This window comes from Streptococcus sp. HMSC072G04 (assembly GCF_001813295.1).
GTDB lineage: Bacteria > Bacillota > Bacilli > Lactobacillales > Streptococcaceae > Streptococcus.
This window is the reverse complement of the sequence record NZ_KV812019.1, coordinates 1-43,347: the sequence shown is the minus strand read 5'-3', so window position 1 is coordinate 43,347 and position 43,347 is coordinate 1. Positions and strand designations below refer to the sequence as shown.

Annotated in this window: 45 protein-coding genes and 1 pseudogene; 10 read left to right on the top strand and 36 right to left on the bottom strand. The window is 41.6% G+C overall.

Annotated features, from left to right (window positions below):
* Nucleotides 1-74: 74 nt before the first annotated feature.
* Nucleotides 75-326 (bottom strand): hypothetical protein, encoded by a 252-nt coding sequence (locus HMPREF2904_RS11920; protein WP_001845478.1) that lies wholly within the window; start codon nt 324-326, stop codon nt 75-77.
* Between HMPREF2904_RS11920 and HMPREF2904_RS05235 the strand changes: the two genes are divergently transcribed.
* Both HMPREF2904_RS05235 and HMPREF2904_RS05230 read left to right on the top strand, forming a co-directional pair.
* The gene (locus HMPREF2904_RS05235) at nt 310-513 is read left to right on the top strand and encodes an excisionase (RefSeq protein ID WP_000814511.1); all 204 of its coding nucleotides are present in this window, start codon (nt 310-312) and stop codon (nt 511-513) included. The genes HMPREF2904_RS11920 and HMPREF2904_RS05235 overlap by 17 nt on opposite strands.
* Nucleotides 514-594: 81 nt before the next feature.
* Nucleotides 595-1,812: a tyrosine-type recombinase/integrase gene (locus HMPREF2904_RS05230; RefSeq protein ID WP_001291561.1), complete on the top strand. Its 1,218-nt coding sequence runs from the start codon at nt 595-597 to the stop codon at nt 1,810-1,812.
* Nucleotides 1,813-2,004: 192 nt separating this feature from the next.
* Here the strand turns inward: HMPREF2904_RS05230 and HMPREF2904_RS05225 are convergent, their stop codons facing one another.
* Complete coding sequence (locus tag HMPREF2904_RS05225) at nt 2,005-2,424, bottom strand: hypothetical protein (protein ID WP_070660679.1); 420 nt, start codon at nt 2,422-2,424, stop codon at nt 2,005-2,007.
* A gap of 315 nt (nt 2,425-2,739) precedes the next feature.
* Nucleotides 2,740-2,886, bottom strand: coding sequence for a hypothetical protein (locus tag HMPREF2904_RS11735; protein ID WP_176744608.1), 147 nt, complete (start codon nt 2,884-2,886; stop codon nt 2,740-2,742).
* A 1,342-nt stretch (nt 2,887-4,228) separates the two neighbouring features.
* Here HMPREF2904_RS11735 and HMPREF2904_RS05220 point away from each other — a divergent pair.
* From HMPREF2904_RS05220 to HMPREF2904_RS05205, 4 genes are all read left to right on the top strand, one after another.
* Entirely contained in the window at nt 4,229-5,239 is a 1,011-nt protein-coding gene (locus tag HMPREF2904_RS05220; protein WP_070660676.1) for a site-specific integrase, read from the top strand.
* A 276-nt stretch (nt 5,240-5,515) separates the two neighbouring features.
* Nucleotides 5,516-6,871: a hypothetical protein gene (locus tag HMPREF2904_RS05215; protein ID WP_070660673.1), complete on the top strand. Its 1,356-nt coding sequence runs from the start codon at nt 5,516-5,518 to the stop codon at nt 6,869-6,871.
* Nucleotides 6,872-7,006: 135 nt separating this feature from the next.
* A complete protein-coding gene (locus HMPREF2904_RS05210; RefSeq protein WP_061411532.1) occupies nt 7,007-7,270 on the top strand; it encodes a helix-turn-helix domain-containing protein in 264 nt (87 codons plus the stop codon).
* Nucleotides 7,271-7,337: 67 nt separating this feature from the next.
* Entirely contained in the window at nt 7,338-8,555 is a 1,218-nt protein-coding gene (locus HMPREF2904_RS05205) for a site-specific integrase (RefSeq protein ID WP_070660670.1), read from the top strand.
* Nucleotides 8,556-8,855: 300 nt separating this feature from the next.
* Here the strand turns inward: HMPREF2904_RS05205 and HMPREF2904_RS05200 are convergent, their stop codons facing one another.
* The 3 genes from HMPREF2904_RS05200 to HMPREF2904_RS05185 all read right to left on the bottom strand — a co-directional run bounded on the left by HMPREF2904_RS05200 (nt 8,856) and on the right by HMPREF2904_RS05185 (nt 10,338).
* Nucleotides 8,856-9,227 (bottom strand): DUF2513 domain-containing protein, encoded by a 372-nt coding sequence (locus HMPREF2904_RS05200; protein ID WP_070660667.1) that lies wholly within the window; start codon nt 9,225-9,227, stop codon nt 8,856-8,858.
* Between the two features lie 207 nt (nt 9,228-9,434).
* Complete coding sequence (locus HMPREF2904_RS05190; RefSeq protein WP_070660661.1) at nt 9,435-10,070, bottom strand: SdpI family protein; 636 nt, start codon at nt 10,068-10,070, stop codon at nt 9,435-9,437.
* Complete coding sequence (locus HMPREF2904_RS05185; RefSeq protein ID WP_003009465.1) at nt 10,057-10,338, bottom strand: autorepressor SdpR family transcription factor; 282 nt, start codon at nt 10,336-10,338, stop codon at nt 10,057-10,059. Before HMPREF2904_RS05185 ends, HMPREF2904_RS05190 begins: the two co-directional genes overlap by 14 nt.
* 878 nt (nt 10,339-11,216) lie before the next feature.
* Here HMPREF2904_RS05185 and HMPREF2904_RS05180 point away from each other — a divergent pair.
* On the top strand, nt 11,217-12,386 hold the full coding sequence (locus HMPREF2904_RS05180) for a CynX/NimT family MFS transporter (RefSeq protein WP_070660658.1): 1,170 nt from the start codon (nt 11,217-11,219) through the stop codon (nt 12,384-12,386).
* 86 nt (nt 12,387-12,472) lie between these two features.
* On the opposite strand, the gene HMPREF2904_RS05175 is transcribed toward HMPREF2904_RS05180, so the two are convergent.
* The 11 genes from HMPREF2904_RS05175 to HMPREF2904_RS05125 all read right to left on the bottom strand — a co-directional run bounded on the left by HMPREF2904_RS05175 (nt 12,473) and on the right by HMPREF2904_RS05125 (nt 23,299).
* Nucleotides 12,473-13,597 (bottom strand): LysM peptidoglycan-binding domain-containing protein, encoded by a 1,125-nt coding sequence (locus HMPREF2904_RS05175; RefSeq protein ID WP_070660654.1) that lies wholly within the window; start codon nt 13,595-13,597, stop codon nt 12,473-12,475.
* A 402-nt stretch (nt 13,598-13,999) separates the two neighbouring features.
* Entirely contained in the window at nt 14,000-14,623 is a 624-nt protein-coding gene (locus tag HMPREF2904_RS05170) for a V-type ATP synthase subunit D (protein WP_003002380.1), read from the bottom strand.
* A gap of 3 nt (nt 14,624-14,626) precedes the next feature.
* Nucleotides 14,627-16,012 carry a V-type ATP synthase subunit B gene (locus tag HMPREF2904_RS05165; protein ID WP_003002370.1) on the bottom strand — a complete coding sequence of 462 codons (1,386 nt, stop codon included), beginning with the start codon at nt 16,010-16,012 and terminating at the stop codon, nt 14,627-14,629.
* On the bottom strand, nt 15,999-17,789 hold the full coding sequence (locus HMPREF2904_RS05160) for a V-type ATP synthase subunit A (protein ID WP_041826169.1): 1,791 nt from the start codon (nt 17,787-17,789) through the stop codon (nt 15,999-16,001). Before HMPREF2904_RS05160 ends, HMPREF2904_RS05165 begins: the two co-directional genes overlap by 14 nt.
* Before the next feature lie 33 nt (nt 17,790-17,822).
* Nucleotides 17,823-18,527 carry a GNAT family N-acetyltransferase gene (locus tag HMPREF2904_RS05155; protein WP_070660651.1) on the bottom strand — a complete coding sequence of 235 codons (705 nt, stop codon included), beginning with the start codon at nt 18,525-18,527 and terminating at the stop codon, nt 17,823-17,825.
* The gene (locus tag HMPREF2904_RS05150) at nt 18,524-18,844 is read right to left on the bottom strand and encodes a V-type ATP synthase subunit F (RefSeq protein ID WP_003009443.1); all 321 of its coding nucleotides are present in this window, start codon (nt 18,842-18,844) and stop codon (nt 18,524-18,526) included. Before HMPREF2904_RS05150 ends, HMPREF2904_RS05155 begins: the two co-directional genes overlap by 4 nt.
* Entirely contained in the window at nt 18,825-19,844 is a 1,020-nt protein-coding gene (locus HMPREF2904_RS05145; RefSeq protein ID WP_070660648.1) for a V-type ATPase subunit, read from the bottom strand. Before HMPREF2904_RS05145 ends, HMPREF2904_RS05150 begins: the two co-directional genes overlap by 20 nt.
* 9 nt (nt 19,845-19,853) lie before the next feature.
* On the bottom strand, nt 19,854-20,444 hold the full coding sequence (locus HMPREF2904_RS05140) for a V-type ATP synthase subunit E family protein (RefSeq protein ID WP_070660645.1): 591 nt from the start codon (nt 20,442-20,444) through the stop codon (nt 19,854-19,856).
* A 70-nt stretch (nt 20,445-20,514) separates the two neighbouring features.
* Nucleotides 20,515-20,994, bottom strand: a complete 480-nt coding sequence (locus HMPREF2904_RS05135) for a V-type ATP synthase subunit K (protein WP_003009435.1) — start codon at nt 20,992-20,994, stop codon at nt 20,515-20,517.
* Between the two features lie 30 nt (nt 20,995-21,024).
* Nucleotides 21,025-22,986 (bottom strand): V-type ATP synthase subunit I, encoded by a 1,962-nt coding sequence (locus HMPREF2904_RS05130; RefSeq protein ID WP_070660642.1) that lies wholly within the window; start codon nt 22,984-22,986, stop codon nt 21,025-21,027.
* Nucleotides 22,976-23,299: a hypothetical protein gene (locus HMPREF2904_RS05125; protein ID WP_003015405.1), complete on the bottom strand. Its 324-nt coding sequence runs from the start codon at nt 23,297-23,299 to the stop codon at nt 22,976-22,978. Before HMPREF2904_RS05125 ends, HMPREF2904_RS05130 begins: the two co-directional genes overlap by 11 nt.
* Before the next feature lie 293 nt (nt 23,300-23,592).
* Here HMPREF2904_RS05125 and HMPREF2904_RS05120 point away from each other — a divergent pair, with 293 nt between their 5' ends.
* A complete protein-coding gene (locus HMPREF2904_RS05120; protein WP_070660641.1) occupies nt 23,593-24,432 on the top strand; it encodes a MurR/RpiR family transcriptional regulator in 840 nt (279 codons plus the stop codon).
* 97 nt (nt 24,433-24,529) lie between these two features.
* On the opposite strand, the gene HMPREF2904_RS05115 is transcribed toward HMPREF2904_RS05120, so the two are convergent.
* The 19 genes and pseudogenes from HMPREF2904_RS05115 to ruvB form a co-directional block, all read right to left on the bottom strand.
* The gene (locus HMPREF2904_RS05115) at nt 24,530-25,417 is read right to left on the bottom strand and encodes an ROK family protein (RefSeq protein ID WP_070660639.1); all 888 of its coding nucleotides are present in this window, start codon (nt 25,415-25,417) and stop codon (nt 24,530-24,532) included.
* A 15-nt stretch (nt 25,418-25,432) separates the two neighbouring features.
* Complete coding sequence (locus HMPREF2904_RS05110; protein WP_070660637.1) at nt 25,433-26,350, bottom strand: dihydrodipicolinate synthase family protein; 918 nt, start codon at nt 26,348-26,350, stop codon at nt 25,433-25,435.
* 31 nt (nt 26,351-26,381) lie between these two features.
* The gene (locus HMPREF2904_RS05105; RefSeq protein ID WP_070660633.1) at nt 26,382-27,029 is read right to left on the bottom strand and encodes a DUF624 domain-containing protein; all 648 of its coding nucleotides are present in this window, start codon (nt 27,027-27,029) and stop codon (nt 26,382-26,384) included.
* Between the two features lie 21 nt (nt 27,030-27,050).
* Nucleotides 27,051-27,503, bottom strand: a complete 453-nt coding sequence (locus HMPREF2904_RS05100; RefSeq protein WP_070660631.1) for a NanQ anomerase/TabA/YiaL family protein — start codon at nt 27,501-27,503, stop codon at nt 27,051-27,053.
* Nucleotides 27,504-27,577: 74 nt separating this feature from the next.
* A complete protein-coding gene (locus HMPREF2904_RS05095) occupies nt 27,578-28,417 on the bottom strand; it encodes a carbohydrate ABC transporter permease (protein WP_070660628.1) in 840 nt (279 codons plus the stop codon).
* 15 nt (nt 28,418-28,432) lie between these two features.
* Nucleotides 28,433-29,320 (bottom strand): carbohydrate ABC transporter permease, encoded by an 888-nt coding sequence (locus HMPREF2904_RS05090; protein ID WP_003009412.1) that lies wholly within the window; start codon nt 29,318-29,320, stop codon nt 28,433-28,435.
* Nucleotides 29,321-29,502: 182 nt separating this feature from the next.
* The gene (locus HMPREF2904_RS05085; protein ID WP_070660625.1) at nt 29,503-30,819 is read right to left on the bottom strand and encodes an extracellular solute-binding protein; all 1,317 of its coding nucleotides are present in this window, start codon (nt 30,817-30,819) and stop codon (nt 29,503-29,505) included.
* A gap of 137 nt (nt 30,820-30,956) precedes the next feature.
* Nucleotides 30,957-31,655: an N-acetylmannosamine-6-phosphate 2-epimerase gene (locus HMPREF2904_RS05080; RefSeq protein ID WP_003009406.1), complete on the bottom strand. Its 699-nt coding sequence runs from the start codon at nt 31,653-31,655 to the stop codon at nt 30,957-30,959.
* Between the two features lie 170 nt (nt 31,656-31,825).
* A complete protein-coding gene (locus HMPREF2904_RS05075) occupies nt 31,826-32,212 on the bottom strand; it encodes an ABC transporter permease (protein ID WP_070660621.1) in 387 nt (128 codons plus the stop codon).
* Nucleotides 32,213-32,370: 158 nt separating this feature from the next.
* Nucleotides 32,371-32,487, bottom strand: a pseudogene (locus tag HMPREF2904_RS05070) (alcohol dehydrogenase); the annotation flags it as partial.
* 209 nt (nt 32,488-32,696) lie between these two features.
* Nucleotides 32,697-33,020, bottom strand: a complete 324-nt coding sequence (locus HMPREF2904_RS05065) for a hypothetical protein (RefSeq protein ID WP_070660619.1) — start codon at nt 33,018-33,020, stop codon at nt 32,697-32,699.
* Nucleotides 33,020-33,325 carry a hypothetical protein gene (locus HMPREF2904_RS05060; protein WP_003002376.1) on the bottom strand — a complete coding sequence of 102 codons (306 nt, stop codon included), beginning with the start codon at nt 33,323-33,325 and terminating at the stop codon, nt 33,020-33,022. The genes HMPREF2904_RS05065 and HMPREF2904_RS05060 overlap by 1 nt, the downstream gene beginning before the upstream one ends.
* Before the next feature lie 13 nt (nt 33,326-33,338).
* Entirely contained in the window at nt 33,339-33,896 is a 558-nt protein-coding gene (locus HMPREF2904_RS05055; protein ID WP_070660616.1) for a hypothetical protein, read from the bottom strand.
* Nucleotides 33,897-34,148: 252 nt separating this feature from the next.
* Entirely contained in the window at nt 34,149-36,800 is a 2,652-nt protein-coding gene (adhE, locus tag HMPREF2904_RS05050; protein WP_070464599.1) for a bifunctional acetaldehyde-CoA/alcohol dehydrogenase, read from the bottom strand.
* A 401-nt stretch (nt 36,801-37,201) separates the two neighbouring features.
* Nucleotides 37,202-39,004, bottom strand: a complete 1,803-nt coding sequence (locus tag HMPREF2904_RS05045; protein WP_070660613.1) for an acyltransferase family protein — start codon at nt 39,002-39,004, stop codon at nt 37,202-37,204.
* A complete protein-coding gene (locus HMPREF2904_RS05040) occupies nt 38,994-39,398 on the bottom strand; it encodes an MORN repeat-containing protein (RefSeq protein ID WP_070660610.1) in 405 nt (134 codons plus the stop codon). The genes HMPREF2904_RS05045 and HMPREF2904_RS05040 overlap by 11 nt, the downstream gene beginning before the upstream one ends.
* A 28-nt stretch (nt 39,399-39,426) precedes the next feature.
* Nucleotides 39,427-39,852, bottom strand: coding sequence for a low molecular weight protein-tyrosine-phosphatase (locus HMPREF2904_RS05035; RefSeq protein WP_070660608.1), 426 nt, complete (start codon nt 39,850-39,852; stop codon nt 39,427-39,429).
* A gap of 173 nt (nt 39,853-40,025) precedes the next feature.
* Nucleotides 40,026-40,592, bottom strand: a complete 567-nt coding sequence (locus HMPREF2904_RS05030; RefSeq protein WP_070660606.1) for a nucleotidyltransferase family protein — start codon at nt 40,590-40,592, stop codon at nt 40,026-40,028.
* A 6-nt stretch (nt 40,593-40,598) separates the two neighbouring features.
* A complete protein-coding gene (gene ruvB, locus HMPREF2904_RS05025; RefSeq protein ID WP_021154208.1) occupies nt 40,599-41,597 on the bottom strand; it encodes a Holliday junction branch migration DNA helicase RuvB in 999 nt (332 codons plus the stop codon).
* 233 nt (nt 41,598-41,830) lie between these two features.
* Here ruvB and HMPREF2904_RS05020 point away from each other — a divergent pair, with 233 nt between their 5' ends.
* Together HMPREF2904_RS05020 and HMPREF2904_RS05015 are read left to right on the top strand one after the other, a co-directional pair.
* Nucleotides 41,831-42,550: a hypothetical protein gene (locus HMPREF2904_RS05020; RefSeq protein ID WP_070660604.1), complete on the top strand. Its 720-nt coding sequence runs from the start codon at nt 41,831-41,833 to the stop codon at nt 42,548-42,550.
* Nucleotides 42,551-42,565: 15 nt separating this feature from the next.
* Nucleotides 42,566-43,291 (top strand): hypothetical protein, encoded by a 726-nt coding sequence (locus HMPREF2904_RS05015; RefSeq protein ID WP_070660602.1) that lies wholly within the window; start codon nt 42,566-42,568, stop codon nt 43,289-43,291.
* Nucleotides 43,292-43,347: the final 56 nt, after the last annotated feature.

The window sequence follows — 43,347 nt, the reverse complement described above, 5'->3', positions numbered from 1 at the left end:
ATTATTTGTCTAACTTTTTGGGGTCAGTACATAACCGCCATGACCTATCTTATAAAGATAGCGAGCGATTCATGTTAGTGATCCGAGAAGCAATCTTTAGCAGGATTGCCTGCAACGACATTCTTATCGTGATAATGATACTCCCATACAGTCAATAGTCCGAGCGTGATAAAACCGTCGCAGGCAATGAGTATGGCTACATGAGAACCATGCAGGGGTGGAACTCCCGTGAGCTTTGCTAAAGCTGTTCGATTGCTGGTAAAACAACTTTTATGAAATCCAAATAAGTGATTTGGAAAGGAGGATTTTATGAAGCAGACTGACATTCCTATTTGGGAACGTTATACCCTAACCATTGAAGAAGCGTCAAAATATTTTCGTATTGGCGAAAACAAGCTACGACGCTTGGCAGAGGAAAATAAAAATGCAAATTGGCTGATTATGAATGGCAATCGTATTCAGATTAAACGAAAACAATTTGAAAAAATTATAGATACATTGGACGCAATCTAGCGTCGCCAAAGGGTCTTGTATATGATAAAATAGTATTAAGTCGTATCAAGGCTCTTTCCATAAAGGAAAGGAGCAAATGCCATGTCAGAAAAAAGACGTGACAATAAAGGTCGAATCTTAAAGACTGGAGAGAGCCAACGAAAAGACGGAAGATACTTATACAAATATATAGATTCATTTGGAGAACCGCAATTTGTTTACTCGTGGAAACTTGTGGCTACAGACCGAGTACCAGCAGGAAAGCGTGATTGTATCTCACTTAGAGAGAAAATCGCAGAGTTACAGAAAGACATTCATGATGGTATTGATGTTGTAGGAAAGAAAATGACACTCTGCCAGCTTTACGCAAAACAGAACGCTCAAAGACCAAAGGTTAGAAAAAACACTGAAACTGGACGCAAATATCTTATGGATATTTTGAAGAAAGACAAGTTAGGTGTAAGAAGTATTGACAGTATTAAGCCATCAGACGCTAAAGAATGGGCTATTAGAATGAGTGAAAATGGTTATGCTTATCAAACCATCAATAACTACAAACGTTCTTTAAAGGCTTCATTCTATATTGCTATACAAGATGATTGTGTTCGGAAGAATCCATTTGACTTTCAACTGAAAGCAGTTCTTGATGATGATACTGTCCCTAAGACCGTACTAACAGAAGAACAGGAAGAAAAACTGTTAGCCTTTGCAAAAGCTGATAAAACCTACAGCAAAAATTATGATGAAATTCTGATACTCTTAAAAACAGGTCTTCGTATTTCAGAGTTTGGTGGTTTGACACTTCCAGATTTAGATTTTGAGAATCGTCTTGTCAATATAGACCATCAGCTATTGAGAGATACTGAAATTGGGTACTACATTGAAACACCAAAGACCAAAAGTGGCGAACGTCAAGTTCCTATGGTTGAAGAAGCCTATCAAGCATTTAAGCGAGTGTTAGCGAATCGAAAGAATGATAAGCGTGTTGAGATTGATGGATATAGTGATTTCCTCTTTCTTAATAGAAAGAACTATCCAAAAGTGGCAAGTGATTACAACGGCATGATGAAAGGTCTTGTTAAGAAATACAATAAGTATAACGAGGATAAATTGCCACACATCACTCCACATAGTTTGCGACATACATTCTGTACCAACTATGCAAATGCAGGAATGAATCCAAAGGCATTACAGTACATTATGGGACATGCTAATATAGCCATGACGCTGAACTATTACGCACATGCAACATTCGATTCTGCAATGGCAGAAATGAAACGCTTGAATAAAGAGAAGCAACAGGAGCGTCTTGTTGCTTAGTAGTACAAATGAATTTACTACTTATTTACCACTTCTGACAGCTAAGACATGAGGAAATATGCAAAGAAACGTGAAGTATCTTCCTACAGTAAAAATACTCGAAAGCACATAGAATAAGGCTTTACGAGCATTTAAGAAAATATAAAAAGATAATTAGAAATTTATACTTTGTTTCAAAGAAAAATATGGCTTTTAGCTATTAGAGCCTGCGATTCTTGGGTAACCAAATGTCATATCGAGGTTATCTTCCTCGTAATTTTTGATCAATTCCCAGAAATCTGCAACTGATAACGCTGCAACTGATTCATGCCAATTGAATTTAAAAAACAAATCTAAGAGAAATTTGATTACTTGATGGGTTTTGGCTGTTTGTTCTACAGTATCAAATGTAATCAAAATTTTCTCACACAACGGATCAATTAATTCAATTTCAATACTATCATTTACAAAATTGAATGATACTTCTTGATCTTGATCATTCAAGATTGAAATATACTGATCCTCATCAAATGTTGAATAAAACATTCTAATATTGATTTCTTCATTGCAATTAATTAACTCTGAAATATATTGTTGAGTTAAAAAAACCACATACTTTTTATAGGTTTTCATTTTGTTTTCCTCCAATTATTTTTTTAGAAAAAGATTTTTTTATCCCTAGATTTACGGTGGCCTTACTCTCTTTAATATTATTAAATGATTTGGCTTTAGCATCTTCTACCTCCTTTTTTGAGGAACAAAAAAAGACAGTTCACCACTGCCTTTTTTTCTTCACTATTATTATGCCATTTTTTTGTAAAAATAAAAAAACGATTTTTCAAAAAAGGTACTGACTCCAAAAGTTTTATTCTTACTGCCTAGCTTTTGGGTAGCAGTTCATAATCTGATAGTGGTTTTATAATATTTTTTTATCTATCAAGAATAACTTTATATCTCCTCTTGTGTCCTCAGAACCACACCAACGACATTTTTGAAAATTATCCGTTTCATCAACATCAGAACTATATCATGATATGTATCAGCCAATTTTTTTAAAGGTTCTTTTAATGTATTTTTGATTTGCTGTTCTAACATAAATCTATCCTCAATTTTATTTTTCTATGTTGATTTCATTGACAGGATTACTTTATCATATCCTATGGACAAATAATGTCAATGTTCATTAAAATACTAACTTATTTCTCCCTAATTCTTTAAAATATCTTCCTGAGTTTTATGTTCTTAATATTTTACAACCAATTTTTACTATAAAGTCTTATAGCAATTTAAATATTGATTGAAACTTTTTAACACACTTAGTTCAAATACTTCTTAAAAAATACGTTCGTTTTTCTTACAAATCTTTTATATTTTACCACAAAAACACACTGAAACACTTGTTCTCAATGTATTTATTTCATATTAGGATAATTTCTTCAGCAAGCTAAAAAATTTATCGTTTGCTCAATATCTTCCTACTTTTTTGGTGATTACAATCGATAAGTTTTGGAATTCTCTTCGACATTTGAAAAGGACACTATCAATAATTAAATTAATTTAAACATATCAGACACATCTTGAATTTAAAATTTTTTACACGTATTAAAAAAATGTGATGATTTTAATTACTTTTTGAGATTTCTGATTTTCAATCTATATAAGAAACTTTAGTGCATTTACCTTCGAATACCATTTCAATTAATTCTGTTCTTATGTTACGTCGTTGACTTTTCTGTGTGTTTAGCGTTGACAGAAACGTATGTGTAAGTCACGCTAAACACACAGTCCGAAGTAAAACCGAATAACACAAAAAAGAAAAAATTTATTTTTTAGAATCATCAATTTATGGCATACTATTAGTAACTAAAGATTGATTAAGTAGAGACGTAACTAATATAGCTACGTTTTTTTATGTTTAAAAGGAGGTAGCTATCGTGGAAACAGCAGGTTTAAGCCGGGTTAGGAAAGAACCAGTTTTTGTATATCATTAACTTAAAAAAATAAAAGTGTAAATAATAGAAGCAATGTCAACAGCAGTTTAAGAAGATTTTTTAATTGGAACAAAGTAAAGAATAAAAGTATAAAAAAGAAAGTAAATAGCAAAAGTCTAAAAATCAAATACAAAAAACTAGCTTAACTCAGTCGCTAAATTAAAAGCATTTAAACCTGAAAAAGAGTAAAAAGAAAAAACAACAGATTTTTATCTGCAAGATGGAACTCTACATCTTATTTGAATTGAGTCAACTTGTCATGTTGTAAATGACCTGGTTATCTTCTTAACCATAATTAAGAAGCGCCCTCAGCAAAGGGAAGATACTACATCAGTGAATATAAGCTTAAGTCACTGCACTACTTCAACTTGAATTAAAAAGACCTTAAGAATTTTCTTAAGAACTTCTTTAAAAGTAGACAATATACATATAGAAAGGAAAGAACTATGGCAAAGAAGAGACGTAGTCGTGCTGAACGACGAGAAGCTAAAGAGAAAGCTAAGAAACGACAGATGGATTCTCTAACAACTTTTGAGGGTCGGAAACAATACGTCCAATCAAAAGGATTGACTAATCTAGTCACGCGCTTTAAAAAAGGAAAAGGTATCAAGCGAAATGAATCCAAAAAAACTGGCGAAGATATTTATTTAATTCATACAGACCGAACCTTACACAATTACGCTGGATCCTGGAGCAGATTCGCTTCCTTTGTCGCCGCAACAACTACTGCCGAAGATTTACAAGCTCTTGAGATATCTAACTCTATAGATGGATGGATTGACTTGGTAAATCAATACTTAGAACATTGTAAGAAATCAGGGCTTTCTGCTCCTACTCAGTCAACCTACAAAGCAGCGTTAGCCAAAGTATTGGGTGTATCTTCTACTACTTTTGTTGCAACGGATATTCGATATAGAGCCAACAAAAAGAATAATCGCTTAAAGTCTAACGACGACAGAATGTCTGAAGAAACAAATAATCGCTGGTTTTCAATTGTATCTGCCACTGGGCTACGAAAAAATGAATTAAAAGCAATTACTGGAGACTCACTCTACCAACGAGAGGATGGCCGATACTTTCTTAAAATCATTGGTAAAAAGCATAAAACAAAAGGAGCTAGAGACCGCTGGGTTCCGATTATTACACGAGATCAACAAGAATTAGAGAGGCTTGTTGAAGAATTTAGGCTAGCTGGTAAAAAGCGTGTGTTTCAAGTTCCATCTGCTTTAAAACCTCATAAATATCGTGCTGAATACGCAAAACGTCTTTATCTTCTTGTCGCACGAGATCCTAAAGACATCAAGGATAAAAGGGAAAAAATTTATCTAAGAGGGGAATTAAAAGGCGTTGTCCTCGATCGAAAAGCCTGCTTAATTGTATCGCGTGCTCTTGGACACAATCGTCCCGAAGAGTTTCAAAAATCGTATGCATATAAGTTAATCGCACAAGCAAACTAATAAGCACATTTAAAAAATAATTGTATATCTCTCATTGAAATAAATAAAGTAGGGAAAAACCTAATTTTTTCTCCAAACCCTTATCATTACGCGTTTTTTAAACAATTAAACATTGTGGATTTTATTGTTTTTCAAAATTTTTCCATTTTTTCACTATTTTTTTTAAAAAAAAGGCGTTTTCTGTCAAAAAAATGGCATACCTATATATAGGGAATTTAAATTGAATTAAAAATATACTTCCTAACAAAAATAATAGTAAGAAGGAAACATTAAAACATGAAAAGGAATACTAAAGTTTCTACTGAACAGAAACATTTAAATGAGAAAGAAATTCAATCTTGTTTTACTTTAATGAATTCCTTCTGGGGCTTTGATCGCATGGATTTTAACTTGGGTGAAAATCTAATTGTTGACATCGAAAAACTGATAGAATACAGCAAAAAGAATCCTGATAAAGTTAAAAAATTAAATTACAATTCAAATCAGATAGAAGATTTAATTATCCAATCAAGGGAATTCGGAAGACTTGAAATTGGAAAAATTTATAAAAAAGAAATCGGAGATACTGTTAATTATTCCTTACTACAACTGAATCATGGAGGTCTCAATTTTGAAACTCTCTCTATTTCTGCAATACGAAAGAAACTAATAAAAGTTATGACGGAAATCAAACAGCAAACTGGTATTTGGATTATCCCAACAACAATTAGGATTCATCAAATGGAAATCTCATTTACATTTGCTACTGATGCGATTATTCATTTTCAAACAAGAAATTTATTATTGAGGGCTCTATCTAATACATCTCAAGTAAATAAAAAAGTTTATACAAAATGTTCAACTCCCGAAGACCACCATATTCTTTCAAGTAAAAAAAATGAAAACTTGTTGCATGTTCTTTACGATAAAACAGCAAAAGCTGAACATAATAACCAGATTGAATCAAACGTATCTCGTAAATATCGCATCTATAGATACGAAATGACACTGAATGAACAAAAAATTAAAAGTGAATTCAAGAGTACTGACTTGGATAAACTAAACAATGATCAGCTCTATTCATTTGTATATAGTGTAATTGAGAAAGGATTGTGCAACTTTAAGATAATTGTTCAAACTTCAGTAAGAGATACCCAAAATAAGTTGAAAGAATTGTATGAAGAAAAAGGTAAAGATGGATATATAAAAACTTTTTTTGAAACTCAACTAAATCATGCTATGGATTATTTATATCCAATAACATTGGATGAATCTATTTTTTTATTTATTGATGCATCTAAATTTGTAAATCCAAAAAACTGTGCAAGAACTAAAAAAAATCTGATTAAAGAAAGTAGGAGGAATGATTTGAAAAATGAGAGTTATTTTCTTTCTATTATGATTACATGGCAAGTACTATATCTCTTTAGCTTAATGCTAAATAGTCTATATCTTGTTACTATCTTTGACTTTGGTTGTTACAAGAGTAATCAAAATAATAAACTCCATTTTTTTAAAATCCCTAGTTTTACTAATGAAGAAAAAGATAGTTTTATTAATGACGTTAATAAAATCAAGGATAAAGACATTGGTTCATCCCTGGATTCTTTTTTAAATGAAATTCAAATAAATACTTCTTCCATTTTAATATAAATTCTGATTAAAAAAATGGAAAAGTATTACTACAGCAACGTTTTCCTATTTTTTAACTCTTCAACCCTTGAAGACTTAAAAAAATCCAAACTAATTAAATTTAAATCTAATAGAAAGAAATAAACAGGACTATTTATGAATTTATTTATTCCAGACGACGAAATGGTTAGGCAACTTCAATTACTAATATCAGATACTGTTAAAAAAGAACTGGATAAATTTTTAGATATTAATGAAAATACCAATCATTTTTTAAATAAAAAGCAAACTTGTGAGTATTTGAATATAACAAATAATACTTTAGACAAGTGGATTAAGCAAGGATTGCCTTGCATTAAGATTGGTAAAACTGTTCGCTTTAGCAAATCTGAAATCAATCGCTGGTTACAAAAGCAGTAGAAATTCTATGGTCGTTTGTTATAATGTAACCATGGTATTTTCTAACTCAATTCAAAAGGAGAATACTATGTCAATTACAAAAACTAAAAACGGAACCTATCGCTTACGTGTCTATATTCCTGAGGATGTGAAGTCTTCACTAGGTGTTGATAAGAAAGTGATTGAAAAACGATTCAAAACAAGGATTGAAGCAAAAAAATATGAACTAGAACTTCAAAATAAGATTGATAAAATTCATAGTGGAGATTCAGTCTCATTAGAAAATAGTGGTTCTATCCTTTTTTCAGATTTCTATCAAAACGTTTGGTGGGAATCTTACAAAGCGGGTCAAACAACATCTACTAGCAAACCACCCTCACAGGCTACCATTGATGGTACAGAAATCGTCTTTAGGAAGCATATTTTACCTATACTTGGGAACTATTCGATTGATTTTCTCAATCAAAACAAACAAGTCATATTGAACCTATTAACTGCAAAAGCTGAAGAATACGCCAACTTCAAAGTTGTTAGAAGTTACGTTAATTCTATCTTTGATTGGGCGGAGGAGTTGGAATATATCGAGACCAACCGTATTTCAAAAACTATCAAACGTATCAAAGCAACTAAGAAAATTAGACTGCAAGAAGCCAAAAATGATGAGGACTTATACTTATCACAAGCAGAACTCCAAGCTTGGTTTACAGCTTTTGAAAAGGATTTAGAGACTGAAAAAATTCTATTCAAAGACTATGTTTTGTTCTATACTACCTTCTTTTTAGGAGATAGAAAGTCAGAGAGCTACGCTTTGCAATGGAAACATATTGATTTCAAAAATCAACAAATTCAATTGGTTCAAGCCTTAGATCGATATAAAAATCAAAAGTCAACTAAAGGGAATAAAAAGACGATTTTTTCGATTCCACAAGAACTTACCGACTTGTTAAATTCTTGGAAGAAGCAACAAAAATCTGAACTGGCTTCATTTAACATCATGCAAACTCCTGAACAGTATGTTTTTACGTATATTGATACAAAGGGAAATGTAAACAGTTGTCTCCATGCTGATTATCTTAACAACAAGATGAAATCTGTTAAGCGTCGTCATCCAGAACTCGCACATGCAACCCCTCATAAATTACGACATACAGGAGCTACACTCGCTAAACAGGCTGGAACCTCTATGGAAGCTATTTCTGAAGCACTCACTCATAGTGATACGATTACAACTAAGACTTATGTCAACACTTCAAACGTAATCCCAATGGCTGTTGGAGAAATTGCCTTTCGTAATCTTAAAAAGTAATGGTGTGAATTTGGTGTGAAAAGTGGTGTGAATTTTGCTAAAAATCATCAAAAAAACACTCCATGGTGTGAACCATGAAGTGTTTCGAAACGTTGATATAATCGTATTGATTAACGTTTTGAGAATTGTGATGCTTTACGAGCTTTCTTAAGACCTGGTTTGAAACGGTTTGGTTTCACGTGCTTTTAGATTTGCTTTATATCAGTCTATAGCATGACTTTACTATTCTTTTATTTTAGATTTTTTTGAATAAGTTTGATTGAATAAGGGAAATACTATAACATTACTTAAAAAATTGCCCTAAGAAAACATATTTTTTATTTGATCATTAATTAAGTTAGTTGCTACACTTTTGATTATCTCCAAAGTCATAGGCAGAGCATTGTCTTTAATCTTATTTTTTGTTCTATTCCACATATTATCTTCTCTTATTTTATCCAGAAAATCATGTCCAGCCCAAGTCAATGAACCTACACTAAAAGAATATATTCTATTATCTCCATATGTAGGTTTATAACTATCTAGGAGGCCTGCTTCAGCCAGTATTTTACAATGATAGGCTACTGTATCAAGATCAAATCCATCAATATTTAAATTGTATAGTGCTGTTGATTTATACTCTGCCTCAATCTTAAATAAAATCAATCGACATAAATCCATATTTCTTTCCATGGTGCTACCTCAACGCTGTACTTATCTTTATATTTACAGTATATTATAGAAAGAAATAAAGGTCCATCTTTAAAATGTAATGTAAGAAAATTTTTTCCGAAAAATAGATATTTTCCTGAAAGTTTTAAATTTGAAACGATGAACAAGTAAAAACAACCGGAAAAGAAACCGTTCCCGACTGGCTTCTTCTCTGGTTGTTTTTTCATTCTAACGATTTTTCCGACTTAATTGATAAGAGTACATCATAGGGATAACCACAATGGCGAGGATGACCAGCACCAATACATAAGAAAGCGCGAATTGAAGGCCAGCTTCAAGAAGGAGGATCAAGCCACCAAGCACCCACAACTTCCCTGCCAAGCGATGGGTTTTGTGCCAGTTATCTTCACTCTGTAAGGTCCAAGGCAGACGGATTCCAACCGTATGGTTCACTTTTAGCTTAGGCATGTAATTGCCCATGATCACAAAGATGAGACCCAGCAAAACTGAAACAAAAACTGATGGATTGGTAGTAGATCCTAGCGCCTTGCTATAGATGAGATAGGAGGTACTTAAGGAAACGATTGGGGTCAACCAGTAAATCGCTCTGATCATTTTCTCATTCATAGCGCTATTCTTAGAATCGCGACCGATCATAAAGATCATAAACAGATGCACCATGAGATCGAAAATAGGAAGACCAAACACAACCAGGGGTTTCGATTGGAAGTTATTGGCCTGGCCAGCAAAATTGAAGTGAATCGGGATTTGGTTAGGCAATTGCGACCAAATCATCAGCCCCCAAAGCATGGGGAAAAGGATCACCATAGAAGTTAATAGCAATAGTTTTTTATTCGTTTTCATCAGTAGAGTCTCCTTTCAAATCAACGAGCCAGACCATTAAATCCTCCAAGACAGAAGTATTGAGTTCATAGTAGATAAAATTCTTCTCTTTTTCCTCTCGAATTAAATCTGCCTGCTTGAGGAGGCTTAAATGATGGGAAATGGTCGCTCCTGCTACATCAAAGTGGCCAGCGATATCTCCCGCGGATAATTTCCCCGCCTTTAGCAGTTCTAATATACTTCTTCTTATCGGATTCGATAAAGCTTTAAATGTTTGCGCAAAATTCATTCTCTATCTCCTCTAATCTATTTAGAAATCTTTCTAAATAGATTCTAGTACTTTCGGATGGGTTTGTCAACTCTATTTAGAAAAAATTCTAAATAGTTTCTGTTGTAAAAAAATATCAGACCTAAGACCGATTCTTATAAACAGCGTCTTTTCTTAAGTTTTCTTTAAGAAATCAGCCTTATAATGAAACCATCAAATGAAGACCTCCTAACTTTGTTTGATAGAAAATCCTAAACTTTTTCATAATAATCTCCTATAAGAGCCACCAAAACCGGTGGCTTTTTCTATGGGAGTGAGAACTACGGTCCTTAGAATACTTAATGAGGTGAACTCAGAGAGTTCAGCTGAATTTAGAGATATTGATGCAGTTTGAGCGAAGCGAAAACTACGGTCCTTATTTCCTTAGCAAACGTTAGTGAGCTTAGGTACGTTGACGCAGTTCGAACGTTAGCGAGAACTACGATCCTTAGAATGGAATAAGTAATTTTACTGTTTGGAATGATGATTAATGCATTTTGTCAGACTTAAGACCTATTTTTTAAACACAACCTTTTCTTAAGATTTCTTTAAGCAAACCACCTTATAATAAAACCATCAAATAAAGACCTCCTAACTTTGTTTGATAGAAAATCCTAAACTTTTTCATAATAATCTCCCTATAAGAGCCACCAAAACCGGTGGCTTTTTTCTACGTACCTTAGTGAACGTTAGTGAGCTTAGGTACGTTGATGCAGTTCGAACGGTAGTGAGAACTACGTTCCTTATTCCCTTAGCAAACGATCGTGAGAACGACGTTCCTTCTCCTTCATTTGTACAAATACTCCAATTTATACTCGATCTGTGTTATAATGAAGAGAATTTTTGTCTGAGGAGGATTTATGAAAAAAACACATTCTATGCTATTCGTCCCGGGCATCATTATGCTTGGGATTGTTTTACGAACACCATTTACTACGCTTCCGACGGTCTTGTCTGACATCGCTGCTGGTTTGGGGGTAGATGTGAGCTCTCTGGGACTATTGACTAGCTTGCCACTTCTCACCTTTGCCATTTTCTCACCTTTTGCGATTCAATTTGCTAAAAAGTTGGGGATTGAGCGCCTCTTTTTCCTAGTTTTGATCGCGATTACGATTGGATCTGCCATTCGGATTATCAACCTCCCCTTCCTCTATCTGGGAACCATCTTGATTGGAGCTGGCATCGCCTTCCTCAATGTGCTGCTTCCAAGCCTGATTCAGGCGAACAGACCCCGCCAACTAGGCATTCTGACCACTTTGTACATCACTTCTATGGGGATGTCCACAGCGATCGCCTCTTCTGTGGCCGTTCCGATCACCAAAGCCACTTCTTGGCAAGGTTTGGTCAACATCTTGACAGCCTTGTGTGCTCTTGCTTTGGTCATCTGGATTCCTAACCTTCGCTACAACCACCATCTAAAAAAGACGGCTACTACGGAATCTAGTAGCAAGTGGTATACCAATAAATATGTCTGGGCTATCATGATTTTTGGAGGCTTGCAGTCACTGCTTTTCTACACAAGTATGACCTGGCTTCCGACCATGGCTGTTCAAGCTGGCCTTTCAAAGGTTGAATCTGGACTACTGGCCTCCGTGTTCACCCTGATCAGTCTCCCATTCTCCTTGACGATCCCAAGTTTAACGACACGCTTATCCGATCGCAATCGACGCTTGATGCTTACGATTGTTGTCGGAGCAGGGATTCTGGGGGTAGCCATGCTCTTAATCCCGACTAGCAACTTCTTCTACTGGTTGGTATTAAATGCCCTGATTGGAAGTTCCGTCAGTTCGCTCTTCCCTTACCTCATGGTCGCTTTCTCCATGAAATCCAGCACACCTGAAAAAACTGCTCAACTTTCTGGTCTTGCCCAAACAGGAGGCTACGTCTTTGCAGCCTTTGGCCCTATCCTCTTCGGCTACAGCAAATCTCTCTTCCACTCTTGGACACCTGCCATTCTTATGCTACTGGTCTTAACCATTATCATGGCGATTGCCCTTTATCAGGTGGAAAAAGTCGATCATATTTTATAACCATCGTCTGGCTGGAAGATTCATCTTCCGGCCTTTTTTGTGCATACAAAAAAAGAACTAGGCACTTGTCCTAGTTCAAAGTTTTATTATCCGTTAAATGAGATATGTACGTGGTCGTTGTGGTTTGCTGTATCTCCACCACGGTCCGGCATTTGGTTCCATGTATTAGCTGGTCCGTAAATGTTATTTACTGGCATGTAGAATTGTTGTTTCCAGATAATATATGAGATACCTGCACGGTCCATGTTATCAATCGCATACTGTGCAACTTGATCTCCAAGCTCTGAATTTGTTGGAACCATCACGTCTACTGCAAGTCCTTTACCATGGTCTTCTGGATCCCCTTCACGGTAACCACCGATGTTTGTGATACCGAATTTCGCTGCAATTTCTTGACGGAAAGCTTCCGCTTGAGGTTGAAGATTTGGATCAGTTGGAATAGTATTTCCGCTTGTTGGAGTTGATGCTACTGGTTGCACTTCAGGTGCTGCAGCAGTTTCTACTGCTGGTTGTGCTGCTGGAGCTTCAGGAGCAGAAGCTGGTGTTTCAGCAGGAGCTTCCGCTGCTGGAGCAGATTGAGGAGCAGCTGGCGCTACTTCTTGATTTTGTACTTCAACATTGACAGCTGGAGCACCGTAGTTTGGTGTTTCTGGAACAGCTGGTTGTGCTGGTGTTTCTGCTGCTGGTACTTCAACTACAGGAGCTTCCGCTGGGGCTTCTTGAGTTTCCGCTGCTGGAGCAACTGGAACAGCTTTGTTATCTTCGTTTACTGGTTTAGACAAATCGTTGACAGCGACTGTTTGGTCATCAACTGTCACTTGGTTTGTTGTCAAGTCAGCACTTGCAACGGTTGCATCTGTCGCACCTGCTTGAGGAGTTTGGATTTCAACTGAAGTTACTTCTTTTTGATCATTTACTGTTGTTTTCAAAACAGTACCTGGGTAGATCAAATCCATGTTGCTGATGTTGTTCAAGTTTGCCAACACATGTACATCGATTCCAAGCGCTTCTGCGATCGAACTCAATGTATCACCATATTTGATGGTATAAGTTTGTTGGTTTTCACCGCTTTGTTGGATATCATGTTTGATTTCATCTACTGAGCGAGCTACCCAATCTTCAAGTGTTTCTGCAGTGGCTTTTGTAAATGGAATCACTGCAAGAGCTACTGTTGAAGCGATCAAGGCTTTCGTATTAACTTTTAATTTCATCTTTTATCCTCTTTTTTCTTTGTTTTTTGTTCAAGATTTTCTTGGACAAATGAACTACTATACTATCTTATCACAATTTAAAAATAATAAAAGGCCTTTTTGGCTATTTAACAAAACTGTATTTTTCTTGTAACATTTCGTCTTTCTTGTCACATTGTTACAAACTAGTAACATAAAAAGGGGTGGTGGAAGAAGAGTTCGAGGGCGTAAAAAAGCCTCATCAAGGAATGGTTTCTTGATGAGGTTCTTGTCTTTTTCAAGTAATTGAACACGCCTACAACTCTTTGTATCTTATAACTGAACACGCCTACAACTCTTTGGAAAAAGATAAATCCAACTAGAAGCAGACGCTTCATCGTTGGATTTCCTATTTTCCTTTGAGTTGCTTAACGGCTTTGTATCTTATTTTACCTTCATGATTCTGACGAGGTTGGCGCGTTCGGCTTCTTCGAGTTTCATTTCGATATAATAGATAGTCTCTTTGAGGTCTGGGATGGTCGCATACTCGAGTCCGTTCACTCGACGGCGGGTTTTCTCGATTTCATCTGCCATGAGTTGGCAGCTTTTTTCGATTTCCGCTAACTTAAGCAAATCTGGGAGTAGATCCCCCATTTCTTGAATGGTGCTATCCATTTGACTGTTGGAGGCGAGGTAGCTATAAACCACGTCCCCTTCATCATCTCCGTATGGATTATCGATACGGGCATGGAGCTTAGGCACGCGCACACTCATAACATTTTCTTCCTCGATGTGTAGCATCACTTCTCGAGTCGGTACAGCGAAGATTTCTTCTACCATGAGGTCACTCTCTAGGGACTTGGCCATCACGAAATCTTGCATATTGCCCACCAGCGCTGCCTCCACCTTTTGGCGCAGGCGATTATTCTCACGCACAGCTTCAATAAAGCGGCGCATGAGTTCATCCCGCTTATCCTTGAGCAACTTGTGCCCCCGGGTTGCTGTCTTGAGGCGCTCTTTGAGAATATTAAGCTCCATCCGAGTTGGTTTTACATTTAATCGTGCCATAGGCTAATCCTCTTTGTTTGGCAGATACTTGTCAATCATCTCATCCTTGATCCGTTTAAGCTCTGTTCTTGGAAGGATGGATAAGAGTTCCCAACCGAGATCCAAACTTTCCTCAATCGTCCGATTGGTAGTGAAACCTTGGTTGATGTATTCCTGCTCAAAGCGATCCGTAAATTTGACATAGAGCTTGTCAGTATCTGACAAGGCAGACTCCCCAAGTACTACAGCCAGTTCTTTGGCTTGTTTTCCTTGGGCGTAGGCCGCAAAGAGCTGGTTCATGGTCGCCGCATGGTCTTCCCGAGTTTTGCCTTCACCAGACCCCTTGTCCTTCAAACGAGAAAGGGATGGAAGAACATTGATCGGTGGGCGGTAACCACTATTGTAGAGATCGCGAGACAGAATAATCTGACCTTCGGTGATGTAGCCTGTCAAGTCAGGGATAGGGTGGGTGATGTCATCTTCTGGCATAGAGAGGATCGGAATTTGGGTCACAGATCCTTTCTTTCCAACCAAGCGTCCTGCACGTTCGTAGAGGGTTGAGAGGTTAGTATAAAGGTAACCTGGATAGCCCCTACGACCTGGAACTTCCCGGCGGGCAGCGGAGACTTCCCGAAGGGCTTCACAGTAGTTGGTCATATCCGTCATGATAACCAAGACGTGCATGTCTTTTTCATAGGCCAAATATTCGGCAGCGGTCAAGGCGATCCGAGGAGTCGCAATCCGTTCGATAGCTGGGTCATTAGCTAGGTTGATGAAGAGGACAGAGCGGTCAATGGCTCCTGTCTCCCGAAGGTCGTTCATAAAGAACTCGGCTTCTTCGAAGGTAATCCCCATAGCCGCAAAGACCACGGCGAAGTTTTCTTCCGAATTAAGCACAGTCGCTTGACGAGCAATCTGAGCCGCCAATTCCTTGTGAGGGAGACCAGAACCTGAGAAGACTGGGAGTTTTTGTCCCCGAACCAAGGTATTCAAATGGTCAATGGCTGAGATTCCTGTCTGGATAAATTCATCCGGATAGTCCCGCGAAACAGGGTTAATAGCTTGTCCATCAATGTCCAAGTACTTCTCTGGGATAATCTCTGGACCGCCATCGATGGGTTTGCCCATCCCGTTAAAGATGCGTCCGACCATGTCTTCAGACACAGGAAGTTCTAGGGGACGTCCAGTAAAGCGGACCTTGGCTTTTTCCAAGTTGATCCCGCTAGATCCTTCAAAGAGCTGGACCATGGCCTTATCTTCTTGGACTTCGAGGACTTGTCCCTGACGGGTCGTTCCATCATGAAGCTTGATTTCTACTAGTTCATTGTAGTGAACCCCTTCGACCTGATCGACAATCATCAAGGGGCCAACAACTTCGCTGACAGTACGGTATTCTTTAATCACGCTCATTGTCTACTCCTCCTTTTGCGACGATTTGGTGTAGGGTTTCTACGATTTCTTCTTTCAAAGCTTGAATGGTTGCCAACTGGTCCTCATGGATGAACTTGCTCCGGGCAATGCGGTCTCGAAGAGCCACGGTTCCTTCCATGATTTCTGTGAAGTAAGCCCCTAATTCTAGTGCTTTTTGACTTTCTTGGTCAAAGGTCAAAATGTTGGTCAACAAGGCCACCTGCTTGCTGAAAGAGGTATAGGTATCGACCTCATCAAAGGCATTTTGTTGCAGGTAGTCTTCACGGATCATCTTGGCCGCATTCATGGTCAAGCGGTCTTTTTCAGACAGGGAATCCAGACCAACCAAACGGACGATCTCCTGCAATTCACTTTCTTTTTGAAGCAAATTCATAGCGCGGGTCACTTTTTCAGACCAGCTGATTTGTTCATGTAGATCGATATAGCGACCGACTTCATCTTGGTAAAGCGAATAAGAACTCAACCAGTTGATGGCTGGGAAGTGACGACGTTGAGCCAACTGAGCATCTAAGCCCCAGAAGACCTTGACAATCCGCAAGGTATTTTGGGTTACCGGCTCTGAAATATCTCCACCCGGAGGGGAAACGGCACCGATAGCGGTAATCGAGCCTTCACGCGCAGTGGTCCCGAGTGTCTTGACCCGACCTGCACGCTCGTAGTATTCGGCGATCCGGCTACCAAGATAGGCTGGGTAGCCTTCATCCCCTGGCATTTCTTCTAGACGACCAGACATTTCACGGAGAGCTTCTGCCCAACGAGAAGTCGAATCCGCCATGATGGCAACGGAATAGCCCATATCACGGAAGTATTCGGCAATAGTAATCCCTGTGTAGATGGAAGCTTCCCGCGCCGCTACTGGCATGTTTGAAGTGTTGGCGATCAGAACAGTCCGTTGCATAATGGATTGACCGGTCGTTGGATCGATCAATTCTGGAAATTCATTCAGAACGTCCGTCATTTCATTTCCACGTTCCCCACAACCAACGTAAATTACGATGTCTACATTGGCAAACTTGGCCACCTGGTGTTGCACGACTGTTTTCCCAGCTCCGAAAGGACCAGGAACAGCTGCAGCTCCACCTTTTGTCACAGGGAAGAAGGTATCGATGACCCGTTGACCGGTAACCAAAGGCTCTACTGGAATCAGTTTTTGTGCAAAGGGACGGCCTCGACGAACCGGCCATTTTTGCATCAAAGTACCAGTAAAGAGACTGCCATCTGCCTGCTCGATCTCATAAACTGGCTCTTCCACTGTGTAAGAACCTGCTGCGATCTTGGTTACACGTCCACTGACACCAAAGGGTACCATGATGCGGTGTTCCACCATATTGGTCTCTTGAACGGTACCGACGATGTCTCCTGCAACCACCTCTGTCCCTTCTGTCACACTTGGTTCGAAGGCCCATTTGGTGTCCCGATCTAGATTTGGAACTTGCACCCCACGAACCAAAAAGTCACTGGCAGTCACTTCTTGGAAGCGTTCCAAGGGGCGTTGGATCCCGTCAAACATCTGAGAGATCAAGCCTGGTCCCAATTCAACAGAAAGGGGAGCTCCGGTTGTGACAACTGGTTCTCCTGGACCAACTCCAGACGTTTCTTCATATACTTGGATAGAGGCTTCGTCCCGCCGCATCTCAATAATTTCGCCAATCAAACCAAGATCGCCGACCCGGCAAATGTCTTGAATATTGGCCTCCTGCATCCCTGATGCAACCACCAAGGGACCGGAAACTTTGATAATTTTTCCTTGAGTCATGTATTCCTCCTGGGAATCCTTTGTTTCTTTGTTTTACTTTTGTGCTATCTCTCTTAGAGCTTGCTTTTGTTGGCCATTGGCATCGAAATTGCTTGGATCCAACCAGGCTTCTAGCCGCTGTTTGATAGCTGGCCATTCTTGGTCAATGATGGACAACCAGTCTGTATCACGGGTCCGACCTTTATAAACAACAGCCTGACGGAAACAGCCTTCATAGGTGAATCCTAAGCGCTCAGCTGCTTTTCGAGAAGCTTGGTTTAAGGCATCACATTTCCACTCATAACGGCGGTAGCCTAAATCTTCAAACACGTAGCGCGCTAACAGATACTGGGCTTCCGTAGCCATGCGTGTCTTTTGGAGTGCTGGTGAGTAGGTCACTGCTCCGACTTCGATCACCCGGTTGGCTTGATCGATCCGCATGAGAGAGAATGTCCCTAAAGCCTTGCCTGAATCTTTGTCTACTATCGCATAGTAAAAGCGACCTTGAGCTGTCATGAGATCATCTAACAAGTGGTCCCACTCCTCTTCATTGCGGGCAGGACCTTTGAACAGAAAGGTCCACATCGCTGCTGGAGAGTCCGGCCCGTAAACCTGATAAAGATCTGCTCCATGTTTTTCTTTTGAGAGGCGCTCGATCACGGTATAGCGACCTTCGATCCGCTCAATAGCTGGCAAGCGCCCCGGTGTAAACTCCGACAGTGCATCGCCAATCGCTTGGCCAAATTCATTTGTTCTCATAAAATATCCTGTCCTACTGCTTTTTCGACATTATCACGAATCCGCTGTTGGCCCAGTCCCGTAGTTCCTCTATGGGTCGGGATAAGGATCAGAGCCGGAGTCAGCTGCTGGTCGTAAAAAGCCACTGTATCTGGAATGGCCTGAGCAATATCCTCTGTTAGGTAGATAATCCCGAAGTTTTCTCGACTGAGTTTTCGCAGGGTATTGATCGCTTCTTGCGGCTCTGTGACCGGATAGGTTTGAAAGCCAATCAGGCGAAAAGGAAGGATGGCGTCCCGATTGCCCACAACGGCGATCTTATAGGTCTGTTTGTCCATAAATCGGTCTCATCCTTTCTTTGATTTCTGCTAGCGGAAAACCATTGTCCAAACCAGAGAGGACCAAACGAAGGTTGGTTACCTCTAACTCTTTTCCGTTAAGATAACGAACAAGAGGGAGTGGTCCATCGACTTCAAAACGGCCAGCGTCTAGAAGACTGAATTTCACCAAACTCTCTAAATACTCCAACTCTACGGTCTTTAGTTGACCGGTGCGCATCTTTTCTTCATAAGTCTCTAAGGCGAGATCGTAGTCCAGCGGATTAACTTGATAAAACCAGGTCAACCACTGACCGGATTCTAGCAGGTCGATCACCTGATGGGCACTGAGGCTCCCTTCATCTGAAAGTAATTGGTGCATAAAGCTATGCGGTTTTTGCTGATCCAAGGCCCGCTTAACTGTAATCGCATTGTAAAAGTCAATGGTCACGTCCACCAACTGCTTCAGAATCGGATGATCTAGGCTGTCCCCTAAGTATCTCAGATGTTTAAAATAAGCTAAGTCCATCCCAATTTCGAGGACCCGCAAGTCCTGATAGTCTTGGAATTCTTGCCAGGTTGCAGCCACTTCTTCCGCCATAAAGGCCGGACAATGCTCTGCAGAAAAGGTCGCCACCAAATGCTCGAGCACATCGAGAGAATAAGGACCGATAGGGATCAATAAGTGCCCCAACTTGCGCTCTGTCGCCTTGTGTTTTAGATAAACCTTGAGATTATGATAGGTGTACTTCAAGGTAAACAGGCTAACCAGGTCTGACTGAGGGCTTACCTCAAAAGCCCATTGGTATTCTGCCAACAAGGCTGCCATCAGGCGGGCTTCAAGGGCTGATAAATCCTTGATCTCCTTGCTATCTAAAGCATAAGGTGTTCCTTGTAGCAAGCCTTCTCGGCTCTCACTAGAGGGACTTGCAAGCAACTGCTCGAACTGACTGGGACTGACAAAACTAGCCTCACGTACGCTGATTCCTGTATTGACTTGAGAATAGGTCCGTTCGCTCATTGCAACCTCCTAGTTCTCTTCATCTGTGAAAATGCTGGCTGCCATCTGGTAGCTTTCTTGCTCCCAAATGGAATCCACCAAATCACGGTAGAGATAGTTGTCATCAATCTTCCCAACCGACAAGACAAATCCTGCTTGAGCTGGGATCGTTGCATCTGCAACTGTCACATTCTGATGCGTCTTCTTCAATCTCTCGAGAGCTGCTGAATCAAATTTAGCAGCGCTCACCGCCCCGAAGGTCAGGGTCACAACTTGTCCCTGATAGCGATCTAAGACCGCATCTACAAACTGCATTTCCTTTTCAAGGGGCCAAGCCACCATCGCTTCATAAGCATCTGCAAAGAGATCCTTTAAGACTCGTTGCTTGGTGACAAGGGTGGATTGGCGTTTTTTATTTTCGATTTGTTGGGTTTCACGTTGCAATTGACGTTGAATCCGCTTGAGCTGCTCGGAGCGTTGATTGAGTTTGTCTTGAATCAAACGCTCTTCTTGCGCAGTCTCTTCTTTTAGGATGGTTTCCTTGGCCTCTTCTAAGAGTTTACGCCCTTTTTCGTGGGCTTGGGCCAAGATCGAATCCTTTAATTGGGTTTGTTCATCCATATCGTTTTTTCTCCTATTGCATGCGTCTTGTGTTTTTCGCCTCGTAAGGCGAATCCATCAAAGCTAGCTCTTAGCCGACGCGTAGGGTCAATAGGAAGGACACAACGAAGGCCAAGATGGCATAGGTTTCAACCATGGCCGCAAGGATAACCCCTTTCATCATGTCTTCAGGACGTTTTGCCAAGATTTGCATCCCTGCTGTCGCAACATTTCCTTGGTGTTTTGCTGAGAAATAACCAACGATCGCAACTGGAAGAGCTGTAAAGAAGTAAGCAACTCCTGTTTCAAGTGGCATATCTGGCTTAATTTGCAACCAGATCAAGATCCCGATAACGAACCCGTACAAACCTTGTGTACCTGGCAACAATTGTAAAATCAGGGCTTGGGCAAATTTTTCGGGTTGTTCTTTCAAGAGCGCTGCTGCTGCTTGACCCGTTTTACCAACCCCAAGGGCAGATCCCATCCCACTAAGTGCGACTGCGATCGCCACACCAAATGCTGCAAAGAAGGCGCCCCCATGGGCTGAAAAATATGATGCTAAAGATTCCATGAATATACTCCTATTTATTAAAGATAATACTTATTTTTTTGTTTTAATATAGCGTTCAGAAGGTTTAAGAGGACGAAATGGCTTGCCTCCTCCTTCGTAGAACTTACCGAAGAACTCCACAAAGATTAAACGGGCTCCATGCACATACCCTGACAAGAAGGACAGGAACATATTAATGGCATGTAGGACGATAAAGAGCACAAGCCCTACCGTAAACCGTCCAAGCGGTGGAAAGAGATTAACAATAAGGTTGAAGGCCGAACCGATACTCGCTCCAGACAAGCCCAAGGCCATCAAACGGGTGAAGCTGACCAAGTCTCCGACATAGCCACTAACATTGTAGAGGTTAAAGAGACCAGACGCTAAACCGGATAGCTTCTTGGCACTGACAATGGAAACAATCAAGATCCCAATGGCATTCAAAATAGCCAGCCACTTGCCAATCGGAACTAGAAGGCTCATCCCTGGCAAGATATTGCCTACTGCTAGAAGCATTAAGCCAAGTAGGATCAAGACCCAAGCAAAGCCAGCATTATAGGCTTCGGTGTAGTCTTTGAGGCGAACATTTTTCATTCCTCCTAGGAAGAGGCCCACTAAGACAGTGACAAAACCAAAGACCACTGAGAGGATCAGGATGGTCATGGCGTTACTGGTCGTACTGATCAAGGCAAAAGGCATCTCAAATCCAAAGAAAGAGCCATAGACCACACCCCAAAGGGCAACTGAAATTCCGAGGAGACTGAAGAAACGAAGGTTCTTGGCTGTACCAGGCTTGAGCTTGAAGGCTTTAAGGGCAAAACCTGTCGCCACCGTTAGCAACAGTCCATAACCGATATCTGCGACCATCATGCCAAAGAAAACAAAGTAGAAGAGAGAAACGATTGGTGTCGGATCTTTCTCGTAATACTTAGGCAGGGCGTACATCTCTGTGACTAATTCAAAGGGCTCTACCAAGGCATTATTTCGCAACTGGATCGGAACGTCATCCCAATCTTTTTCCGTCACATCGCGCGTCTCTAGTAAGACCCGAGAACCAAAACCTTCTTGCAAGAAATCTCGCAATGAGGCCACTTGGGATGTTTCAATCCAACCCTCTAGGGCTACCAAGCTTTGCGTGCTGGCAAGAAGCGACTTGGCTTCCTCCCGAGCTCCCGAACTCAGCAAGTAATCCATCTGGTACTTGAGCTGGTCCAACTCCTTCTGGGAGTTTTGCAACTCGGCTAGGGTTGCTGCAACTACAGCTTCTTGCTCTTTGATTTCCCCTTCTAGGCGATCCAAGTAGGCGGCCGGGACCTGCTCTTCTTCATAGTCCAATTCTTTGAACCCATGGTCTTCCAGAAGCTCCTGAACAGCTACACGATCTCCCGAACGATACAAGATGACATAGCCGTGTTCAGTTTCAGACGTAAAGACTTCTTCTAACTTCAGCTCAGGATGAGCTTTTAAGGAAGAACGAACGGCGTCTGTATCGCTATTGGGAATGGTCCCGATCAAGCCATGCACATAGTGAAAAGTAGCGAGAGCAGCTGGCGTCACCTCTAACGGTCGCCATTTTTCTAAGCGCTCTATCTCTCCCTTTGCATCCGCAATCTTCTGACGAGCCTTATCTAACACGTGCAATTGGCGTTTCAACTTGGTCAATAGGAGATCCTCGTCTCGAATCATCCCATGGGCCTGCAAGTCATCAAAAGACAAGCTTAAGGGTTCTTCCTTTAGAGCTTGCAGAGCCTTCTTCTCAGGCATGTAAGGCTCTAGAGTCTGAATCATTTTTTCAACTTGTTCTTGACGTTTTTGCAGCTCTACCAAGGCTTGACGATTGTCCTCTGTCAAGGGTTGAGACAAGGTATTTGCCTCAAAGGCAGCCTGCCATTCTTCATGCTCACTGAGGTCATAAATCTGGATTTTTGCCTCAGACTGTAGCGCTAGTAGGAGACTGTCCAAGTCATCTTTGGGTAAGATGAGGGACAGTTTTTGCATCTGACTAACGGCCATAGCTTGCTACCACCTTTTCTACAATGGCTTCAACTAACCCAGCTCGCTTATCGGTCATCGCCTCTTGTACCTTGGCATCATTGCGCGCAACCGTTTCTTCCAGATCTTTCGTTAAACGGACGAGTCTTTCCTGGGCGTTTTTTTCTGCCTCTGTGACCAATTGCTTGGTTTCCTCATCGTAATGCTGTGCCACTGTTGCAAGGCGATCGCGCGAATCCGTTCGGATTTGTTCAACTTGAGCTTCATAGCCTACGATCACGCCCTGAGCAGCTTGCTCGATCTCTTGCATCATCTCGAGTGTTGCATTCGACATCGTCACACCTCCTTATTCAACTATTGTTTTTCCAACAACAGTACAATTATCTTAAATTATACCACAATTCATAACGTTTGTTCAGGCCCAACCGGGAATTTTCAGAAAATTGTGGACAACAAATAAGACCTTAGTTTCAAGTTTGGTAGCGTTCTCTTCTTTTCGCATATCCTGTTCCTAGTTTCAGTATTTCTTGATTTCTTTTACTTGAATAAAGCGGTTACCCATGTTATAATGTGTAATATATTATAGGAGCATCCTGTTATTTCATCCTGTGAGAAAGGAGGATTGCTGTGAAACAAGATCAAGATTTACGAACCATTATCGCCAGCCATGAAGCTGAGTTAACGGATATGGAACGCGACATTGCTCAATATTTTTTATCATCCGAAGCACGACAGCACTCCCTGTCCTCTTCTCGTGTAACGGAGTTACTCCACGTCTCAAAGGCAGCTTTAACGCGTTTCTCTCAAAAATGTGGTTTTTCCGGCTATCGGGAGTTTGTCTATCATTTTAATGAGGAAACAAAGAATCAAAAACAGGTGCAAGAGCATGACGAACTCACTCTCAGTGTCTTGCAACGCTACCACCATATCAGTAACGTCACTGAAAGTCTGGTAAAAGATTCCCAATTAGATCGGGTAGCTGAACTAATCGATCAAGTAGACCGAGTCTATTTCTTCGGGATCGGTAGTTCCGGTTTAGTTGCTCGAGAAATGAAATTGCGCTTTATGCGACTGGGCGTCGTTTGTGAAGCCCTGACTGATCAAGATGGCTTTGCTTGGACGACCAGTATTCTCGATTCCTCTTGTTTAGTCATCGGTTTCTCATTGTCAGGAGGCACCAACTCCATTACAGACAGTCTCCTGGATGCCAAAGAAAAAGGGGCTAAAACGGTTCTTGTGACGGCTAACCCGGCTGCCATCCACCAAGGATTCACAGAAGTGTTACCGGCCGCACCTCTTCCTAGTAGTACCTATATCGATCGAATTTCTGCTATTTTACCACTCCTCATTGTGGTCGATTTGATCTATGCTCATTTCCTTAATAAAAGCCGAGAACAAAAGGAAATTGTCTTTAATAGCTACTGGGAAAACAAAAAACTTTCTAATCAACGTTCTCGAAAATCTTAATATGGTCTCCCTATTTAAAAAGCATGAAAGATCTGGTTTTCTTCATCTTTCATGCTTTTTTTGATGAATCAAAAACAAGTCGCCAGCGCGACTTGTTTTATGTTTCATGTTTTTGTCTAAAGTGGTAGTAGGCCCCCAACATACCCGCAGCGTTTTGATGGTGGGCAAATTCCAAACGGATCTTATCTGCTAGGCTAGGAACCAGTTCGGCACACAGGGCTTGATAGATTTTTGGCTTGAGGATGGCTTCCTGAGCCATAATCCCCCCTCCAAGAACGATGACCTCTGGATTGACCACATAGGCGATATTGGCCAGTCCTTTTCCGAGGTAGGCCACCATTCGATCAATTCCAGCCATGCAGATTTTATCTCCTTCTGTTGCCCGCTTAAAGATCCGGCGACCATTCCACTGTTCCACAGGATCACCATGATGTTCTGCCACATACTCGACCAAAGCAGTTGTTGAAGCTAGATCCTGAAAGGCACCATCTGGCAAATGAAGATAGCCAACCTCACAGGCTGAATTGCTGAAGCCATGAAAAACCTGACCATCAAGCAAGAGGCAACCGCCGATCCCTGTCCCAATCGTCAGGCAAACAGCATTGTTCGATCCTTTTGCATGGCCTGTAGTGACCTCTGCGAGACCGGCACAGTTGACATCATTTTCAATCTCGCAAGGGATCTGAAAGGTCTCTTCGATTTCCTTTTTGAATTGGGTGCCTGCATAGTTGGGAATTTGTGGGCCTGCATAAAAGATTTCTCCCTTATCAGGATCGACCATTCCGGCCGAAGAAATCGCAACCCCTGCCAAGGGATGCTTCTTCAAATAACGGGCTACGATTTCCTTTGTTGTGTTAAGAATGTGAGGTCCTCCTTTTTGGGCCTCCGTTGGCATTTCATGGGTCTCTAGGAGTTGCCCTTTTGCATCGGCTAAACCATACTTGATACTGGTCCCTCCGATATCAATTACAACATATGGATTCATCTAGACCTCCTTTGATCAAAGGAATCTGGCTTTTGTGTCCTGAATGAGTTGAGCAGCACGTTGGATCACTTCTTGATCCGCTTCTACTACTGGCGTCAAAGGGGAGCGAACAGATCCCAAGTCCAAACCTTCATTGATGCGCAAAACCGCTTTGATGACCGCATACATATTGCCATGAGCAGACGTCAAGACTCCGATAATGTCATTGATAGCAAACTGCAAGGCACGCGCAGTCTCCAAGTCTTTCTCAGCAATCAGCTGATTGAGCTTCAAGAAGAGTTCTGGCATCGCACCATAGGTACCACCGATCCCAGCATGTGCTCCCATGAGACGGCCACCTAAGAATTGTTCATCTGGGCCGTTAAAGACAATGTGGTCGTCGCCTCCTAAAGAAGCAAAGGTTTGAATGTCCTGAACAGGCATCGAAGAATTTTTGACCCCAATCACCCGTGGGTTTTTCAACATTTCCTTGTAAAGGCTCGGTGTCAAAGCGACCCCAGCCAATTGCGGGATATTGTAGATGACAAAGTCTGTATTGGGTGCGGCTGCACTGATTTCATTCCAGTAGTGGGCCACACTGTATTCTGGCAAGCGGAAATAGATCGGCGGAATGGCTGCAATGGCATCCACTCCTAGTGCTTCTGCATGTCGTGCTAATTCCACGCTATCCTTGGTGTTGTTGCAGGCTACGTGAGCAATGATGGTCAATTTCCCTTTAGCTACCGCCATCACTTCTTCTAGGATCAGCTTGCGATCGGCCACACTCTGGTAGATACATTCGCCGGAAGATCCGTTGACATACAAGCCCTGCACACCTTTCGCGATAAAATATTCTACCAGCGCACGTACCCGCTCCGGGCTAATTTCTCCTTGGTCATCATAGCAGGCGTAAAAAGCGGGGATGACTCCTTCATATTTTTTTAAATCTGACATTTTTTCTCCTTTTGTCACTAATGAATTCATTTTATTCTTGGTACTGGGCGAAAATCTTTTCCATTAATCCAACTTGTGCAAAAGCCAAGCTTGAAAAGCCAAACAAGAAAAAGATCATAAGCCCCAATAGGAAAGCTAAAACCGAGCTTGCAAGAGCCATACATAGAAGCAAGAGAGCACTTCCCATGACAAAGAACCAAGGAAAATGCAAGCCTGACACAATCATGGCTTTTTGCAAACACTCTTTCCAATCCAACTGGTAGCGAGCCGCAATCGGATAAGCAGCCAATAAGATCAACACAAGAAAGAGAAAGAGGCCTAAACAAATGGTTTTCAAAGCTTGGAAAGCTAGGGAAGTTTGCCCCCAAAATAAGAATAAATCAAAGAGACAAATACCTGCAACAATCAGTTCTAAACTTCCTAGTTGCAAGCCTATTTCCCAATTGTCCCGAAAAGCCTTCGCATAACTACGAATCACCGGAACACGACGCTGGTGCTTAATGGCAAATAAGGTCTGATACAAACTAATTTTCGCAATTCCAATCGTGAGAACTGGTAAACAACTTAGCACAAATAAAAGATTAACGGTTACCAAGTCGAGGACCTTCTCACTGATACGCATCACTACATTGTCCGTGTTAAAAACGGTTTTGATCAATCCTGCCCCCTTAGATGACATAGGCACTCCTTTCTAACGTGATCAATCGATCGCAATTTTAAATAGATATTTTTTCACGATATCTTCTTGCCCTGCATAGCCATTGGGCTGGTGAGGCTCCCCTGGAAAGAAAATCGCAAAATTATGATAGCCTAGATGAAGCGGATAAGACTCCTGGCAATGGACAAAACCGATGTCCGATGCTTCGTCAAATGCGAGCGCCTCACCTGTCACACGAGATCCATAACTCGAAAACTCATGCCCTTCTACTAATAGATGCAAATCGGCATATCTTTTGTGGTGTTCAAAGCGATCATTTTCTGTTTTGTTGAGGGTATTTTCTTGAACGACGAGAAAGACCTTATCCCCATCAATATCGTATCTCCCCAATTCAAAAGAATCCTTCCGATGCTCATAGAGAAAGTCAATGGCCTGATCCAGATTGGGGTGGATTCCTTTGTAAAAGGTGATGTTTTTTAAATCATCAAATATCATATTCTCATCCTTTCGATACTTCTCAGCCTAGAAAACCGATCTGTACACAACGATCGTTTGTCCAAGCAGACGGCTTATCCTTTGACCGCTCCCATGGTAATCCCTTGTGTAAAGGATTTTTGGAACACGAGGAAGACCGTAACGATTGGCACTGCAGCTAGGGCTGCCCCAGCCATGATCAAGCCATAGTTGGTGGCCATTTCAGCCTGCATGGTTGCTACCCCTAAGGAAATGGTCAAGTTTTGCCGAGAGGTCAGCATTACCAATTGCATAAAGTAGTCGTTCCAGGTGTTGATAAAGGTAAAGATGGCAAGGGCTGCAAATCCCGGCTTGACAATTGGGAAGGCAACGCTCCAGAAAGTCCGCAACTCTCCACAACCATCGATCTTAGCAGATTCTAAGAGTTCTGTTGGGATGTTTTCACTAAATTGCTTCATCAAGAAGACCCCGAATGGCCATCCAACCAGTGGTAAGATCACCGCTGCAAGGGTATCGTGAATTCCCATGAAGTTGATAATCCGTACCAATGGGACCAAGACAACTTGCTTTGGAAGGGCCATGGCTGCAATGAAGATGGCAAAGAGAATTCGTTGCCCATAGAAGCGTTTCTTAGCCAAGACATAACCTGCCAAGGAAGAGGTCATACACACCAAAAGCATGGTTGCTAGAGAGATGATGACACTGTTCCACAACCATTGTAGGGCTGGGTTTTGTACCATCAACTGTTGGAAGTTTTCCATGGTTGGTGTCTTTGGCCACCATTGAGGTGGGATCATAATGGTATCTGGTTGAGACTTAAAGGCCCCTGTCAAAATCCAATAAAATGGGAAAATGAACAAGACTGTCAAAAGGAGCAAAATGATCGTTGAAATCACTGTAAAGGCAGTGATGGGTTTCTTTTGTGTTGGTTTCATCTGAGGCTCCTTTCTTTAGTATTCTACGTCGTTTCCGAGGATCTTGAATTGCGCAAAACTGATAATGGCAATCATCACCGCAAGGAAGACACCCATGGTGTTGGCATAACCGTATTCAGAGAGTTTAAAGGCTTTTTCATAGAGGTAGTACATAAGGGTACTCGTTGAGTAGTTAGGACCACCGGATGTCAACAATTGGATCAAGGCGAAACATTGGAAAGAGTTAATGGTCGTAATGATGGCAATGTACAAGGTTGTTGGCAACAAGCTTGGCCATTTGATCTTCCAGAAAACTTGAAATTCTGTCGCACCATCCACACGCGCGGCTTCTACGAGGGAATTATCAATATTTCCCATAGCAGCGATGTAGAGGATGATCGGTTGACCAACAGAGGTGGTCAACAAAATAATGATGATGGCCATCAAAGCCCAGTGTTTGTCCCCCAACCAAGAAATGTTTTGGTTGATGACATGTCCAGATTTCAATACAAAGTTCAAAATCCCTGATAGTGGATCATAGATCCATTTCCATACAACCGTTACCGCTACACTCCCTGTAACAACTGGAAGGAAGAAGACGAAACGATAGAAGGAACGCGCAATCGCATTTTGATGGTAGGTCTGAGAAGCCACAAACAAGGAGAACAATACGACGATCGGAACCGAGCCGATAACGATGATGACGGTATTGATCAAGGACTTCACAAAGACCTTATCCGCAAACATGCGGGAATAATTTTCTAAACCGACAAACTTAAAGGATGTCATAGAATAGTTGAAGAAACTTGTCACAAAGCCCATGATCATGGGTGCTAGGACAAAGACCGTAAAGAAGATTAAAATGGGTGCTAGGAATGCGTAGGAAACGAGTGTCTCCCTCATTCGGATTTTGTTTACCTTCACAGTAAGGCACCTCCTAGTGTTCTTTTTCTATTTTCTTTTCTAAACATATCTTCCGACTTAAGAAAAGAAGATCCAGAAAGAATGAAGACCCCTTCGTTCCATTCCAAATAGAGAGATACGGATTCGAAGGGGCCTGCATATTCTCATTTCTATGAAAGACTTAGATTTGCTTCATAGACTGATTATTTTTTCGTAATGGTTTCGTTTGCTTTTTCAGTAAAGGTCTTCAAAGCTGGTTCTGCTTTTTCATCCCCGTTTGAAACAGATTGCAACATTGGGAACCATAGGGTCCGCATTTCTGCAAAACCGTCGATTGTGTTGTAGTATGGTGAGTAGTATTTTGTCCAAGTGCTGATGGTTTCCATCCGTTTGTCATCGTACAACTTACCAAATGAACTACGAACTGGGAAAGCTCCTGTACGCACAACATCTTTTGGACCCCATTCTTTGTCGTCTGCGATGAACTGTACAAATTTCTTAGCAGCAGCAATTTTCTTTTCATCTTTATTATTGAAGACAGCAAATCCATTGACAAGGTATTCCAATTTTGGCTTGCCTGAGTCAGATGGGAATGGCACTTCTACTACTTCAACCTTACTTGCATCCAACAATTTAGCTTGGATACCGTTTTGTGAAGGTGCCCACAAGATAGTGTAAGAAGTTTGACCGTTAGCGAAGTTTTGGATGTCTGCTCCACCGTCGAATTGGGAACCATTCATCATCAAACCATCTTCAATCCATTTAGAAGCTTTTTCTAAACCTTTGACAAATTTTGGATCATCTGTTGTATACTTGGTTACTTTTTCATCTGTTACAGAACCACCGTAAAGGTTAGCGATAAAGGCACGAGTACCTTGGTCTCCACCTTGACCGTTACTGAAGAGTGATCCTGGTGTGTAACCTTTGTCTTTCAAAGCTTTCAAGACTTTTTCAAAATCATCAGTTGTCCAGCCTTCTTTGACAAGGTCTAGAACTCCTGCATCTTTGAGCATCTTCTTATTCATCGCCATGTAGAATGGTGCTGAACTAATTGGATACATGTAAGCTGTGTCGCCTGCCTTGCTAGCTTGAATGATATTTTCATTATTGACATCTTTGACAAAATCTTCTGTAAAGAGATCGTTCAAATCAGCCAATTTTCCATTTTTACCATACTGAATGATCCGTCCAGGTGCATCAAAGAGCACATCTGGAGCCGTTCCTGCTTCAATAGCCGTTGTGATCTTTTCAGGACCTGACTTGAAGTCAATCGTTTCCAAATTCACGTGGATATCTGGATTCGCTTTTTCAAAAGCTGCAATAATTGATTTTTCGTAGGTTCCGACACCATCTTCTGCTTTTTCTTGAGTAAAGACTGGGAATGCCCACCAGGTAATTTCTGTTTTACCAGAATTTCCACCAGAAGATTCTGATTTTGATCCTCCGCCAGAGCCACAAGCTGCGAGTGCTAGAAGAGCTGCACCAGCTACCAACGAGCACAATACTTTTTTCATTTTCATGTGATTTCTCCTCACAATTGCGGTAAGATTACTCTTACAGGGGTTATCCTCAACGAGGACGCCTATTCTTGTTCTTGTTTCAGATTCGACTACTCTCTATTGGGTCTCCTCCTCCTTCAATCTACTGTTTTGTTTTCTCATTTTAAGGCTGCGACAAAGCGCTCTGTGATCTCTTTTGGTCGGGTAATAGCGCCACCTACTACGATACCGCGCACCCCGAGATCATGGATTTTCTTGGCCTGATCCGGATAGTGGATCTTACCTTCTGCGATGACATCTACTCCTGCTTGGCAGAGGCTATGGATCAGTTCAAAATCTGGACCATCAACCTTTGGACTGTAGTCCGTATAGCCCGAAAGGGTCGTTCCGACAAAGTCCACTCCCGCTTCGACAGCTGTCAATCCTTCTTCCAGAGTAGAGATATCAGCCATCAAGAGTTGGTCTGGATATTTCTCTTTGACCTGATGGATAAAGTCACTAATCGAAAGGCCATCATGACGGGGACGTTTGGTACAATCAAGAGCAATGACCGCGATATCCAAAGCTGCCAGCTCATCGACTTCTTTCATAGTAGCCGTGATAAAGGGTTCTTCAGGTGGGTAATCGCGTTTGATAATCCCAATGATCGGTAACTTGGTCACTTCCTTGATTTCCTTGATATCTCGTACACTATTGGCTCGGATTCCGACAGCTCCACCCTGCTCAGCCGCTTTGACCAAGAGAGGAATGACTCCTCCTGCTTCTGTATAGAGCGGTTCATGAGGGAGGGCTTGACAAGAAACAATGATGCCATCTTTGATTTGTTCAATCAGTTCATCTTTTGTAATCTTTGACATAACTCCTTCTCCTTTGATAATAAGGCAACTCGAGTACTTGTAAATTGATTATAATCTATTTTTAAAGCGCTTACAATATTAATCGTGCAATTGGATTATAGTTTCACATTTTAAGGGGAAATAAAAAGATCTCTGAAACTAGTTTCAGAGATCTAGGACATGGTGATTCCCTAGGCCATCTTTTGAGTCGCTTTTTCCCTTACGACAAATACAAAGCCGATAGAGCCGACGACGGCTCCAAGCAAGATCCAATAGACCATATCCGATGAAGCCATTGGACCTGCCAAGAGACCTGCTAGTAAAAAGAGATCGATATACAGTCGGGTATCGCGATAGAAGGTCCAATTGAAATGGTAGCTACCTTCTGGATACTGACGTGTCGATACAGCCGGTTGAAAGACCTGAAGAAGGATCAATATCCCAACAAAAGCAAGATAAGCCAAGCTAACTACCGAAAGCGGAGCCCGCATCGTCAAAGCTACAGCCGCTAAAAGCAAGACCAAGATCCAGAAATGGAAGTCCATCCAGAATTCACGATGATAACAAAACCGTTTCATAAGATCACACCTTCCTCTTTATGTAATCGTTTTCTGTACTTCTATTATAAGACAACAAATTTATTTTGCAAGAAATCATTGGCTTTTTGGGGTTGAAAATAGGACCAGAATATCTCTGGTCCGTCTAAAAAAACTATGAACAAATATTAGTTGCCACTTCATTCACTGATATCATTTTCGATAATCACCTTGAGAGCATGGTTTTCACCCGCATGTTTAAAGACATCATAGGCTTTTTCAACTTCTGAGAGTTTGAAGTGGTGGGTGATGAGCTTGATCCAGCAGTTGCAGATTGCCTGCAGATACATAGGTTGCAGCTTTCATAAGCGACTCCTTTTTTGTTGGTTTGATAAAACCATTTTATTTTCGTTTCTTTGTGAATATTATAACATACTAAGCAAGCGCTTGCAATGATTTATGAGCACATTTTTAAAAGTTTTTGAGCAAACAAAAACATTCCCCTTATCTCTACCAGAGGAATGTTTCAATCACCTTGTTCTAATTGTTGACGCTGCTTGTAGTACTCTTGCTGCTCGCGCTCGCGTTCTTCTTCTAAACGCTCTTCATAGCGCTTGAGTTCTGCCTCAAACTCTTCTTGCAAGGCAAATAAACGCTCCAAGCCACTTTGAGCCTCCGCACTTGGGGCTTGAAAATGCAGGGCACTTAGCCAGTCCACTAAATTTTCTGTATGTTGGCGGACATCCATACGCATATCCGCATAATCCCACTCCAACTCGCTCAGTTTTTGATTGAAGCGGTAATGTCGATCTTCTAGTTGTTCTAATTCACTATTTCCTGAATGGGACATCACATACCTCCTTTAATCGGACTCAATAAAATCGGCTTCTTCACTGATTTCAGTGCTGTTTCTACCGCGTCCGCTGCTCCTCCTGTAAATCCATCTTTCAAATCACTAACTAGGGTCGTTGTAGCAAAAGAGCGCATCTTTTCGGATTGACCGCCCAAGGTTACCTGCAAACTCATCCCTTCCAACATCATCAAGGCTTTCTGCGTTGCAATCAAACTTCTGATCGCAATCCGCTCTTGCTCCTTTTTAATCTCTCGATGGAGCTCCTCAATTCGTTCTCTGTCCTCTCCCAGGATCTCTAACATCTTTTTCTCCTACTTATGAAAAATCAAAGGCCATCGCTTGTCCCTTGTCCAAGTCCACCAATTGAGCTGATGCAGCCTCCAGCTGACCTGCCAAATCTGACAAGCGAGTGGAATAGGCCTTTGCTTGGGCGAGATTCTCCGCCTCTACCGCTTGGTCCCAACAAGTATCCATGGAGAACTCTCCTAATAGTTGCTCCACTTCTGCATCTGTTAAAAATTGGGCCATGCTGTGGGCCATTTGAGACACCTCAGCGACCTTATGGGAAACCGTCTCCTTAGCCTCTTCCAGTTTATCCTTGACTTCTGCCTCAAAGGCAGTTGCTTTCGCTGAAGCATTCTGCGCTACCGCCAGCACCAATTCCTCCCGCAATTGAATGGTCTGAGTCCCAGACGCGCCTGCCAGTTGCTGATGGAGGCTAGAAATACTTGGCCTTTCCTGCCCATACATGGAGACCACCGAAGCAGATGATGGCTGATTTTCTGAAGTGGAAGTTTCCCGATCTCGTTGGGGCATTTCAATAATTTTCTGTGCCTGATCTTGTCTTCCTTGCACGTCACCTTCTAACTCCATTTGAGATGGCCTCCTTTCTTGGATTTGTTTTTTCATTTCCTATAACTGAAAAAGGATCATAACCCTTCAGCTACAGGCAGATTCATACACTATAGGGTAACATAAAATAGCTCGGAATGCTATAAAAATAACACAATTTTTGAAAAAAAATCTAATTTTTTATGAAAAAACGAGTTTTGGACCCAAATAGCAAAAATCCCCCACTCTTTCGAGCGAGGGATAGCTGATAAACATCAGTTGTTCCTTGGCGTCTTATTTACGACGTCCTGGACGTTCCTTGTAACCATAGTAAGCATCTTCGATGATTTCTTGCATATGGTCTACCATTGGGAGACGTGGGTTGGCTGGTGAACATTGATCTTCGTAAGCAAGGAAGGCCAATTCACGAGAATGTTTCTTCCATTCTTTTTCATCGATGCCTTGTGCTTTGAAGTTCATTTCGATACCACAGCGTTCACCGAGTTCGTATACAGCTTTTGCGTAAGCTTCAACAGCTTCTTCTGGAGTAGAGCATGGAAGTCCTAGCATACGAGCGATATCTTGGTATTTTTCATCTGCACGGTAGTAGTTGTACTTAGGCCATGTAGCTGTCTTGGCTGGGCGTGTACCGTTGTAGCGGATAACGTATGGAAGCAAGATGGCATTGGTCCGTCCGTGGATGGTGTGGAATTGCGCACCGATCTTGTGGGCCATTGAGTGAGAAATACCGAGGAAGGCATTGGCGAAGGCCATACCTGCGATGGTTGACGCATTGTGCATCTTTTCGCGTGAATGGAAGTCCGCATTCTTGACTGAGCTTTCCAAGTTTTCAAAGACAAGTTTAATAGCTTGAAGAGCAAGACCATCTGTGAAGTCGCTAGCCATTTGTGATACATAAGCTTCTGTCGCGTGCGTCAAGACGTCCATACCAGTGTCTGCTGCAACAGATCCAGGAACTGTCAATACCAAGGCAGGGTCTACGATGGCAACTGTTGGAGTCAATGAGTAGTCTGCGATTGGGTATTTACGGTTGTTTGCTTTATCAGAGATAACGGCAAATGGAGTTACTTCAGATCCTGTACCAGATGTTGTTGGGATCGCAATAAATTTGGTCTTCTTACCAAGCAATGGGAACTTGAAGGCACGTTTACGGATATCCATGAATTTTTGAACCAAGTCACGGAAGTCCACTTCTGGTTGTTCGTAGAAGAGCCACATAACTTTGGCTGCATCCATTGGTGATCCACCACCGAGAGCAATGATCGTATCTGGTTTGAAGGCACGCATGATCTCTGTACCACGTTCAACAGTTGTGATATCTGGATCTGGTTCTACGTCTGCAAAGATTTGGTAAACCACCTTGTTGCGACGAAGGTCAAGCTGTTCGATGATACGATCAAGGAAACCAAGCTCTACCATAGCGTGGTCTGTAACGATCATGACACGTTCAACGTCACGACATTTTTGTAGGTATTCAATTGAATCACGTTCAAAGTATGTTTTTGAAGGAAGTTTCATCCATTGCATGTTATTTCTCCGGCGTCCGACTTTTTTGATATTCAAGAGGTTGATGGCACTAACGTTGTCCCCAACAGAGTTGCGTCCGTAAGAACCACATCCAAGTGTTAATGATGGCAAGAAGGCATTGTAAACATCCCCGATACCACCGAAAGTCGAAGGAGAGTTGCAGATCACACGAATAGCTTTAACTGCTTTACCAAATTCTTTGGTCAATTCTTCATCAGCAGTATGGATGGCTGCTGAGTGACCAAGACCGTTGAATTCAACCATTTGGCGAGCTTTGTTAATTCCGTCTTCACGGCTTTCAGATTTCAAAACAGCGATGACTGGTGACAATTTTTCACGAGTCAACGGTTCTTTTTCACCAACTTCTTTACATTCTGCCGCAAGGATATTGGTTCCTTCTGGTACAGTGAAGCCAGCTTGTTCAGCGATCCATGCTGCTGGTTTCCCAACGATGTCCGCATTCAATTTCGCACCTGCACAGTTCTTGCTGTTGGCTTTTACGCCGAAGCAGAACTCTTCAAGAAGGGCTTTTTCTTTTTTGTTGACAAAGTAAGTGTGGTAAGATTTGAATTCTTCAACAAACTCATCGTAGATTTCTTTATCGATGATGACCGCTTGTTCAGACGCACAGACCATACCGTTGTCAAATGATTTAGACATGACGATATCGTGTGCTGCTTGGCGGATATTGGCTGATTTTTCAACGTAAGCAGGAACGTTTCCGGCACCTACCCCAAGAGCTGGTTTTCCACAAGAATAAGCAGCTTTTACCATGGCGTTACCACCGGTCGCAAGGATGGTCGCAACCCCTTCATGGTTCATCAGGGCACTAGTTGCTTCCATAGAAGGTTGGGTAATCCATTGCACACAGTTCTCAGGTGCTCCAGCTGCAATTGCTGCATCGCGTACGATTCGTGCCGCATGAGCAGATGATTCTTGAGCGGATGGGTGGAAGGCAAAGACGATAGGGTTCCGTGTCTTCAAGGAAATCAATGCTTTAAAGATTGCTGTTGAAGTTGGGTTGGTTGTAGGTGTGATCCCGCAGACAACTCCGACAGGCTCAGCAATAAGGGTCAAACCAGTGACGTCATCTTCTGAAATGACACCAACTGTCTTGGTGTGACGCATGTTATTTACTACGTGTTCACAAGCGAACAAGTTCTTCGTCGCCTTGTCTTCAAAGACTCCACGACCAGTTTCTTCATAAGCATGAAGAGCAAGCTCACCGTGTGCGTCAAGAGCAGCTACAGATGCTTTCGCTACAATGTAGTCCACTTGCTCCTGGTTCAATTTGCGCATTTCTTCAAGCGCAACAAGCGCTTTTTGCACCAACTCGTCTACGTGTTTTTCAGCAGCGAGTTTCTTTTCTTCAGGTGAGAGAGTTTTTTTATCAGCCATTTGATACTTTCCTCCAATGTTTGAAACCCTTATCCTTTTCTAGAACTTTTTCATTTTTTCGGAAATTTTCAAGAATAGTGTAAGAAATTTCGATTTGTTAATTATTTCACAATATAATTGTACTCTATTTTGAGATTTTTGTAAACACTTCCAAGCAACTTTCACAAAGAATTTTTTGAAGTTTGTGAAAACTTTATCAATCATATTGCTGTGAAAGCAATTATTTAGCAAAATTGTGAAAAAATAATTAAAAAAATTTTTTCTTCACAAAGTGATATTTTCAATTGATTTTTGTAAGCGTTTTCTCAATCTTACTAAAAAAGCAGCTTTTTACAAGTAAAAAGTTGCTTTTTGTTTTATTTTGTTAGGATTTGTTTTGTTTCAGTTTCAGAGAAGCATTTTTACTTCTTGACTGGGCCTTTTTCAGCCTTGTCAAGAGCTTTTTTGACTGTTTGAGCATAGAGTTCCCCACCATTGGTTTCCATATTGAAGTGAACAGAGTCTGTTCCCACCCAAATGTTTGGATTTTCAATTGCTACTTGGTACCAGTCCGCAATGGTGATAAAGTCGTATTTCTTAGCTAGTTCCAACTCATAAAGACGAGTTTGAACCGATTCACTGGACTGATCGTTGGCATAGCGACCATCATATGGTGTCACAAGGATCAAGCGACGGCCTTTTGGAAGTTTTTCAACATACTGATCCAGCAACTCTTTGTAGTTGCTTACAGTATTGGTTCCTAGGGCAATGACCACATTTTTTAGGAGAACTTTATTGGAGATATCGGTCTCAAAGACCTTCATTCCATTTTCCAACTGACGGCTCACCACCGCATCAATCTGGATACCCGGGATGGCTTTAGTCAGGTAGTCCTGCGCTCGCAAGTTAACCGAATCACCGATCATGGTCACACCATTTGAGACGTTATAGTCTGTTGCCGTCGCATTGTCCACCTGCGTCCGTGTGACCTGCATTTTGCTGTCTGCTTGATTGAGCCCACTCACTACCAAACTCTCATCAAAAGCTCCAACGGTTGGTGCAAAGGCAGAGATCCCGATCATCAAGAGAGCTAATGGAATCATGAGGTAAAAGATCGGCTTGGTCAAAAAGCTAAGATCCATCTTCATACCAAAGACACGAGGCTCCTTGCCTGCAATGGTTGGCTCCAAAATATAGAAGGACAGAGCCGTTAGAATCAAGGAAACGATCGTCGTCACAAGGGCTGCCATCATATTTCCCAAATGTTGAGAGAAGATGATAAAGAAAGGCCAGTGGAAAAGATAGACACCATAACTGGTATCTGCCAAGAAATTGAGGATGGCTGGTTCTTTTTTATCTGGCGTCTTCTCATGGAGAATGCGGGCCGACAGAATCATGGCACAAGCTGCGATTGTCGCTGCTAAAAAGCCAAATAGATAGGTCCATAAGCTATCAAATGGCAAGAAAAGACTGAGCACAAACAAGAAGGCAAAGCTTCCACCCAAGATCGATAAGGTCTTTTTCATGCTCCAAGACTGCACCAGCTTTGTAAAGTTCGGGCTGACATTGGCAATCCCTGTCACCGTTGCTAGACACGATCCCGCAAAGAAGGGGAAGATGTGAGTGAAGCTAGAAAAATAGATAGTAGAGAAATTGGCTGTCAGAAAGGCGCGGATAAACATGGACAAGAAGGTGAAGAGAAAGAGCCCGCTGGATGCCAGGAAGAGCATGCCTCGGTACTTTCCAACCGTCTTAGCCCGCTTAGCCAAGAACCATGCCAAAAGTGCCCAGAGCACATAATAATGCACTTCTAGGGCCAAACTCCAGGTATGAAGGAAGAGATGCGGAATGAAGTTACTTTCGTAACTACCACCCGTTGCCATCTCAAAGAAATTGGTCACAAAACCGAAGACCGCCGCAATCTGAGTCCCAATACCAGCCACGTAGTCCCGTTGGACCATAAAGGTAAAGGGCATCACGACCAAGACCATAAAGACAAGGGGTGGTACGATCCGGTAAAAGCGCCGTTTCAAGAATGCCAGGTAGTCGATTCCTTGCTTGCGCGCAAATTCATCGATCAAGAGCGCTGTAATCAAAAATCCTGAGAAGGTGAAGAAAATATCTACCCCAATGAAGCCTCCAGGAAAGGCTTTTTGGAAGAAATGGTAAAGCAATACCAATAAGAGTCCTGTAACACGGACTAGTGAAAACCATTTAATGCGCATTTTGATAAATCCCCTGCTTGAATGTTCCTTTGTATACGACGTTGGCTTCTGTGGTTAAGGTGCCTTTGCCCTCCGGCTGGCCGTTAACAAACTGCCCTTCATAGGTCCAACCATCCTTGGACTTAAACTTACCATAGCCGCTAAAAGAGCCATTGACGAGGTTACCTGTGTAGGTATCCCCATTTTTAAAGGTGACGGTTCCCTTGCCATTCATCTTGCCACGGACCAAACTTCCGTCGTAACGGATCGCCCCCTTATCCAAGGTCAAGACACCCTGACCTGGAATGGCTGAAAAGAAAACCAACAAAGCAGATAGAATAATCACGACTAATGCTGCTATTTCTAAATTTTTTCGCGTCAGATAGACCTTATAGGTCTCATAAAATTCTTTCATATTCTGTATTCTCTCACATATCAAACTCTTAAGAAGTTGCTAACTGATCCAACCAAGTCTTACAGCCGCTCAGGACTCTGGAATAGGTCTCCTCAAAATCACCGGTATACCACGGATCTGGCACACTTTCAGCAGCAAAAAGATGAATCTTGTATTCTGTTCCTGCAGGAGCCATTCGCTTCAGATCTGCTACATTGTTTTCGTCCATCCCTAGGATCAAATCAAAGTTGTAAAAATCCTCTTCCTTGATCTGTAAGGACGTCTTAGCTGGATCATACGGGACCTGGTGTTGTTGAAAGATTTTCTGGGTTCCCCGATGGATGGGATTTCCATGTTCCCAGCTAGAAGTAGCCCGACTTTCAATCTCATACTGATCGGTCAAATCCTTCATGACAAACTCCGACATGGGGCTCCGACAAATATTTCCTAAGCACACAAAGACGATTTTTTTCATGATTCCACCTAACTCCTTGTTCGGACTGCCCAACCTAGCTGAGCTCTTGGCTTTCCACTATGGAAAACCAGCATACTATTACTATTATAACAAAAATGTGACAGAAAGATGACAAAGGGGCTCCATCATTTTAAAGAAAAATCAGATTCCTTTTTCAAATCTGATCTGTTTCTCTATTTTGGAAAATGAACCTCTAATGGAGGCCATTTACTCTGCCAATTTTTCTTTTTCATCCGCTCTGTATAAACCGCTAAACGCTCCGAGTTGGCTAAAAAATGCGGGGTCGGCTGAACGATGAAGTCTTCGATATCCCTTGTCCCATAGGGGAGAAAGAGCTCTAGCTGACCATCTTTCCTTAAGCGAACTGCAAGTGCCGTACACTGCTCGGGGTATTTAGAAACCGCATCACAGGCACTGCGATAAGGGGCCGTCCCTGGGCTATGCTGGTGCATATAGACTTGATTTTTGACTTCCCAAGCGTACTGGGGATAGGTCTTCTTTAATTCCTGCTCGATCTGCAGAGTCTCCTCATAGCTGATCGCAGGGTCATAAAAGACCAGATCCATATCGGTTGTCGCGTCAAACCCTGGTCTTCCAGAGAGCTGGTTCCAGATGAAATTGCGCACCGCACCTGCTGCCAACCAGGCATCTGCCAAGTTGAGATCTCGAATAATGGCCAAGACAGTCATCATCTCCGGATCCGCTTGGATTTGTTCCACTATTGCTTCTTCCGTCAGCATCTTCTTCTAGTCTCCATTATAGGGATAACCCAGGTGTTCATAGGCCTTGCGGGTTGCCACGCGCCCTGTCCGGGTCCGCATGATAAAGCCTTTTTGAATCAGGTAAGGCTCATACATGTCTTCTACGGTCTCCCGTTCTTCGGCAATATTGACCGATAGAGTCCCAAGCCCGACCGGGCCACCGCCGTACATTTCAATCATGGTACGCAGGATCTTTTGATCGACATAGTCCAGTCCTTCATGGTCCACATCCAGCATAGAGAGGGCCTTGTCTGTAATAGTATCGTCAATTAAGCCATCGCCCATGATCTGGGCAAAATCGCGCACCCGTTTGAGCAAGCGGTTGGCAATCCGAGGAGTCCCACGACTACGAAGAGAAAGCTCTTCGGCAGCTTCGTGGGTAATCTCCATCTCAAAAATCTCGGCGGTCCGCTCGACAATCTCTGTCAGATCATCCTGCTCATAGTATTCCATGTGTCCGGTAATCCCAAAGCGAGCGCGCAAGGGATTGGACAGCATACCAGCTCGAGTCGTTGCCCCAATCAAAGTGAAAGGAGGAAGGTCCAGATGGACACTCCGGCTGCTCTCACCAGCGCCAATCATGATATCGATGTAAAAATCTTCCATGGCGCTGTAAAGCACTTCTTCGACTGACATAGGCAGACGGTGGATCTCATCGATAAAGAGGACATCGCCCGGCTCTAAGTCATTAAGGATGGCTACCAAGTCACCAGCCTTTTCAATGACAGGACCAGAAGTCTGCTTGAGATTGACGCCTAGTTCATTGGCAATGACAAAAGCCATGGTGGTTTTCCCAAGGCCTGGAGGACCAAAAAGAAGGACATGATCCAGCGCCTCATCCCGAAGCTTCGCCGCCTCAATAAAGATTTTCAGCTGGTCCTTGACCTTATCTTGACCAATATATTCATGTAAATATTGCGGGCGCAGCGTCCGTTCAACAGCCTCTTCATCGCCCATAATTTCATTGTCTAAAATTCTACTCATACAGTCTATTATAGCAAAAAATGATACCTTCGGTACCATAAATAGAATGTGTTTTTTAAAGATCCTGGTTCTCACTTGCGTTCGTTAGAAAAAGTTGAAAGATTTGCACTCGTTGCCAACCTTTCTTTTTATTATACTTCCCTTCTTCTTCATAATCTCTCACTCAAAATTTCACTTTATAATTATTTCCTTTAATGATAAAATAAAAGCAACAACGCTTAGGAGGTAAATTTATGTTTACTAAAACAAAGAAAATCCTTTTCGGTTTCATGACATTCTTTGCAGTGCTCGTAATTGCGGGATGTCAGTCTTCTCCATCGCAGTCTTCTCAAACAAATAAATCTTCTCAAACAAATAAATCTCCTCAAACAAAAGCACCACAAGATCTTACAAAGGATCAACAAGGAACTTGGAAATGGACTGACCAACAAATGACCATTCAAAAAGTATTCCTAGCTTCTAATATCAAAAAGCTTGCCGCTGGACTGATGCTTGATGACTTCGATAAGGTTAAGATGACGATGACCATTAAAGATAAAACCGTTGAATTGAAGTACCATTTTGATTACAGAGAACTGTATGAGGATCAAGCATTTGCAACAGGAGAGAACAAAGCGAATTATGAATCGTATTTAAAAAATAAAACTGCTGAATTTAAGAATTATATTCCAAATTTGAAACATACAAAGATTACTCTTGACGAACCTAATTATGCCTATGATTACTCTCTAACTGGAGAAATCGATACGCAGAAACATACTATTACGTTCCCTGAAACACCTACATTTTTAAGTAGAATTGTTATGGGAACCACGTATAACTCACTTGTACCAATTACTTATACTTACACCGTTGAAGGTAACCAACTAACACTTTATGCTGAAGGTAAAGATGAACAAAGTCATTTTAGAGTAATACGTCTTCGTTTCAATTACGTAGGAGACAATCATTAGAAGGAGTGATCAATCATGAACAATATGAAAAAAAGTTCCCTATGGATGTTGTCCCTTCTTGCCCTTCTATTTGTATCAGGATGTGGGCAACAGAAACAACAGAAACAGAAACAACAAACAACCACTGAGACTACAACAGTTGCAGAAACTACCACAGTAGCACCTACCCCAGTCTCACTCGAAGGAGACTGGAAAGCTGTAGATTTTAGAGATACAGTGGAACGTACTTTCTTACTTTATTATAATGATGCTAATAGTCGATTAAAGGTTACTGAAGCCTTCCAAGATATCGTTCCGACTCTAAAAATCACAGGAACAGATGTAACTTATTCTTATAGTGCTGATATGAATAAGTATATTGATTTTTATGCTGAACAGAATAAAGATGAATATCCTACAAAAGAAGAAGCTACTGCCATCCTTCTAGGCGTAAGAGAAAAGAAATTTGGAAGTTTTAAACATCAAACTGGAACGTTTGATAACGATACAAAAGTGTTAACTGCAACGTTAAAAGATGGAGTTTTAAACGAGAATGCAAAAACGATCGTATTCCCTGAAGTTCCAAACATCTTTGGAGTTCTACCTCTTTATATTAATTCTACAGACGTACCAATTACTTATCACTACGAATTGAATGGTGACATCCTTACAATTTACGCTGAAAAAACATTCGAAGAAACAGGAGCACATCTCGTTTATCCGATGAAATTCAAGAAAGTTTCAGATCCTAAAACTAATTAAATAACTCACTGCCCCTTGAGAATTTGTACTGACCCCAAAAAGTTAGACAAATAATT

Excerpts from the sequence above, each read along its gene's own strand:
- HMPREF2904_RS05235 (WP_000814511.1), top strand. The coding sequence starts at position 310 with ATGAAGCAGACTGACATTCCTATTTGGGAACGTTATACCCTAACCATT.
- HMPREF2904_RS11920 (WP_001845478.1), bottom strand. The coding sequence starts at position 326 with ATGTCAGTCTGCTTCATAAAATCCTCCTTTCCAAATCACTTATTTGGA.
- HMPREF2904_RS05230 (WP_001291561.1), top strand. The coding sequence starts at position 595 with ATGTCAGAAAAAAGACGTGACAATAAAGGTCGAATCTTAAAGACTGGA.
- HMPREF2904_RS05225 (WP_070660679.1), bottom strand. The coding sequence starts at position 2,424 with ATGAAAACCTATAAAAAGTATGTGGTTTTTTTAACTCAACAATATATT.
- HMPREF2904_RS11735 (WP_176744608.1), bottom strand. The coding sequence starts at position 2,886 with ATGTTAGAACAGCAAATCAAAAATACATTAAAAGAACCTTTAAAAAAA.
- HMPREF2904_RS05220 (WP_070660676.1), top strand. The coding sequence starts at position 4,229 with ATGGCAAAGAAGAGACGTAGTCGTGCTGAACGACGAGAAGCTAAAGAG.
- HMPREF2904_RS05215 (WP_070660673.1), top strand. The coding sequence starts at position 5,516 with ATGAAAAGGAATACTAAAGTTTCTACTGAACAGAAACATTTAAATGAG.
- HMPREF2904_RS05210 (WP_061411532.1), top strand. The coding sequence starts at position 7,007 with ATGAATTTATTTATTCCAGACGACGAAATGGTTAGGCAACTTCAATTA.
- HMPREF2904_RS05205 (WP_070660670.1), top strand. The coding sequence starts at position 7,338 with ATGTCAATTACAAAAACTAAAAACGGAACCTATCGCTTACGTGTCTAT.
- HMPREF2904_RS05200 (WP_070660667.1), bottom strand. The coding sequence starts at position 9,227 with ATGGAAAGAAATATGGATTTATGTCGATTGATTTTATTTAAGATTGAG.
- HMPREF2904_RS05190 (WP_070660661.1), bottom strand. The coding sequence starts at position 10,070 with ATGAAAACGAATAAAAAACTATTGCTATTAACTTCTATGGTGATCCTT.
- HMPREF2904_RS05185 (WP_003009465.1), bottom strand. The coding sequence starts at position 10,338 with ATGAATTTTGCGCAAACATTTAAAGCTTTATCGAATCCGATAAGAAGA.
- HMPREF2904_RS05180 (WP_070660658.1), top strand. The coding sequence starts at position 11,217 with ATGAAAAAAACACATTCTATGCTATTCGTCCCGGGCATCATTATGCTT.
- HMPREF2904_RS05175 (WP_070660654.1), bottom strand. The coding sequence starts at position 13,597 with ATGAAATTAAAAGTTAATACGAAAGCCTTGATCGCTTCAACAGTAGCT.
- HMPREF2904_RS05170 (WP_003002380.1), bottom strand. The coding sequence starts at position 14,623 with ATGGCACGATTAAATGTAAAACCAACTCGGATGGAGCTTAATATTCTC.
- HMPREF2904_RS05165 (WP_003002370.1), bottom strand. The coding sequence starts at position 16,012 with ATGAGCGTGATTAAAGAATACCGTACTGTCAGCGAAGTTGTTGGCCCC.
- HMPREF2904_RS05160 (WP_041826169.1), bottom strand. The coding sequence starts at position 17,789 with ATGACTCAAGGAAAAATTATCAAAGTTTCCGGTCCCTTGGTGGTTGCA.
- HMPREF2904_RS05155 (WP_070660651.1), bottom strand. The coding sequence starts at position 18,527 with ATGAGAACAAATGAATTTGGCCAAGCGATTGGCGATGCACTGTCGGAG.
- HMPREF2904_RS05150 (WP_003009443.1), bottom strand. The coding sequence starts at position 18,844 with ATGGACAAACAGACCTATAAGATCGCCGTTGTGGGCAATCGGGACGCC.
- HMPREF2904_RS05145 (WP_070660648.1), bottom strand. The coding sequence starts at position 19,844 with ATGAGCGAACGGACCTATTCTCAAGTCAATACAGGAATCAGCGTACGT.
- HMPREF2904_RS05140 (WP_070660645.1), bottom strand. The coding sequence starts at position 20,444 with ATGGATGAACAAACCCAATTAAAGGATTCGATCTTGGCCCAAGCCCAC.
- HMPREF2904_RS05135 (WP_003009435.1), bottom strand. The coding sequence starts at position 20,994 with ATGGAATCTTTAGCATCATATTTTTCAGCCCATGGGGGCGCCTTCTTT.
- HMPREF2904_RS05130 (WP_070660642.1), bottom strand. The coding sequence starts at position 22,986 with ATGGCCGTTAGTCAGATGCAAAAACTGTCCCTCATCTTACCCAAAGAT.
- HMPREF2904_RS05125 (WP_003015405.1), bottom strand. The coding sequence starts at position 23,299 with ATGTCGAATGCAACACTCGAGATGATGCAAGAGATCGAGCAAGCTGCT.
- HMPREF2904_RS05115 (WP_070660639.1), bottom strand. The coding sequence starts at position 25,417 with ATGAATCCATATGTTGTAATTGATATCGGAGGGACCAGTATCAAGTAT.
- HMPREF2904_RS05110 (WP_070660637.1), bottom strand. The coding sequence starts at position 26,350 with ATGTCAGATTTAAAAAAATATGAAGGAGTCATCCCCGCTTTTTACGCC.
- HMPREF2904_RS05105 (WP_070660633.1), bottom strand. The coding sequence starts at position 27,029 with ATGTCATCTAAGGGGGCAGGATTGATCAAAACCGTTTTTAACACGGAC.
- HMPREF2904_RS05100 (WP_070660631.1), bottom strand. The coding sequence starts at position 27,503 with ATGATATTTGATGATTTAAAAAACATCACCTTTTACAAAGGAATCCAC.
- HMPREF2904_RS05095 (WP_070660628.1), bottom strand. The coding sequence starts at position 28,417 with ATGAAACCAACACAAAAGAAACCCATCACTGCCTTTACAGTGATTTCA.
- HMPREF2904_RS05085 (WP_070660625.1), bottom strand. The coding sequence starts at position 30,819 with ATGAAAATGAAAAAAGTATTGTGCTCGTTGGTAGCTGGTGCAGCTCTT.
- HMPREF2904_RS05080 (WP_003009406.1), bottom strand. The coding sequence starts at position 31,655 with ATGTCAAAGATTACAAAAGATGAACTGATTGAACAAATCAAAGATGGC.
- HMPREF2904_RS05075 (WP_070660621.1), bottom strand. The coding sequence starts at position 32,212 with ATGAAACGGTTTTGTTATCATCGTGAATTCTGGATGGACTTCCATTTC.
- HMPREF2904_RS05065 (WP_070660619.1), bottom strand. The coding sequence starts at position 33,020 with ATGTCCCATTCAGGAAATAGTGAATTAGAACAACTAGAAGATCGACAT.
- HMPREF2904_RS05060 (WP_003002376.1), bottom strand. The coding sequence starts at position 33,325 with ATGTTAGAGATCCTGGGAGAGGACAGAGAACGAATTGAGGAGCTCCAT.
- HMPREF2904_RS05055 (WP_070660616.1), bottom strand. The coding sequence starts at position 33,896 with ATGGAGTTAGAAGGTGACGTGCAAGGAAGACAAGATCAGGCACAGAAA.
- adhE (WP_070464599.1), bottom strand. The coding sequence starts at position 36,800 with ATGGCTGATAAAAAAACTCTCTCACCTGAAGAAAAGAAACTCGCTGCT.
- HMPREF2904_RS05045 (WP_070660613.1), bottom strand. The coding sequence starts at position 39,004 with ATGCGCATTAAATGGTTTTCACTAGTCCGTGTTACAGGACTCTTATTG.
- HMPREF2904_RS05040 (WP_070660610.1), bottom strand. The coding sequence starts at position 39,398 with ATGAAAGAATTTTATGAGACCTATAAGGTCTATCTGACGCGAAAAAAT.
- HMPREF2904_RS05035 (WP_070660608.1), bottom strand. The coding sequence starts at position 39,852 with ATGAAAAAAATCGTCTTTGTGTGCTTAGGAAATATTTGTCGGAGCCCC.
- HMPREF2904_RS05030 (WP_070660606.1), bottom strand. The coding sequence starts at position 40,592 with ATGCTGACGGAAGAAGCAATAGTGGAACAAATCCAAGCGGATCCGGAG.
- ruvB (WP_021154208.1), bottom strand. The coding sequence starts at position 41,597 with ATGAGTAGAATTTTAGACAATGAAATTATGGGCGATGAAGAGGCTGTT.
- HMPREF2904_RS05020 (WP_070660604.1), top strand. The coding sequence starts at position 41,831 with ATGTTTACTAAAACAAAGAAAATCCTTTTCGGTTTCATGACATTCTTT.
- HMPREF2904_RS05015 (WP_070660602.1), top strand. The coding sequence starts at position 42,566 with ATGAACAATATGAAAAAAAGTTCCCTATGGATGTTGTCCCTTCTTGCC.